The sequence below is a fragment of the Mesorhizobium japonicum MAFF 303099 genome (assembly GCF_000009625.1).
Taxonomy (GTDB): Bacteria; Pseudomonadota; Alphaproteobacteria; order Rhizobiales; family Rhizobiaceae; genus Mesorhizobium; species Mesorhizobium japonicum.
Window position 1 is genome coordinate 3,705,171 of record NC_002678.2, and the last position, 55,450, is coordinate 3,760,620.

At 57.0% G+C, this 55,450-nt stretch carries 59 protein-coding genes and 4 pseudogenes (2 of these 63 only partly in view); 33 read left to right on the forward strand and 30 right to left on the reverse strand.

The window, feature by feature from the left end; genetic code table 11:
• From MAFF_RS36660 to MAFF_RS19230, 5 genes are all read left to right on the forward strand, one after another.
• On the forward strand, positions 1–1,728 hold the 3' portion of the coding sequence (locus MAFF_RS36660; protein WP_280113152.1) for a recombinase family protein. 42 nt of this gene lie to the left of the window's left edge; the window shows 1,728 of its 1,770 coding nt (coding positions 43–1,770); its start codon lies off the left edge, out of view; it ends in the stop codon at positions 1,726–1,728.
• Between the two features lie 190 nt (positions 1,729–1,918).
• Entirely contained in the window at positions 1,919–2,239 is a 321-nt protein-coding gene (locus MAFF_RS19215) for a hypothetical protein (RefSeq protein WP_010912614.1), read from the forward strand.
• Between the two features lie 102 nt (positions 2,240–2,341).
• On the forward strand, positions 2,342–2,794 hold the full coding sequence (locus MAFF_RS36665) for a hypothetical protein (RefSeq protein WP_157866016.1): 453 nt from the start codon (positions 2,342–2,344) through the stop codon (positions 2,792–2,794).
• Positions 2,795–2,832: 38 nt separating this feature from the next.
• Entirely contained in the window at positions 2,833–3,411 is a 579-nt protein-coding gene (locus tag MAFF_RS19225; protein WP_010912616.1) for a hypothetical protein, read from the forward strand.
• A gap of 57 nt (positions 3,412–3,468) precedes the next feature.
• Positions 3,469–4,005 (forward strand): hypothetical protein, encoded by a 537-nt coding sequence (locus tag MAFF_RS19230; RefSeq protein WP_044548578.1) that lies wholly within the window; start codon positions 3,469–3,471, stop codon positions 4,003–4,005.
• Between the two features lie 21 nt (positions 4,006–4,026).
• Here MAFF_RS19230 and MAFF_RS19235 read toward each other — a convergent pair whose 3' ends face one another.
• The 3 genes from MAFF_RS19235 to MAFF_RS19245 are packed head-to-tail and all read right to left on the reverse strand — an operon-like array spanning position 4,027 to position 5,963.
• Entirely contained in the window at positions 4,027–4,626 is a 600-nt protein-coding gene (locus MAFF_RS19235; protein ID WP_010912618.1) for a hypothetical protein, read from the reverse strand.
• Positions 4,626–5,729, reverse strand: coding sequence for a J domain-containing protein (locus MAFF_RS19240; protein WP_044548580.1), 1,104 nt, complete (start codon positions 5,727–5,729; stop codon positions 4,626–4,628). Before MAFF_RS19240 ends, MAFF_RS19235 begins: the two co-directional genes overlap by 1 nt.
• Positions 5,730–5,963 (reverse strand): hypothetical protein, encoded by a 234-nt coding sequence (locus MAFF_RS19245; RefSeq protein ID WP_010912620.1) that lies wholly within the window; start codon positions 5,961–5,963, stop codon positions 5,730–5,732. It abuts the gene before it with no gap.
• Between the two features lie 361 nt (positions 5,964–6,324).
• On the opposite strand from MAFF_RS19245, the gene MAFF_RS19250 reads away from it, so the two are divergent.
• A complete protein-coding gene (locus MAFF_RS19250) occupies positions 6,325–6,984 on the forward strand; it encodes a hypothetical protein (RefSeq protein ID WP_044548582.1) in 660 nt (219 codons plus the stop codon).
• Between the two features lie 104 nt (positions 6,985–7,088).
• On the opposite strand, the gene MAFF_RS19255 is transcribed toward MAFF_RS19250, so the two are convergent.
• Positions 7,089–7,367, reverse strand: a complete 279-nt coding sequence (locus MAFF_RS19255; protein WP_044548584.1) for a hypothetical protein — start codon at positions 7,365–7,367, stop codon at positions 7,089–7,091.
• A gap of 948 nt (positions 7,368–8,315) precedes the next feature.
• Positions 8,316–10,046: an acyltransferase family protein gene (locus tag MAFF_RS19265; RefSeq protein WP_010912621.1), complete on the reverse strand. Its 1,731-nt coding sequence runs from the start codon at positions 10,044–10,046 to the stop codon at positions 8,316–8,318.
• A 204-nt stretch (positions 10,047–10,250) separates the two neighbouring features.
• On the opposite strand from MAFF_RS19265, the gene MAFF_RS19270 reads away from it, so the two are divergent.
• From MAFF_RS19270 to MAFF_RS19280, 3 genes are all read left to right on the forward strand, one after another.
• Positions 10,251–11,393, forward strand: a complete 1,143-nt coding sequence (locus tag MAFF_RS19270; protein ID WP_010912622.1) for an SDH family Clp fold serine proteinase — start codon at positions 10,251–10,253, stop codon at positions 11,391–11,393.
• 84 nt (positions 11,394–11,477) lie between these two features.
• The gene (locus MAFF_RS19275) at positions 11,478–14,270 is read left to right on the forward strand and encodes a DNA polymerase (protein ID WP_010912623.1); all 2,793 of its coding nucleotides are present in this window, start codon (positions 11,478–11,480) and stop codon (positions 14,268–14,270) included.
• Between the two features lie 388 nt (positions 14,271–14,658).
• Positions 14,659–15,030 (forward strand): hypothetical protein, encoded by a 372-nt coding sequence (locus MAFF_RS19280; RefSeq protein ID WP_010912624.1) that lies wholly within the window; start codon positions 14,659–14,661, stop codon positions 15,028–15,030.
• A gap of 54 nt (positions 15,031–15,084) precedes the next feature.
• Here MAFF_RS19280 and MAFF_RS19285 read toward each other — a convergent pair whose 3' ends face one another.
• Entirely contained in the window at positions 15,085–15,348 is a 264-nt protein-coding gene (locus MAFF_RS19285) for a helix-turn-helix domain-containing protein (RefSeq protein ID WP_044548593.1), read from the reverse strand.
• A gap of 114 nt (positions 15,349–15,462) precedes the next feature.
• On the opposite strand from MAFF_RS19285, the gene MAFF_RS19290 reads away from it, so the two are divergent.
• From MAFF_RS19290 to MAFF_RS36870, 4 genes are all read left to right on the forward strand, one after another.
• Positions 15,463–15,789, forward strand: a complete 327-nt coding sequence (locus tag MAFF_RS19290) for a hypothetical protein (protein WP_010912625.1) — start codon at positions 15,463–15,465, stop codon at positions 15,787–15,789.
• Positions 15,790–15,838: 49 nt separating this feature from the next.
• A complete protein-coding gene (locus tag MAFF_RS19295; protein WP_044548595.1) occupies positions 15,839–16,357 on the forward strand; it encodes a hypothetical protein in 519 nt (172 codons plus the stop codon).
• A 124-nt stretch (positions 16,358–16,481) separates the two neighbouring features.
• Positions 16,482–17,018 carry a hypothetical protein gene (locus MAFF_RS36865; protein ID WP_052292089.1) on the forward strand — a complete coding sequence of 179 codons (537 nt, stop codon included), beginning with the start codon at positions 16,482–16,484 and terminating at the stop codon, positions 17,016–17,018.
• 333 nt (positions 17,019–17,351) lie between these two features.
• Complete coding sequence (locus MAFF_RS36870) at positions 17,352–17,648, forward strand: hypothetical protein (RefSeq protein ID WP_052292090.1); 297 nt, start codon at positions 17,352–17,354, stop codon at positions 17,646–17,648.
• 31 nt (positions 17,649–17,679) lie between these two features.
• On the opposite strand, the gene MAFF_RS19305 is transcribed toward MAFF_RS36870, so the two are convergent.
• Positions 17,680–17,985 carry an ArsR/SmtB family transcription factor gene (locus MAFF_RS19305; protein ID WP_010912629.1) on the reverse strand — a complete coding sequence of 102 codons (306 nt, stop codon included), beginning with the start codon at positions 17,983–17,985 and terminating at the stop codon, positions 17,680–17,682.
• 219 nt (positions 17,986–18,204) lie between these two features.
• Between MAFF_RS19305 and MAFF_RS19310 the strand changes: the two genes are divergently transcribed.
• Both MAFF_RS19310 and MAFF_RS19315 read left to right on the forward strand, forming a co-directional pair.
• Positions 18,205–19,263, forward strand: coding sequence for a hypothetical protein (locus tag MAFF_RS19310; protein ID WP_044548597.1), 1,059 nt, complete (start codon positions 18,205–18,207; stop codon positions 19,261–19,263).
• A gap of 55 nt (positions 19,264–19,318) precedes the next feature.
• Positions 19,319–19,774, forward strand: coding sequence for a MucR family transcriptional regulator (locus MAFF_RS19315; protein WP_010912631.1), 456 nt, complete (start codon positions 19,319–19,321; stop codon positions 19,772–19,774).
• Positions 19,775–20,394: 620 nt separating this feature from the next.
• On the opposite strand, the gene MAFF_RS19325 is transcribed toward MAFF_RS19315, so the two are convergent.
• The 8 genes and pseudogenes from MAFF_RS19325 to MAFF_RS39160 all read right to left on the reverse strand — a co-directional run.
• Positions 20,395–20,625, reverse strand: a complete 231-nt coding sequence (locus MAFF_RS19325; protein WP_044548603.1) for a hypothetical protein — start codon at positions 20,623–20,625, stop codon at positions 20,395–20,397.
• Between the two features lie 8 nt (positions 20,626–20,633).
• The gene (locus tag MAFF_RS40065; protein ID WP_167316196.1) at positions 20,634–20,804 is read right to left on the reverse strand and encodes a hypothetical protein; all 171 of its coding nucleotides are present in this window, start codon (positions 20,802–20,804) and stop codon (positions 20,634–20,636) included.
• A 314-nt stretch (positions 20,805–21,118) separates the two neighbouring features.
• A complete protein-coding gene (locus tag MAFF_RS37115) occupies positions 21,119–21,295 on the reverse strand; it encodes a YegP family protein (protein WP_010912633.1) in 177 nt (58 codons plus the stop codon).
• 11 nt (positions 21,296–21,306) lie between these two features.
• Positions 21,307–21,591 (reverse strand): hypothetical protein, encoded by a 285-nt coding sequence (locus MAFF_RS19330; RefSeq protein ID WP_044548604.1) that lies wholly within the window; start codon positions 21,589–21,591, stop codon positions 21,307–21,309.
• A gap of 1,187 nt (positions 21,592–22,778) precedes the next feature.
• Positions 22,779–23,468: a response regulator gene (locus tag MAFF_RS19335; RefSeq protein ID WP_244420580.1), complete on the reverse strand. Its 690-nt coding sequence runs from the start codon at positions 23,466–23,468 to the stop codon at positions 22,779–22,781.
• 37 nt (positions 23,469–23,505) lie between these two features.
• A complete protein-coding gene (locus MAFF_RS19340; protein WP_010912635.1) occupies positions 23,506–25,113 on the reverse strand; it encodes a hybrid sensor histidine kinase/response regulator in 1,608 nt (535 codons plus the stop codon).
• Positions 25,114–25,476: 363 nt separating this feature from the next.
• Positions 25,477–25,896: a large conductance mechanosensitive channel protein MscL gene (mscL, locus tag MAFF_RS19345; protein WP_044551069.1), complete on the reverse strand. Its 420-nt coding sequence runs from the start codon at positions 25,894–25,896 to the stop codon at positions 25,477–25,479.
• Between the two features lie 226 nt (positions 25,897–26,122).
• Positions 26,123–26,306: pseudogene (locus MAFF_RS39160) on the reverse strand (IS3 family transposase); the annotation flags it as partial.
• 389 nt (positions 26,307–26,695) lie between these two features.
• Here MAFF_RS39160 and MAFF_RS19355 point away from each other — a divergent pair.
• Entirely contained in the window at positions 26,696–27,160 is a 465-nt protein-coding gene (locus MAFF_RS19355; RefSeq protein ID WP_044548609.1) for a hypothetical protein, read from the forward strand.
• 318 nt (positions 27,161–27,478) lie between these two features.
• On the opposite strand, the gene MAFF_RS19360 is transcribed toward MAFF_RS19355, so the two are convergent.
• The 4 genes and pseudogenes from MAFF_RS19360 to MAFF_RS19375 all read right to left on the reverse strand — a co-directional run bounded on the left by MAFF_RS19360 (position 27,479) and on the right by MAFF_RS19375 (position 29,702).
• Positions 27,479–27,673 carry a DUF768 domain-containing protein gene (locus tag MAFF_RS19360; RefSeq protein ID WP_044548611.1) on the reverse strand — a complete coding sequence of 65 codons (195 nt, stop codon included), beginning with the start codon at positions 27,671–27,673 and terminating at the stop codon, positions 27,479–27,481.
• Positions 27,674–28,075: 402 nt separating this feature from the next.
• Positions 28,076–28,259, reverse strand: a pseudogene (locus MAFF_RS40655) (CatB-related O-acetyltransferase); the annotation flags it as partial.
• 363 nt (positions 28,260–28,622) lie between these two features.
• A complete protein-coding gene (locus MAFF_RS19370) occupies positions 28,623–28,853 on the reverse strand; it encodes a hypothetical protein (RefSeq protein ID WP_010912639.1) in 231 nt (76 codons plus the stop codon).
• Positions 28,840–29,702, reverse strand: a pseudogene (locus tag MAFF_RS19375) (ATP-dependent DNA ligase). Before MAFF_RS19375 ends, MAFF_RS19370 begins: the two are co-directional and overlap by 14 nt.
• A 216-nt stretch (positions 29,703–29,918) precedes the next feature.
• On the opposite strand from MAFF_RS19375, the gene MAFF_RS19380 reads away from it, so the two are divergent.
• Both MAFF_RS19380 and MAFF_RS19385 read left to right on the forward strand, forming a co-directional pair.
• The gene (locus tag MAFF_RS19380) at positions 29,919–30,392 is read left to right on the forward strand and encodes a hypothetical protein (protein ID WP_044548613.1); all 474 of its coding nucleotides are present in this window, start codon (positions 29,919–29,921) and stop codon (positions 30,390–30,392) included.
• 3 nt (positions 30,393–30,395) lie between these two features.
• Positions 30,396–31,304 carry a three-Cys-motif partner protein TcmP gene (locus tag MAFF_RS19385; RefSeq protein WP_010912641.1) on the forward strand — a complete coding sequence of 303 codons (909 nt, stop codon included), beginning with the start codon at positions 30,396–30,398 and terminating at the stop codon, positions 31,302–31,304.
• On the opposite strand, the gene MAFF_RS19390 is transcribed toward MAFF_RS19385, so the two are convergent.
• From MAFF_RS19390 to MAFF_RS19405, 4 genes are all read right to left on the reverse strand, one after another.
• On the reverse strand, positions 31,258–32,007 hold the full coding sequence (locus tag MAFF_RS19390) for a DUF5131 family protein (protein WP_010912642.1): 750 nt from the start codon (positions 32,005–32,007) through the stop codon (positions 31,258–31,260). The genes MAFF_RS19385 and MAFF_RS19390 overlap by 47 nt on opposite strands.
• Positions 32,008–32,192: 185 nt before the next feature.
• Positions 32,193–32,840, reverse strand: a complete 648-nt coding sequence (locus MAFF_RS19395; protein ID WP_010912643.1) for a recombinase family protein — start codon at positions 32,838–32,840, stop codon at positions 32,193–32,195.
• A 286-nt stretch (positions 32,841–33,126) separates the two neighbouring features.
• Entirely contained in the window at positions 33,127–33,963 is an 837-nt protein-coding gene (locus MAFF_RS19400; protein WP_044548615.1) for a hypothetical protein, read from the reverse strand.
• Positions 33,964–34,197: 234 nt separating this feature from the next.
• The gene (locus MAFF_RS19405; protein ID WP_010912645.1) at positions 34,198–34,767 is read right to left on the reverse strand and encodes an NADPH-dependent FMN reductase; all 570 of its coding nucleotides are present in this window, start codon (positions 34,765–34,767) and stop codon (positions 34,198–34,200) included.
• Between the two features lie 462 nt (positions 34,768–35,229).
• Between MAFF_RS19405 and MAFF_RS19410 the strand changes: the two genes are divergently transcribed.
• A complete protein-coding gene (locus tag MAFF_RS19410; protein WP_010912646.1) occupies positions 35,230–35,727 on the forward strand; it encodes a cupredoxin domain-containing protein in 498 nt (165 codons plus the stop codon).
• A 58-nt stretch (positions 35,728–35,785) separates the two neighbouring features.
• Here the strand turns inward: MAFF_RS19410 and MAFF_RS19415 are convergent, their stop codons facing one another.
• Complete coding sequence (locus tag MAFF_RS19415; RefSeq protein WP_157866018.1) at positions 35,786–37,750, reverse strand: AI-2E family transporter; 1,965 nt, start codon at positions 37,748–37,750, stop codon at positions 35,786–35,788.
• An 869-nt stretch (positions 37,751–38,619) separates the two neighbouring features.
• Between MAFF_RS19415 and mscL (MAFF_RS19420) the strand changes: the two genes are divergently transcribed.
• Positions 38,620–39,042, forward strand: coding sequence for a large conductance mechanosensitive channel protein MscL (gene mscL, locus MAFF_RS19420; protein WP_010912648.1), 423 nt, complete (start codon positions 38,620–38,622; stop codon positions 39,040–39,042).
• A gap of 133 nt (positions 39,043–39,175) precedes the next feature.
• On the opposite strand, the gene MAFF_RS19425 is transcribed toward mscL (MAFF_RS19420), so the two are convergent.
• On the reverse strand, positions 39,176–39,433 hold the full coding sequence (locus MAFF_RS19425; RefSeq protein ID WP_010912649.1) for a GlsB/YeaQ/YmgE family stress response membrane protein: 258 nt from the start codon (positions 39,431–39,433) through the stop codon (positions 39,176–39,178).
• Positions 39,434–39,554: 121 nt separating this feature from the next.
• Between MAFF_RS19425 and MAFF_RS19430 the strand changes: the two genes are divergently transcribed.
• Together MAFF_RS19430 and MAFF_RS19435 are read left to right on the forward strand one after the other, a co-directional pair.
• The gene (locus MAFF_RS19430) at positions 39,555–40,004 is read left to right on the forward strand and encodes a YidB family protein (RefSeq protein WP_044548617.1); all 450 of its coding nucleotides are present in this window, start codon (positions 39,555–39,557) and stop codon (positions 40,002–40,004) included.
• A gap of 521 nt (positions 40,005–40,525) precedes the next feature.
• Complete coding sequence (locus MAFF_RS19435; protein ID WP_044551075.1) at positions 40,526–41,041, forward strand: lipocalin family protein; 516 nt, start codon at positions 40,526–40,528, stop codon at positions 41,039–41,041.
• Positions 41,042–41,457: 416 nt separating this feature from the next.
• On the opposite strand, the gene MAFF_RS19440 is transcribed toward MAFF_RS19435, so the two are convergent.
• Complete coding sequence (locus MAFF_RS19440; protein WP_044548618.1) at positions 41,458–41,646, reverse strand: hypothetical protein; 189 nt, start codon at positions 41,644–41,646, stop codon at positions 41,458–41,460.
• 701 nt (positions 41,647–42,347) lie between these two features.
• Between MAFF_RS19440 and MAFF_RS19445 the strand changes: the two genes are divergently transcribed.
• From MAFF_RS19445 to MAFF_RS19460, 4 genes are all read left to right on the forward strand, one after another.
• Positions 42,348–42,767, forward strand: a complete 420-nt coding sequence (locus MAFF_RS19445) for an Hsp20/alpha crystallin family protein (protein ID WP_244420581.1) — start codon at positions 42,348–42,350, stop codon at positions 42,765–42,767.
• Complete coding sequence (locus MAFF_RS19450) at positions 42,760–43,218, forward strand: Hsp20/alpha crystallin family protein (RefSeq protein ID WP_157866020.1); 459 nt, start codon at positions 42,760–42,762, stop codon at positions 43,216–43,218. The genes MAFF_RS19445 and MAFF_RS19450 overlap by 8 nt, the downstream gene beginning before the upstream one ends.
• Positions 43,219–43,330: 112 nt before the next feature.
• The gene (locus tag MAFF_RS19455; RefSeq protein ID WP_010912654.1) at positions 43,331–43,858 is read left to right on the forward strand and encodes a flavodoxin domain-containing protein; all 528 of its coding nucleotides are present in this window, start codon (positions 43,331–43,333) and stop codon (positions 43,856–43,858) included.
• A gap of 230 nt (positions 43,859–44,088) precedes the next feature.
• Complete coding sequence (locus tag MAFF_RS19460) at positions 44,089–44,526, forward strand: pyridoxamine 5'-phosphate oxidase family protein (protein ID WP_157866179.1); 438 nt, start codon at positions 44,089–44,091, stop codon at positions 44,524–44,526.
• Positions 44,527–45,306: 780 nt separating this feature from the next.
• Here MAFF_RS19460 and MAFF_RS19465 read toward each other — a convergent pair.
• On the reverse strand, positions 45,307–45,498 hold the full coding sequence (locus tag MAFF_RS19465; RefSeq protein ID WP_044548622.1) for a hypothetical protein: 192 nt from the start codon (positions 45,496–45,498) through the stop codon (positions 45,307–45,309).
• Positions 45,499–46,601: 1,103 nt separating this feature from the next.
• On the opposite strand from MAFF_RS19465, the gene MAFF_RS40070 reads away from it, so the two are divergent.
• From MAFF_RS40070 to MAFF_RS40665, 3 genes are all read left to right on the forward strand, one after another.
• Positions 46,602–46,766 carry a hypothetical protein gene (locus MAFF_RS40070; protein WP_010912659.1) on the forward strand — a complete coding sequence of 55 codons (165 nt, stop codon included), beginning with the start codon at positions 46,602–46,604 and terminating at the stop codon, positions 46,764–46,766.
• 927 nt (positions 46,767–47,693) lie between these two features.
• Entirely contained in the window at positions 47,694–48,065 is a 372-nt protein-coding gene (locus MAFF_RS40660) for a D-3-phosphoglycerate dehydrogenase (protein ID WP_010912660.1), read from the forward strand.
• Positions 48,065–48,718, forward strand: a complete 654-nt coding sequence (locus tag MAFF_RS40665; RefSeq protein ID WP_010912661.1) for an NAD(P)-dependent oxidoreductase — start codon at positions 48,065–48,067, stop codon at positions 48,716–48,718. The genes MAFF_RS40660 and MAFF_RS40665 overlap by 1 nt, the downstream gene beginning before the upstream one ends.
• Before the next feature lie 101 nt (positions 48,719–48,819).
• Here the strand turns inward: MAFF_RS40665 and MAFF_RS19480 are convergent, their stop codons facing one another.
• Entirely contained in the window at positions 48,820–49,764 is a 945-nt protein-coding gene (locus MAFF_RS19480; RefSeq protein WP_244420823.1) for an alpha-hydroxy acid oxidase, read from the reverse strand.
• Between MAFF_RS19480 and MAFF_RS40670 the strand changes: the two genes are divergently transcribed.
• Complete coding sequence (locus MAFF_RS40670) at positions 49,648–50,016, forward strand: hypothetical protein (protein WP_244420856.1); 369 nt, start codon at positions 49,648–49,650, stop codon at positions 50,014–50,016. The two genes, MAFF_RS19480 and MAFF_RS40670, sit on opposite strands and share 117 nt — an antisense overlap.
• Positions 50,017–50,365: 349 nt before the next feature.
• On the opposite strand, the pseudogene MAFF_RS19485 reads toward MAFF_RS40670, so the two are convergent.
• Positions 50,366–51,007 (reverse strand): annotated as a pseudogene (locus MAFF_RS19485) (magnesium chelatase domain-containing protein); the annotation flags it as partial.
• 181 nt (positions 51,008–51,188) lie between these two features.
• The gene (gshB, locus tag MAFF_RS19490; RefSeq protein ID WP_010912665.1) at positions 51,189–52,130 is read right to left on the reverse strand and encodes a glutathione synthase; all 942 of its coding nucleotides are present in this window, start codon (positions 52,128–52,130) and stop codon (positions 51,189–51,191) included.
• Between the two features lie 224 nt (positions 52,131–52,354).
• Between gshB and MAFF_RS19495 the strand changes: the two genes are divergently transcribed.
• The 3 genes from MAFF_RS19495 to MAFF_RS19505 all read left to right on the forward strand — a co-directional run.
• Positions 52,355–53,599, forward strand: a complete 1,245-nt coding sequence (locus MAFF_RS19495; RefSeq protein WP_010912666.1) for a glycosyltransferase family 2 protein — start codon at positions 52,355–52,357, stop codon at positions 53,597–53,599.
• Positions 53,596–54,003: a GtrA family protein gene (locus MAFF_RS19500; RefSeq protein ID WP_010912667.1), complete on the forward strand. Its 408-nt coding sequence runs from the start codon at positions 53,596–53,598 to the stop codon at positions 54,001–54,003. The genes MAFF_RS19495 and MAFF_RS19500 overlap by 4 nt, the downstream gene beginning before the upstream one ends.
• Positions 54,004–54,139: 136 nt before the next feature.
• On the forward strand, positions 54,140–55,450 hold the 5' portion of the coding sequence (locus MAFF_RS19505) for a hypothetical protein (protein WP_010912668.1). Its footprint extends 507 nt past the window's final position; the window shows 1,311 of its 1,818 coding nt (coding positions 1–1,311); its start codon is at positions 54,140–54,142; the stop codon falls past the right edge of the window.

A 55,450-nucleotide genomic window follows, 5' to 3' on the forward strand; every position in this document is an offset into this window, starting at 1 on the left:
GATATCCAGCTGAAAGGCGACAGTTTGCGAAGGCAAACGGAGCGGTCAAAGCAGTATGCCGACGATCACGATCTTCAGCTAGTCGAGGACTTCAGGCTCGAGGACATAGGGGTCTCTGCGTTCAAGGGCGACAACCTCTCAACCGGCGAGCTTGGCAAGTTTCTCGAAGCGGTGAAGGCCGGACGAATTCCGAAGGGCTCGTACCTATTGGTTGAGTCGTTCGACCGCCTTTCACGTCAAAAGCTTAGTGCCGCAGTCCCTCTGTTTTTTGACATTACGTCGAACGGGATCAACCTAGTCACGCTATCAGACAATCAGCTCTATAAGGCTGGAGAAGCCGAATTCGCGCAGTTGATCATCTCGATTGCCATGATGGCACGTGCGAACGAAGAGTCAGAAATCAAAAGCCAGCGGTTGTCTGCAGCATGGGACGCTAAGCGAAGGGCTATCGACGACAAAAAACTTACTGGACTGTGCCCAGCTTGGCTGGAGCTATCTGACGACCGGAAAAACTTTGGTGTGTTGGAGGATCGTGCACAGATCGTCAGACGGATATTCGAGGATAGCGCGAGCGGGCAAGGGTCATTCGTCATCACGCGCCGACTGAACGACCTAGGCACACACGCTTTTGGCAGGTCGAACGGTTGGGTGCAGTCCTATGTCACCAAGATTCTTCAGACCCGTGCGGTTCTCGGCGAGTTTCAGCCTCACACCAAACAGAATGGAAAGCGAATTCCATTTGGGGATCCAATTCCCGGCTACTACCCGAAAATCGTCGATGAAGAACTGTTTCTACGAGCGCAATTCGCCAGAGGTAAACGCCGGATAGAGGGCGGAGGGCGTAAGGGGGAAGCGCTGCGCAACCTATTCACCCACCTGGCTAAGTGTGGGTACTGCGGCTCCCCTATGCATTTTCTCAACAAGGGATTTGGGCCGGGCGGCGGAACATATCTGAAGTGCAGTCAGGCACTACGTGGACTGGATTGCGTATCGACCCCATGGCGCTACCAAGATTTTGAAAGATCGTTCTTTCTGTACGTCAAGGAGATCGATCTAGGTGAAATGCTTGCGGCATCGGCCACGAAATCGGATGCGATCGCCTTGGACGATCGACTGACTTCGCTGAAGGAGAAGCGTAATCAGTTAGAGGTTCAACGGGAGCGATCCTACGCTCTTATAAATCAGGCGATTTCAATCGATTTCGTGTCGGCGAAACTGAAGGAATGCGAAAGCGATCTAGCTGGAGTTGACGTGCAGATCTCCGAAGTCGAGCTACAGCTGTCTGCAATCCGCGAACAGCAGTCGATTTCGCCTGACGAACTGCACCGTTTGATTGACCAGCTTCAGGTGACGGAAGGTCCCGACGCGTTCGCGCAAAGGACAATGCTTGCCGGCCGCTTGCGCGAAATCGTCAGCGACCTGCGATTAGATGTTGAAGGCTCCAAACCCCGGTTGAAGAAGGCGGAAGCGCTCTTCGATCAGGCAGGGACCGATCCGACAGAGCGCCAGCGCATTCTCGAAGTGATTGAACGAACCAACCTTGAGGCAAAGCGATATAACCGCAGTTTCTCGGTCGTTCTTGCCGACGGCGTTTCCCGTAGAATCGTGCTGAATAATGAAGACCCAACGGACTTCGTCGCTGAGGTCACCGTGGATGCCGCAGGCAACCCGGCTGTCAGCGAAGGTGGCACTGATCTGCAAACGCTATTCGAGCTGCCATCCGAGTAATAGGCGTCGGACCGCTGCATCGTGGGTGGAAACCTGGCTTAGGCTATGAATGATAAGGAGGTTGGGCGAGGGCCTTTTCGCCGATCTCTGCCAGGATGTTCAGCGGATACCGCGTTGAACGTGCCATTCGGGCCGCGCGGCCGCAACAGAAGCAAGCGAACACCAATTGAAAGTTAGTACACGCTCATGAATGAACATTCGCGCGACGCTGCTACTTTCCGTGCAGCGCGCTCTTCTCGGTGCCGTCCCGCACAACCTTCGGGCCGTTACCTGCGGCTGGGAAGGAACGGAGATCAGGCTTCGCTTTGTGTTTGACGGTGAGATCGCCGACGAGGCCTATGAAGATGCCTGGATTGTTGGAGCCGAAGTGGTTGCCGACTTCCCGGGACCTTGGACCGTCAGCGAGGATATCGTTCGCCGGGACTACCCCGACGACATAGGTCCAGGCGCGCTTGCGCTGTGGGCATACCGCCGCAAGGAGGGCGTTGCCGAGACAGGGAATTCTAACTGACACGGCCGGGTGCTTAATTCGCTTGCATCTGCCTCAGTTTGGTCGTCGTCATCGACAACAAGTCGCTTGGGTAGCATCGATCAAGAATACATGGGGGGAATAGTGAAAACTGGAGTCTGGAGGCCGCTGGCGGCCTTTTTCGTATGCGCGGCATTGTCACAGCCGGCCTACGCGCAATCCGTGGGCGCGGTGAATGCCCACATCGATAGTCTCCTGAAAGTAGACCACGGGGGTTTTCTCACCGCGTTCAAATTCCTGCAGCTCAACATCGCCGATGGGACAAAAATAGGCCAGGAGTTCGACGAATATCCCATCAGCATCACCGTTGACGGCAAGGAACGCATTTTCGCCACGTACGAGGATCTTCTTGCGGTCTACGACCAGATCATCACCCCGGCGGTGATCAAGGTCGTGGAGCAGCAGAAATACAAGGATCTGAAGGTCAGCAGCAAGGGCATCATGTTCGGCAGCGGACAGCTGTGGGTGACCGCGTTCTGCGTGGACGGAGAGAATTGTACGGGGATCTCTTGGGACATCAGCGTCGTCAACCACTGACGCGTTCGGATCGCGCGGTGAGATGTCGATGATGCCAAATGGTTGAAACAAGTGGCCTCTGGGTCATGTCGGCATATCTGGTTGCCGGCTTGCTCGGTGCGTTCGTGCTTTATCTGGCATCGTTGTTCCTTCGCAGAAAGTCTCCATCCACCCCTGTTGTGGGTCAACCGTCTGGTCAAGCAGCCTTTACGGCCGTGTCCCGCGACTCCTCGCGACTGACGAAGGTCAAGCTCGTGCCAAGCTACGGCTACCAACCTCTGGCAACGCTGGATCATGATGTCGTGGAGGGGATTGAGCCGGACAGGCTGGTTTTGACGGCGAGGCTGAACGACGGCCTTGACGCGTGGCGCGACAATTATGGTGAAATCGCACCCGAGGACCTGAACCTGTCGGCGGATCTTTGCCGGGCTCTCAACGACTGGAACTGGGACTATCAAACCTTTTTCAACGAAATCGATCCCACCGACCCCCACTGCACGCCAGAACACGAAGCCGCACATGAGGCCGAGGGCCGCGATCTGGCGCTACGCGTTCAACGTGAACGACCTGACTTGACCGTTTTCGTGGCGGAGCCCGGTGGCGATCTGGTCGAAATACGCGCACTCGGTCGGGGCTAACCGATGCGCGAGAAATCACCGGCTCTTACGTCTCATACCTTCAGGAGGAAATCCTATATGACCAGACCGTTCCACCGTCTCAGAGTCGTTGCGCTGGCCGCCGTTGTCGGCGGAAGCTTGGTGCAACTTGGCCCAGAGTCTGGCAAGGCCACCGCCGCGACACCAGCTGCCACGCCCTACGGCTATGATGTGAAAATCAGTTTCAGCCCGGAGGCCGTCGAGAGAATGAAGAGCCTGCATCGACAGGTCGCCCTTGCCAATACGTTTTACGGCGATGCGAGCCCGGAAGCGATCGCACGCCTCAAACTCAAGCCTTTCGCTCAGTTGGACATAGGTGTGGAAACCATTCCTGTCGGTATCGTCGACCAAACGGTCCATGTAACGGGCGCCCCGGTAACCACGAAGAAGCTGGCAGATACTGTCGACCAGAAACCGAGCGTTCTGGTCCAGATCTTTTCCGGATCAAATACGCCCGGGGCCAACGACAATCAGCTGCATTGCGATCTGTTTCAGGATCAGATCACCCTTGCCCAGAGCCAGGCTGTCGATCTTCATTGTGAAGCTGTACCTGCGGATCTCGTCGGCAAAGAATAGCCGTGAGCGGTGCCCGCGGCGCTACTCCTGTTGAAGGGCTCTGGCCCGCGAGAGCAACTCCAGCAGGGTTGGTCTCCAACGAACCGAGGAGTACGCTGACGAGGGGTGTTTCATTCGTGCAGCGATTGCTGGCCCTATTTTCTGGAATGGCACGCTCGCTGGGTCGCCATTGAAACCACAAGGCATTCCCTTCAAAACCCACCACCAGAGCTCATATCCGCAAACAAGAATGGCGCGAGGGCGCAGCTGTTCAAGCAATATCTCGAACGGCACCCGACCAAGTGCGAATTTGTCTCCCGGGCGAATGCGCGACTGCGTTCCCACATAGAGCGGAACATAGTTGTAGAACGCGATCGAGTGCCAAATCGCGGCGACGTCGTCACGTGACATCTGCCATTTCGGCTTTCCGCTGATGACCTGCGTGATCCCGGTAAAAAACCGATGAGATTCCTCAATCGCGTACCGGCGTACGACGTAGCTTGTCACGTCCGGCTCACAGCGGCCCACCAGCTCCGGCTTTGCAGGATCACAGTAATGAGATTCACCCATCACCAGCAGACGGATTCCTTGAAGAGCGTTGTCTTGGTGACCCCAATCATCTCCAACCCATGGCTTGAACATCAGAAGCCCTTCTGCGTCCGGGCGGCCTGATAAGCAGCGTTGAGACGCTTCGTTTCGTGCTCAGCGAGTTCTTGGAGTTTCGTCCCCAACCCGGAGACTCGGTCGGGGTGGTAGTTTTTCACAGCAGCTCGATACGCGCTCTTGATTTCATCTGGCGAAGCCGTCGGGACGACATTCAACACCACATGCCAGTCGCTGCTCTCATCCGCAGCGCTTCCGTTTTCCTCAGCATGGGCCCCTTCCTCAGCGGCATAGGCCTCGCCGAATCCCTCAACGAACAGATTTTCGAAGTCGGGTTCAATCCATTTGCGGGACAGTTCGGCCCACCGAGCAAGCGCCGCTCCATCAAGCCGCTCAGAGACGGTCTGTCGATGAATCTTGAAGCGCAGGGGAAAGGCAATCGTGGCGAGTAGTATCGAGACCAGGAACGGGCTTACCAGGATACCGGGAAAAGGCTGCCAGGCAATCAGCCCCTGCAACGCCCAGAACTTGTCAGGCCAAACAAGGACTATCACGTAGGAAAGAACAACGGCGATCAGAAAAATATGGACCGTCTCGGCAAACGCGGCCCCCGCATCTTGCCAAGTCTTCCATTCATCAAACGCAACCTGCCAGAGGAAAAATGGGAATTGCTCACTTACCTGGCGCCTTAAGGAGACGATCGAATCAGTCGCTGAAATTACCCGCTCTTCATTCGACTCGATTTTGCCGTTGAGCTCCCGCCCCAGTTTCGACCGTGTGTCAAACCGCTTTTCACCGCTTCCTTTTGTTAGATAGAGGCCGTTCGTCGAGCCAACCGCATAGCTATTTTGGATGTCGTCGATCAGGCGCGACCGTTCAATGATCAGACGTTTGATCTGTTTTGAGCTTTCGACGGAATCGTAATCCGCAGCGTTTGGAATTTCTGGATACGCAACGTTGTGCTTCCGGATGTATAGGTAGATTGCCAATGCAACGAACGGGAATGAATACAATATTACGGTTATCGTTGCGGCTATCATCACGAACAAAGCGTGCATTATGATGCCAAAAGCCGAGAAAATCGCCACTAAAACAAAGGTGACAGCTCCACCTCCGTCGGCCTTCCTTCTTCTCCTAGCCATCTATCGGCCAGCAAGCAGAATAATGATGTAACCAGCGGCGAACAAGTAGAACGCGGCGCTGAATATATAGGTCATCACCGGGCTTCGGGCATGCCGCGTCGCGCGGACTATCGACCCGTGATTGCCGGAAGGGAACATGTAGATGAACCATTGAAAAAAGAGGCCGGGGGCCAGAAGCCATTTCCAACGGCGGTCAAACTTCAGATCGGGAATGTTTTCCCGTTGCCAGCCCATCCAACCCCCCAAAGCACGCCCCGCTCAGCATGATCACTTTTCGATTCCGAGTGTCAACAGAAACAGTCCGTAGCGTGCAGCATCGAGAGAACAATGCTGACAAATATCTAGTGGCCCAGCTGCCGTGAAAAGGCTCATGCGGCACAGCAGAACTTTCCAGCTAACCCGCCTACCTCTCCATAAATAGAACAGTACCTAAGAACCAACATCCCCACAGAACCTGCCTTTCCCCCTTATCTCAGTTCCAAAAATCGGTGTTTGAGCCGTGCCGACGGCTATCCTCGCACGATTTCAAACACCTACGCGCAATCGCCCTATCGGATTCGATGGGTTTATACCCCTATGGAAAAGACCAACTCACATGCTGCAAAGCCACCCACACACCTCTTCACCCTCCATCTCATCTCAATATGCATCCTGGTTCGATGACAGGATCGAGCAGTTCATCGAAGCTCACAAAGGCAGATTCGAACCACCCTCATTTTTCAAACAACGAAACGGGTTTTTCATCACGATCTCATTCAATCACAGCAGTCGCAAACAGCGGCTAGAAAGTTCCGCCCTGATCGACGGCCCAGTTGCAAAAACGGAGATGGATACGTTCACCGACCTGTACAACGTGATCTGCCGTCAACTGATCGGAAGGAACTACCATCGACCTTCATTCCACGACCTAAAACCTCTCGCGATCGGTTGTCTGGACGTGAATGGATCGAGATACTGGAGATCGATGGGAGAGCTGGAGAACGCTCATATCCACTCGATCTGGATTTTCACCGATCAAACTAGAGATGGATTTCAAAAGTCATTAGCCGACGAAACACGACTCTTATCCATCAAGGAACGGTTCTCGATTCGAGAATTAGATATCAAGCAGATCGATCATGACCATCGAAATTCGACGGGTGACAGTCGTGCATCGTCGTACATGGCAAAATTCATGGTGCACAATAATCACGAATTGAAAGTCGCTGACGACTTCAGGGTGCTGCCGATTCAGTACATCGGACCCGGGCATTGAGATCATTCGTTTGGGTACAAGGCAGGGTTATGAAACGCCCTAGGGGTGCCAGATAGGGAAATGGCAGGCGGCAACTCAAACAGTCGCCGCCCGTTGTCAGGTTGTTAGGCCGCAGTCTTCCATGCTGCGATCAGAGATTTTTCATCTACAAGGAGGCTTGTCCATGCCGCGCTCTTGGCTTCTATCACCAATAGAAGGTCCTCTTGACCGAGAATGGTTTTCACCCGATCACGGAGCTGCGCAGCCGTACCCGGATAGTCAACCCACCATGCTGTTTCGAGGATTCGGCCCCGGTTTGCCACCGTCGCCTTCAGGAAGTCGTCCATCTCCTTATGAGACGGGCGAGGTCCATTGAGATCGTAGGTAATAACGAAATTTGCCATTTCAAAAGTTCCTTGTCTGGAACCTTCGACCGGGTTGACAGCGAATCGATGGGGGGGCATTTTGCCCCTGTGTTGCCGATCTGCCGCAACCCGATCAAAGGTCTTGCGGTTTTCGACACGGAGCCGGGGTTGCCGCCCCGGCTTTGTCGTATCGAGAATCAGCAGGTGCTGACCCAACGGAAACTAAAGGCGACTCGTTTTCAGCCGTCAATGGCAAGATGTCAGGAACGGGCAGGATGGAGCCATATCCTCACTCATATCCGTTGATAGCGGGGAAACCGTCCGAAAGAAAACAGCTGTTCGCTATTGGTGCGACGATCCATTTACATGTGGCAAGCAGGTACCTTCATCGTCGTACATGGCGAAAGTCATGGTGCACAATAATCACCAATTGAAAGTCGCTGATGACTTCAGGGTGCTGCCGTTTCAGGTCGAAAAATCGCTGAACTGAGACAGGGTGCAGGCATGGTGCTGAGAGCCTGACGGCAGAATAACTACGGGTTGGATCCGGCGAGACCGCAAAACGCGGAACTTCCAATCATCCTGGTGCCACCCTGCTCGGATTTCTGGCGTCCAAGGAGTTCGCAGTCAACCCGGCGTGTGTGTCCCAGTGTGGTCTATTTCCCGTCTGATCGGCGCAACAGCCTCTGTTTGGGCAGGGCAGGTTCTATCGGTGGTCACCGGCACTGTCTTGAGTCCACACGAGCCGGCTCTCGTCGCCTGTGAGGACGCCTTTGATGTCGATTGCTTCTTGGATCCTTGCAACCATTTCTTCGGCGCTGAAGCGCCTCAGCTGATCTGGCGAAAGTCCTCTGGCGGCAGGGAGGCCATAGTGGCTTGTGACTTTGCCGATCTGTTCGTCGTTCCTACCGGCGCCGACGTTGCTTAAATGCAGTGCAGATGCCTGCGAGCCCCTCCACGGTAGTTCAACCCAGCGGTGTCGTGTTTTTATGTAGGTGCTGCCCACGCGCCGGCCCATCCAGAACAACCAGATATCATCGCCTTGGGGACAGAGGTTGGTGAACTTGTCCTCATCCACTGTTTCTGGCGAGAGCGATTTGGGGCCATAGAGCACTCCACCCACACCGGTGGGAAAAAGCATTCCCACGGTTTCGGTGACATCAAATGACCATTTGCTGTAAGGCTCAATTCGCCCCGCATCATCGAATGCAACCGAGTGGCCTCGATGACAAACGACGGTTTTTTCACCCGCTCGATCGACAAGCTGTTCCAGCCACCGCCGCGAGTAATAGACATCATCGTCTCAGTGACGATGTACGCTGATGGAAAGGCAAGCAGCGTCGGAATGATCTTCTTGTAGGAGCGAATGTCCTTACAAAAACGGATCTCAAGCCCGTGGCATTTAAGGTCCGTGACCGAGGCAGGCAACTGTGCCGCATCCTCTGCAGTGAGCCACAGAATTACTCGGTTCGGGGCAATCGTCTGCGATAGAAGGCAGCGCAACGTCAAATGAAGGGTTGGGAACCGTTTAGGATAAGACGTTAAGGAGACAATCAACTCCCCAGGCAAGCCATGCGGCCGGCCCTTTCCTCTAAGCGGCCACCTCAAGGCAATTAGGACTTGCGCAGCATATGGTTTCGCAAACCCAATGAGCTGGTCTTGATACTTTGCAACCCTCCAACCAACTCCGTTGCGAAACCAAGCAATCGCATGACCTGGCGCACCGGCGCCTGTCCCCAAGAACCACGGCGAGAGCAATGTGGATCTCCTCAACAAAAGGTAGATCGCAAATGGCCCGGAGACTGCGAAAGCCATGATAACAGCTTCATTGGAGACCCCGAAATCACGAAGGGAAAACTGGAAGAATTGATGCAAAAACATGATCACCAACGATGCCTCTCCCAGCTTCGCCACCGGCACGGCCAATTTCTCAACCGCCGCTGCTTTCCGTACCAACATTAGAAGAGCCAGTGACAACGCTAGCGCGATCAGAAGTCCGAGCACGGGCGGACCAAAAATTGAATATTTCATGTTAAACTGGATTTCGGCACCGCTAGCTGCTTCCGCGACCGCGAGGGCGCAAACAGCCGCAACGAAACTCCACAGAGTTCCCGGGCGAAATTGGTACGTCCTAAGCAGGTGTCCAAACCAGTAGCAGCACAACGCGATTGGCACTGCGGCGACCGCCCAAGGTGAACTGTTCATTTGCCACTCGAACTGGATCGCATAGCCTAGAAGCACGAAGAAAGCGACAAACCCTAGCATTCGGGGGCTACCAGGACTTTTCGTCCAATTCGCAATCTCGTTGTAAATGAGCTGGGTGAAGAAGAGGCAGGTCACAAACCAGAACACGCCAAAATCACGCCAAAGGCGCATACCGCCCAAGAGGTCGTTGACAGCCATCTCACCAAGCTCCCAACGAGCTGGGAAATCGCGGAGCAGAGTCCGCCTCGATATAACCGCCAGCGTCAAAACCAACAAAAACGCCACGTATGGCACAGCTAGGCTGGCGACTTTCTTCCAGAACAGCTGGGCACGCTCAGCAGGTTTATAAACGTAGCCGGAGATGACGAAGAACAGCGGCATATGAAAAAGGAAAACCGCGTTTGCGAAAAAAGGATCCCATGGATCAGTACCCGCGCCGGCGATGTGCGCCGCTACCACAAGCAGAATGCCAACGCCTTTGGCAGCATCAAGCCAAGTCTCACGAGTCGCCATCAACCGCTCCAGCACAGTCCAAAAGTAAGGACTAAACAAGCTCAGTCTAAACTAGGTGCTTCGCAGCCGCAACATGCAATTGTGCACTGCAGCATCTATACGATAGAGGCGGCCGTAGGTTTTCAACCGAGCGGATGTGCGGCCGGTTGCTGCATGGGCTGATTCGACTGATCCCAGAAGCCTCGACCGGTCTTCAGCGCAGACATGCAAAACCTGATTTCAATTTTATTTTTCAAGGGTACTTGCGCTGCAATTTTGTCGCACCCATTTAGCCGCAACGCTGACAGGGAAACCTCTGCCGGCGCCCAACGGAGGGTCCATTTGCGCATGACAGGAACGATACCCGCAAAATCACAACTCGGTAAACTTGGCCTTAGGGCCGCAAAGGAACACTCCAGCGACCTATATGTATACGCTGGACGGATCGACGAAAGAGGGTACGAAGCGCTTCGCAACGAAGTGTTATTTGCCCGAAGATCAGAAAAAGCCATTCTAATTCTGATCACTACCGGCGGCTCTGGCTCCGCAGCTTTCAAAATGGCCAGGCTCTTCCAAACGTTCTACGACAGTTTCGATATCTTTGTTCCTGCACACTGCAAAAGTGCTGGGACAATTCTAGCTCTTGGCGCTAACCGGTTATGGATGTCTCCGTTTGCGGAACTTGGACCGATAGACGCTCAGGGCCTACAACGAGATGAACTCGGAGTATTGGATTCGAGCTTGTCCACGCGAACCTCCCTCGAAACCATCATGGAAACTTCGTTCCGCTTCTTCAACGACTCTGTCGTCAGTCTCGCCACGCTTAGTCAGGGCAGTATCAGCTTCAAGCTCGCAGCGGAGATATGCGGAGCAATGGCTACCAACATCATGTCACCGTTGGTTGCCAGAATAGATCCCGCTGTGCTCGGTCGCGAGAAGCGTGACGTGGAACAGGGGATTAAATATGGAAATCAGCTCGCGTCGATATCGGGCAATGCAGACGAAGATACCGTAGTCAGTTTGGCTCAGGACTATCCCTACCATGGTTTTGTGATCGACTTCGCGCACGCCAAAACGCTGTTTCGGCAGGTCCATCGGGCAGAAGGGACGCTACTCGCGTTGGGGAACGAACTCGGCGACGCCATACGCCACGCATCGGAGGGGGACATAGAAATCAAGACCCTCCACAAAACAAAGCTTTCCAACGCTAAAGAAGCGACAAGCCACGGGACACAAGATATTTCCGATGGCTTTCCGGAAATGGCCGACTATTGCGGCCCTCCAGGCGAAACTTACGCTGACTGGTTGGATGAAACCCGCCAAGCAAACGACGACCAGTCGCCGGCCGAGGATCTGAAAGCAGCCTAAACCCCAGATCGAGTGTGACCGAGCCTCGCCCTCCGGGCGAGGCCTTCGGTATGTACTTTTTCGATCAAAATCAGGGGGATCGACATGGAAGTTTACGCTGTAGCTGCTGCCCGTGCAGATGCAAGCGAGCGAGAGGCAACGCTCATACAGCCAGACAAATCTAAGTTGCCGGAAGCCCGCCGCAAGGGATTCGGCACAGCCAACGAGCAAACATATTTTACCACGATCGATCCGAACGATCCGCCCGTTACCGTTTCTATCCGACCTGAAAACATCCTCCCTACACCTAAGCGCAAGGGTGGCCAGAAGAAGCCGCCACCGACATTGCATCTGATCATTGGGTTCGATAGTGAGTATCAGTCGCGCGATCCCATAGGGCCAACCAAGGATGAGGCCCAGGATGCCAAGAACGAGATCCTCTCATATCAGTTCTGCACGAGGTTGGTCTCAAAGGATTCGCCGCAACCGTCACCGCAATGCAGCGGGATCATCATCCCGGCAGGTAACGATCAGCGGTGGACGCTACGCGACTTCGTTGCCGCAGCGATCGGCTCGCTTATAAAGGAATGTCCTGACGTAAAGGTCCCAACTGACATCTATCTGGTCGGGCACTTCACCCGTGCCGACCTGCCAATGTTCCATGAATTCCGCGGTGAGGCCAAACTGTCGTTGAACAACGTACGGAACACGTTCGTGTCGATCGAGAATTTTATCCCGATGACGATCGAGGATCGCGACGGAAACGAGATCGAAAGCTTCCGGATCAGGCTCAGGGATACGATCCTGCTGGCGCCAGCCAATGCAAAAAAACTGGCAGACATCGGCGAGATGCTAGGCATTGAGAAGATCGAACTTCACAAGGATCGAGCGGCAGAGCGCAAAATCAAGGAGGATATGAAGCAGTTTCGCGGAGAAAACTGGCCACTTTTCCGGGATTACGCCATCCGAGACGCTGAAATTTGTACCGAGTACGCAGAACGGGTCATCAGGCAATACGATACGCTTTTCGAGCAATTCAAAATGCCGCTGACCCTCACGTCATTCGGTTCGAAACTGGTAATTTCCGATTGGGAAAACCAGGGTTGGGATCCAAACGAAGTCTTGGGTAAAGAAGAGAGGCTTCAAACTCGGTTCAACAAAAAGAAGGGATTCTCCGTCAAAAAAACGATCACTCCCTATTTCGAGGACGTGCATTTCGAGTTGGACTTTGTCACTGAAACCTATCATGGCGGCCGGAACGAACAGTTCCTTTTCGGAATATGCGACGAGCACATATGGCGGGATCACGACCTGAGCTCGGCCTACACCACAGCAATGTCTCTGATCGGGAAGCCGGTTTGGGAACAGATGCATCGGGTGGAGGGTATTGACGAGATCGACATGCTCGATCTTGCGTTCGTGTCAGTCGATTTCGAATTTCCCGAAACAGTCCGCTTTCCCACCCTTCCCGTCCGTTCGCCTAATGGGATCATTTTCCCTCGAAAAGGGCGGTCCTATTGCGCTGCTCCAGAAGTTGTCCTCGCCAAGCAGCTCGGCGCGCAGTTTGGGGCGATTAAAAGGTCAATTCGGGTACCGGTCGAACGCAATACCGGTATCTTTAGCAAGTTCATCACCGACTGCATTGCCAAGCGGACCGCTTTCAAAAAGGGAACGTTCGAAAACCTTTTCTGGAAGGAAGTCGGTAACAGCACGTATGGCAAGACGGCTCAGGGTCTTCGGAAGAAACGAGTCTACGACCTTCGTGATGACGACATGGTTGAACTTCCAGAAAGTACTCTCACCCAGCCGCTCTTCGCATCGTTTATCACATCATACACACGTGCCGTGCTCGGTGAAATTCTCAATCGGTTCCCCAGCAACGTGCAGGTGTTCAGCGTCACCACCGACGGATTTCTTTCACACGCCAGCGATGCCGAAATTATCGAAGCGACGAGTGGTCCACTGTTCCAGTCATTCCGCACAGCAAGAAGCCGCCTGGTCCAAGATGACCTACCGTTGGAGGTCAAGCACACCATCAGACAACCACTTGGATGGCGCACAAGAGGCTCGGCAACGCTCAAACTTGGCGATGGGGACAAGGCGAACATCGTTATCCAGAAGGGCGGGATCAAATCCCAGTTCGACCTGACGGATCGGGAGGAAAACGCTCGCGTCGTTGAGCTCTTCTTCAACCGAACACCCGGCGAGACCCAGCAATACACGTCGGGCATCGGCCTGAAGGACACCATTCGCTACGGGTCCGACTTCGTCTACCGCTCGATCACCAAACGGCTATCGATGGAATTCGACTGGAAGCGACGTCCGGTCGCCCCTCAGGATCGAACAGTAGACTTCAATGGCAAAACGTACACACATCTGTCATTCCAATCCGAACCGTTGGACAGCCTCGAGGAATTCCTTGGGATAAGGGCGGCCTGGGAGAAATGGGATCGCCAGCCTTTCAGGCTGCTTAAATCCGTGCCGGATTTAAGCAGTTTTCTCAATTATTTGGAGACAAACAAGAAATCGAATCCATCATCACAAACCTATATGCGGAAGTCCGAAAATGCAGACCTTCTACGATTGAGAAGAGACATCACAAGGGCATTCCGTCATCTGCAGGCAGGGTTCGATGCAGTTCAGGCGAGGACAGGAAGGATCAGGCACAAGGCACTGTGTGAAATCCTTATAAGTGCAGGAATTCCCTGCACGGTAACCGACGTTGACAACGCACGGAACGACTTCATTCCCTACAAAACACCGTCGACAGACCGGGTGGTGTCGGCTCTCAACCAACTTCAGCAGGAGCATTTTCCAGAGCTGGACATCGACCTGTTCCTCGATCAGCAAAAGTTGGAAACGAATTACTCCACCATCTCACACCCTGCCAGTCCGTGAGGTGTCGAGTTCCAGGCTACGCAATTCCTTCCCATCTTTCACTGATGTCACCGTCCACCCTGCCAGACGGACCGTCAACGGTATTTTCTCCCGGTATCAAGGTGAATTTCGTGACAGATATAGGAATCTCAATTGAGTTTGAAAATACGTTGAATATTATAATGACATCCCTTCGGGATGAAGTTGGTTTTCCGTAATTGTTCTTCCTCCCACACCCATATGCAACTTTTACGGATTTGTTTATTTTTCATAAATTGAACTTCTGATCTACCTGTCCGGGCGGTTTTTAGCCATTCTTGACGGGCGGTGTCTGAATTCCTTCATCGCCGTTGACCTTCTCAGTCGTTCGACGGGATGCCGTCGTCGATCAACAAGGAAGGAGATTACAATGGCATTCGAAGGACTGAAGCTGGTCGCCACCGCGAAGCAGGACGCATCGGACCCTGCATCCAAGCGTCGGCAAAGGCTGGTCATGCAGATCGACCATCAGCTGTACATGGCCGAACCGGAGAACCTAGCGCGTAAGTTCCGTGGCCGCTGGTGGACGATCGGCATCGACGGCAAACCGACGCTGGCAATCAAGTACGGCAAAATCCCCCTGGAGCTTGCCAAGGGCAAACATGCGATTGCGTGCGCCGATATCGCCGGCGTCACCGATGCCCTTCAAAAGGCCCGAGTGGCAGCTGTCGACGGTACATTCGACAGCCAGTTGGCCAGTGTGTCCGAGCAGGTCAGGGCTCGATTCAAGAAGGGCCGCTGACCCCTGCATAGAAAACGATGCCCTATCCCGCTGGGAACGGCGGGATGGACCCCACTATGACTTCTTCTTTCGGCCCGCCCTCAAAGTCGCGGGCACCTCTTCGCTAGGCCCGGGTTCCCGGAACAGCTGGGCGATGTTGACGTCGAGAGCCTTCGCGACCTTCTCCAACGTTATGATGGTCGGATTGCGCGCCGCCCGCTCCAGATATCCGACGTATGCCCGCTCAACGCCTGCCGCGAGGGCCAAGTCATCCTGTGAGATGCCTCGTTCCACCCTCAACCGCCTCAGGTTCCAAGCTACCAATGACTGGACTTCCATTGTCCGGAAGCAATCATTTGCCCTTGCCCGAAACCACGTAATATAGGACCATGATTCGGACTTGGGCGATGGGTGCTTGTTGCCCCGCTTATTCAGAAGAATTAGGGGGACTATGTGGAAGAAGCAGCAGCGCCAATCAGCACGATCGACTGCCCGTATTGCGCCGAGCCGATCAATGCCAAGTCCAAGAAATGCAAGCACTGCGGTGAAATTCTTGACCCACAAATGCGTGAAATCGAGTTCCTAAAGAGCCAGAAGCATGCTCCTCAGGTGTTCATGAATGCCGGCGGCGGAGCCGCAGCGGCCGCGTCGGGAGCTGGGATGATCCTGAGACGCTTTCCTCACTGGTTCCATATCTTGCTGTCGATCATTACCAGTGGCCTTTGGCTGCCGGGGTACATCCTGATGTACCTGTTCCGGAACAAGCGGTACTACTACTGAGGGCTGGTCGGATGAGCATTTTCTCCACTGCCACTCGCCGCAGTAGGCTTTGTGCAAGCGTTTTGGCGGCGTTCTCGATTGCTGTTGCGATCCCGACCAACTGCTTGCCGATAGCAGCTTCCGTGGGTTCACCGTGTCGGACAGCCCTGATCAGGTTGAGAAGACCGCGAAGGGCCAAGGATTCAAGGTAGAATGGGGTGCACCACTACTAAGCTTCGACAGCGAAGCCAAGGAGGCCACGCTCTTAGACGGGGATAATGCCTGCGGATGGATCAGGTTCAACGGCGATAGAAAGATCAACTCGATGCTGTTTGCCGCGTGCTTTTTCGGAGCGGACGGGCTCGGACTGCGTCAAGTCACTCAGGAGTTCGTCAACAAGTTCGGCGGACAGGCCGAAATGGAAATCATCCCCGCCGGCGATATGTGCAAGGGCGCCCAGCCATTTGCCTTCAAGGGCAGAACCTCAGAAGGTGAACTCTTTCGGTTATGGGAGGATTGCGGCGCCTGGACGCCGCTAGGGGTCAGGGTAGAGATCAAACCAGGATCAGGTAAGGGATTGAAGTTCTAGGTAGCCCCTGTCGTGTGGTCCGACGTCTGAGGGACTTTCCGGACTGAAATTCATCAAGTTCACAACAATGATTCGACAGTCTCACCAGCCTGGCCCTAGACTGTGCTGGGGTTGTTCTTGGGCCATGTTTCGCGTCTTTTCCTACTACGTCCTGCTGTTTGTCGCACTGGCTTTGCTGGATACGCCAGCGGCTCGCGCTGGCTTGCAATTCGAGGCAGGCCTGACCGATGGTGGGCTTCACTACGTAGTTGTCTCAGGCGATTTCGCCTATCAGGACGATCTGTCGGCTTTTGAGAATCTGGTGCGATCCAGCGGCGCGACTGCCATTACATTTAGGTCGCCTGGAGGCAACATCCAGAAGGCGATGGAGTTGGGCCATCTGATCCGCAGATTGGGCATCAACACGGTGCAGTTCAGGGTCGCGGAGTGCGCGTCAGCTTGCTCGCTTGCGTTTCTCGGCGGGGTTGTGCGCTATGCAGAACCAGGTTCCATCGGTGTCCACAAGTCTTCGTTCCAGGGCGACGTTCCGCTGAGCACCGAGGAGGCGGTTTCCGCCGTCCAGCAAATTACCGCCGATATAATCACCTACATGATCGAAATGGGTGCGGACCCTGCCCTACTTCAGCTTTCGCTGCAGTACGACAGCAACGACATTCGCTAGCTGTCGACGAGCGAGATGGCGAAATATAAGGTTGTGACGTTCTCACCTAGTGCTGATCAGCCGGACGTGGCGAGCCAGGTGCCGCCAAATACGCAACCGCCCCCGTCAGCTCCGCCGGTACTTGCCTCCCAACCACCAACAACTGGTCCGTCGCTCTTCATTCCAGATGCCCGTTCAGGGCGGATCGGGCACCCCAGGGGCGCTGCACCCCTCAAGGCACTACCCGAGGCAAAGTCAGAGAATGTTGCCATAATACGGAACGGGGTTGCCGTTGCGATCCTAGGTAATACGGGCCGATGTTATAATGTCCAGGTCGGAAACAAGGTTGGCTATATGCATGACACTTGGATCCACGTCGACCAGTACGACAGTGGCCCCTTCGGTAAGCGCCATATCCAGGTGAAAAGCTTCGGCGACTACGCTGCGGCCGAGGCGTATGTGCGGTCCTCATCCATCCCGCTTTCAGCCTATCTCGCCACCAATGGTTGGTTCGCAATCACCCTCGATAGCACGTTCGACGAGCGTATGGCTAAAAACCTGGCCAATGAGATGAAGGCTAGGGGTGCGATCCCTGCGGATGCATACCCCACTTTCGGCAACAATTACGTCCGCAAAGTGAGCTGCCAATAGTTTCGGTGGAATGCGGGACTGCCCTTCTTTGTCAGCCTTGCCTTTGTAGAAGGCCGCACAGGTTGGTGATTGCTTCGTCAATTCCTTGTTCATCTCGCGTATAGAAAACTCGTGTCCCAACCTTCGTTGCAGTCACCAATCTGGCCTCGGTGAGCCAACGCATGTGCAGGCTGACAGACTCTTGCGTGATACCAAGCCGGCTGCAGATCAACTTGTTCGTCAGCCCGGTCTTTCGTGCGTCGGCAACATCGGGAAAATACAGCTCCGGCCAGTTGAGAAAATCCAGGATCTTGAGCCTGCTTTCGCAAGCCAATGCTTTGATGACGCGAGCATCCATAGCCGTTCTCCATCAGGTCGGTTCGACGGATGGCGCTATCCTCAAGCAATCGTCTATCGACAACGGGATATCTGGCGATGGATTTTCGCGGATTTTCGCGGTTTGAATAGCGATTGTTGGCGGTAGATAGCACCGATTACCCGCATTTCACTCGTTCTGCCCCCGAAAACTCGCTGTCCAAATTGCTGTTTTACTGCGTTTTTTTCACAGCAGGTGGGCATGGAAATTCTGCGGTTGTCGATGGCGATTTTAATGAAGAAGGCGGGCTATCAGGAGATAGCCGCCATGTATCACAATCGAAATAGCCCGCAGCTCGACCGTAATGGGTCTGAGAAATCGATTACTACCCTGCTTGCGCGGCAAGACAGCGCACAAGTTCAGTCAATCTGGCAGAATGATCGCATCTGCGAGTACCTACTCGCATCAGATAGCCGTCGGCACGCTTGGCATTCATGGCTAGCTGTCCATGGCACGGTCATCCGCGACGCTGCTGAGACGTACCGGATTTTGACCTTCGCCAAGTCCCGGCAGATTCTCGCGCATGCATTCGGCTCCTGCCCTGCCGGCATGGTCCCGGCACTCAGCAAATTCGGGCCATATGCAAGGTCGAAGCACGTCTATTTTGCGCTCCACCAGATTCTTTCGGCCGGTGGACCGCTGGCAAACCATGTCCATCAGGCGACGGAATTTCGGGACGACGACATTGACTCACTGGCATCGGCCTCGATGACGCCTGTGTCGAACCGAGTTTTCCGCGCACTGCTGAAGTGCAAGATACCCGCCCCGGCGCTGGTTGAACTGCTGTGGGTGATCGCACGGTTGGCACCCATGCTCGATGATCGACACCTGGTTCGAGCCATTGCTCAGGGTCGCCAACCGGCTGCAATTCTGGCAAACCTATTCAGTCTCATGCCGTTCCCCAACCCGCCGTTTGAGCAGGTTGGTGCTCTCGTTCCGATCACCGCAGCAGAGCAGCTTCGAAAAGCGGGGAACGAATTCGACAACTGCCTGAAGGGCGGCGAGGAACTCGCATACGCTATCGCGTCGGTCCTATCGGGTCAGCGTTACTTCTATGCCTGGAATGGCGATCGCCCTGCGCTTCTAACATTCTGTAGATGCGGCCTAGCAGGGTGGATTTTGGCTGAGCGGTCTGGTCCAGCTAATGCCTCCGTTCCGGAAGCTTCGATGGACAAGATCGGCGAGGAGCTGGCCAGCATCCCCAATGTCTTTGTCGGAAAACGAGGCGCAGGCTTGCTGGAGTGGATCTGTGCAAGATGATCTCGAACGCCGGCCCGCCGTTGATTAGCCTGTCGCCAAAAGCTAGGAAGGCTAAATGCCTTTAAGGAGAAAGCCCTTGACCGACGAGAACATAAACCTGATCGAATTAACCGCAGACATCGTTTCAGCCTACGTCAGCAACAATCCTGTGCCGGTTGCGTCACTGCCGGACCTGATCCACAGCGTGAACCTGTCTTTATCGAAGGTCGGACGACCTGCAGAACCCGAAAACCCGGTTCTCACGCCTGCGGTTAACCCGAAGAAGTCGGTGTTCCCCGACTACATCGTCAGCCTGGAGGATGGTCGCAAATTCAAATCGATGAAGCGTCACCTCGGTTTGCTGGGCATGACGCCCGATGAGTACCGCACCAAATGGGACCTGCCGCGTGATTACCCAATGGTGGCGCCAAACTACGCCGCAACTCGGTCGGCGCTGGCTAAGGCTAGCGGTCTTGGCCGCAAGGCTGCTCCAGTCAAAAAGGCGCCTGCTAAGCGGAAGGCCAAAGCGTAGGGTCCGCGATCGCACCATTGGCTGAGCCTCACCACCTCAGTCCGAGTGAATGGAACCAGTGCCCACCGGCGCGAAGAAGCACATCCACTGGTACCTCTGGTAGGCCTTGAACTTCATATGGGGAATGATCGTTCGATAAAACGTCATTAGACGCTCGCAGATGTGGTATCGATCATCGGGCGAAGGCTGGACACGTTCTCTCGGGATAAACCACTCTGCTTCTGTTGACTCATTCAGAAAAGCAGGGTGCAGCCTGACAAAATAGCCTTCTTTAGCCATCCTGACGTTACTGGAATCGATCGGGTGGCAATCTTTGTTTCCACAGCAATCATAGTGAAGAACGGAATCCGTCGTGCCTGTATACCAATCATGGGCGTCTGCATTGCCGGGCAGCACAATAGACGCCGACGCAATTTGTCGTAGCACCTGCCTCATGGCAAATGGGCCCTAATCACCATGCGTCCATAGCATATTAGTGACCACTAATCATAGCAGCACGCCATTGGATTTGGAAATTATGCAGGCGGTGTCAAAACGGTTATCATTCGTTCGACTGCGCGTAACGCTGAGCACCTAGAGATTCCGATCCGAAGCGCTTTGCTCAATTTAGCTGCCACAGCCTACTGCGACCGCTCCACCGCAAATGTCGGTGCATCATCGCCCTCGCCGGCCTGAAGAAACTCAACGAGAACAGCCATCAAGCGCTCGGCGACAACCCTGTTTATGGCCACCTCTATTGTCCCGCGGTCGGTCTCCAGGTCGAGCAGTCCGATTAGCGGTTCCGCCGATAACTGCGTCGTGTCGGCAGCGAGAAGCTTGGTGAAACCGGTTTTCGAGTATCTGTGTTTCATGACGCAATCTACCGCATTTTTACCTTCGGCGTGAGCTCCTCGATCCGCGCCGTAGCTCCGTCCTGGACCATCGCGTGTGCAAGCGCCTCGGCTTCTCCCTTGTCCGATGACAGGATCGTCCGCCAGTGCGGCTTGACGAAGACGCTGACGATGTAGGTCGTTGCTGGCTTGTCGCTCATCTCGTCCCCATGGGCAATTGAAAGCCCGCGCCTCTGGCGGAGAACGCGGGCCGATCAGCGTTACCCGATCTTCAGCAGGCAATGGGGGCACCGCCCGCTGCCAGGCCCAAACTTTCAGATGCGTCTCATGTTCCATCAAGCCATGGCGCGTTAGTACCCGCCGCCCCATTCACGGCAGCGGCGGGCGTCCCATGGGGTGAGAGGGACTTGCAGGGCGGCGGGCGCCGATGATTCCACGCTTAGACGGCTAAGGCGATTTCAATACGGTCTAGTAGATCAATCCTGAAGGCTAGTTATTGTTAAGCAATCGCACTCTAGCTGTTATCCTCAACGGGCGCGTTCGGGCCGTTTTTCTTGATTGAATCGATGGCGTTTTGGGCGCCGGCCTTGGTTGAATAGCCCTCAGTAGAGAACATCACTTCGCTGTTGTATTTGAAGCGAACGCGATATTCGCCGGCCTTGTCCTTGTATATCTCGAACTTGTGAGCCACGTTTTCTCCTCCTACGCGGAACGGTTTTTAATCGCGGCGATGATCGCGGTCAGAATTGCGCCGCCCGCGCCGCCGGCAACAAGTTGGCTTATGATGCCGCCGACGGACAAATTGCCGGCCTGCGCAGCGGCAGAGATCGCCGGTATCAGGAGCGATACTATCTGTCCTAGCACACCGCCGCCCACAGCCCCGGCAATTGTGTTGCCAATCGTACCGATGTCCAAGCTTGGCGAAGCCTTACCCACCGCGTTGCCGCCGACTGCGCCAGCGACCAGATTAATCAGAATTTGTTCCATAAAAGCCCCCTGACATGACTGCGAATCACCGGCAAAAACAAAGCCCCCTCGGGGGGTCACTGCATTCTATACGCTGTTTTTGACGCTGGATAGACAACGGGCAATCGGCGACACGGCCTGCTTCAAAGTTGCAGGGTTGCATTAGTATTGTCCTCGCCAACGCTACTCGCATGCTCAATCGCCGCGTCGCTTGAGACCTTGCGGCATAGAACGAGGTCGGTTTGGGTCCCAACTAGTTTCCTTCGGTCTGGCCCTTAACTAATAGCTAGTAGCTTGTATGAACCGCTATCAAAATCGCGACGACAGTGAGTAACGAGCACCCAGCACAAAGAAAGAAGCCTAGCCCCGCAATTATTTGGAATTCGGCAGGGAACGATCGAAACGATTGCCATGTGAATTTCTTGTCCTCCCATTGTTGAAATCGGCGGACTTCACTCTCGTTTGTGGCCGGTTTCGATCGTTGATCGACCCCTTCTGTCACGCTGGCCTCCTTCTTTAGGCGAATATCAAAATCTCTCTTTAAAATATCAGCAACGGGGATGACGCCGGGTCATGCTATTGAGCATCTTCGGGCTTCGCAATGTCTCTCGCTCGCGCCGCCGTTTCGCCTTTTAGTTCGATGGTCTCTGACGGATCCGGCAGGTACTTCGTGCCAACGACGCGGATATTTCGACGAGTCGGATGCACCGGTTGAGCCGTACCTTGGGTGGGCTCCTGATAATTCGGCAGGCGGCCCCGATCTTCCAATTCATGAGAGCATAGCTCTGAGCATCCCAGCTGCGGTCGGGCCGTGGGCGCCGGTGCCGAAACAGGAAGCAGCAAAAAATTGCCGGATGCCATGCAGACAGAAGCCATCTGGAAAAACGCAACGACCGCAAGAATAGGCTTTGGTGGCAAACCTCGCGCGGGCGGAACCTCACAAGGCAAAATCGGAGGTTGCTCGTTCATCGCAGCACGCGTTAACCTGACTACCGCACGTTCAAACGCTAATGATGGGCGTTATTGAGCGGCGCGGCTATCAGGCAAACACCTGAGTGGGCGCGGGGAAATTCCCTAGATGTTGATCCCGTGCTTTGATGTTCACCATTGTCGTTCGCATCAGAGGATGCGCTACCGGCAGCTTCTGTTGGGACCGCCGCGACGAGAGAGGCGATCCGTCGAGCGGTTCATCCCGGAAATGTTTCGGATCAAGGCAAAGTAAGTTTGTTGCGGATCGCATAGCGTACGAGATCAACCGCATTGCGAAGACCGAGTTTACGCATCGCGGTGGTCCGATGAGAATCCACTGTCTTAACACTGACTCCTAGTCGGGCTGCGATGCGCTTATTGGACTCGCCTTCCGAGACAAAGCGCACAACCTCCCGCTCTCGGTTGGTCAGATTGCGGGAGGTGACGTCGCTTTGGCCATCCAAGAAATCTTGAAGCACGCATTCGCTGACCCGCGGTGAAAAATATGTTTGGCCCCGAATGAGCGCGGCGACAGCGGCAACAAGTTCGCTGTCGTCTTCAATCTTCAGCAGATAACCACGGGCGCCCGCCCTGAGCGTTTCGCGAATGAGGCTCTCGTCCTCGTGCATTGTGTAGATCAGAACCTCGGTTTCCGGCATTGTCCGCCGGATAATTCGGGTTGCTTCCAGTCCGTTGAGAACTGGCAAGCTATAGTCCAGGATTACGATTTTTGCGGCATGCTCCCGCGCTAGTCTCACCGCTGTCTCGCCATTGTCAGCTTCGCCGCAAACCCACCACTCCGCCCGCTGCTCCAACACCGCCCTTATTCCGCTGCGGACAATTGGATGGTCGTCAGCAATCACTATCTTGATCCTCGGGTCGACCATGACGCGCTCTTCTTGATCGGTTTGGGTTGCGTTGCGTTCCATTCTTGCTGGGCCGGCACATCTTGCCTTAACAATTCTGTCAAGCGGTCGCCTTCGGATGGACCGCTCCGTCAAGCCGTGGAAAATAGAGTTTAACGATTGTTCCTGTGCCTTCCTCGCTGGAAATATTGATACTTCCTCCACTTTGTTTCATAAAGACATACACCTGATTTAAACCAAGCCCATTTCTGCGCCCCAATTCTTTCGTCGTGAAAAACGGGTCCATCGCGTGACGAATTACTGCCGGCGACATTCCGAGACCCTCGTCGCGAACCGAGATTTCAACCCATCCTTCTCTTCCTTTCCCCGGGAGCGCATCGGCCACGCGCATACGAATGGTGACAACCCCACCAGACGGCATCGCATCGCGAGAATTCAAAACGAGGTTCAGGACAGCAGCCTTGAACCGAGGAGCATCGACAAGAGAGGTGAGTTCTGTTTGCGCAGCCCGAAAATCGATCTCGATTCTAGGCCCGGCGGCCTGTTTGAGGATTGGCAACAATGTCAGAATTAAACCATTCAATTCGCACGGAGCGGGCATCAGATTTCGGTTGCGCGAGATCGAAAGCAATTGTTCTATCAGCTCACGTGCGTCGCCAACTGATCGGTCGGCATTGACCAAAAGCGCGGTGGCATCTGGGTTTTTTGCCACCAACGGCCGCAGAAGTGAAAAAGCTGACCGGATGATTCGTAGAGAGTTTCCGAAATCGTGAGCAACGCCACCGGCGAAGCGTCCGATCGATTCCAGCCGCTCCGCTTGCGCCAGAGCCTCTTGGGTCAGTGCTTCGCGGCGTCGGTACCAACGGGCCAGTACCTCCAGAAATGTCAGCATTGCCAGGACGATCGCGCCGCCGATAACAAGTACCGTCACGTGGGCCCGCCATGGCTGCATGACGTCATCTTCGTTCAGCGTGACAATCATGACCACGGGTGTTCCAGCAACCGCTTGAAAGCCAGCGAGCCGGCGCACTGTATCGATTGGGCTCGTCGACCAGAACGTGCCTTCTCGGAATTTTGCAAGCAGGCTACGAAAAGGCTCCGATGAAGCAAAGGACTTGCCGATCGCTTCATCCTGCTGCGGAGAGCGCGCGAGCAGAGTACCATCTTGAAGAAGTAATGCGATGGTGCCGCCGCCAACCCAAAGCTGGCGATAAAATGCCTCGAAGTAAAGGGGCTCGACAGCTGCAACGACGATGCCGCCGAACCCTCCCCCAGCAGCTTTGACGCTTCGGCTGAGACTGATGAACCAGACGCCCACGGATCGGCTCCTCAGGGGCCGACCGAAGTACAAACCTATGGTGGCATCATTTTTTTGTGCGAGGAAATAGGGACGGTCAGCGAGACTGACGCGAGGCGTAGCGGGATAGTCGGTGTCATGAGAGATGAACCCGTCCGCTCCGATCACAAAGAGCGCTCGTACATAAGGCAGCGAATGAAGGCGGTTCCTCAACCTAGAGCGAAAACCGGCATCATTGTCAGCCATTTCGGGATGCTCGGCGAGGTCGTTCGAGATGCTCAAGAGGCTCAGGTCAACCGATTGAAAGGTCCTCGCGGTCTGCTCCGACAGAACACGAACCAGGTTCTGTATTGTGCGTTCGGCATTGTCTCGGGCGTCCCGGTAGCTCCGCCATGCTTCGAGCGCCACCATAGTACAAACCACCGCTGCAAAAATCACAGCCGGGATTGACAGTCCGATACGCCGGCGGCTTGTCGCTCGCGTGGGCATTCTATCCTGACCCGTCTGGGCTTCGATGTGTGGCCGTACTTATGGTGCGCCCCGATCGCCGTGCGAACACTTTTCAGTCGTCCCTCAGTTCCTTCTTCACGAAGTCGGAAATCCTACAGTACGTTTACCTCTACCACGGTTCGGAACCAGGAACTAGTTTGGCTGGGCGGCGGGGCGCGGCTACAATTCGTCGGGTTTCATTGGCCATTGTTCAATTCGCAGGACGCCTGCATTGCAATTTCACGTCATTAGCGGCTCACTAAGCGGCCAAGAACCTATCAGCAGCTATTTTCTGGCGAGGAGATCGCGAATCTGAGTGAGCAAAGCAATATCAGCAGGGGGCGGAGCAGCAGCCGCCGGCTTCTCGCGCTCAAGCCGCTTGCGCAGATTGTTCACCGCTTTGACCATCAGAAAGATGATGAAAGCGAGGATAACGAAGTTGAGCGCCACGGTAATGAAGCTGCCATAGGCTAGGACGGCACCTTGCTTCCTGGCGTCGGCCAGCGAGGTCGCGTTAACAGCTGATGAGAGCCCGACGAAATAGTTGTTGAAGTCCAGCCCGCCGAAAATCGCGCCGATGATCGGCATGATGATGTCATTGACCAGGGAATCGACGATCTTGCCGAAGGCAGCGCCGATGATGACGCCGACGGCCAGGTCCATCACATTGCCCTTGGAAATGAATTCCTGGAATTCTTTCAGCATTCTGGTCTCCTCCATGTTGGCGGGCCTGATCAAGGCAGATCACTGCTCGCTTTAGGAGATTGAACTGAGATTACTCCCACGTCCACGGGATTCGCGACGTCGAAGCCTATGTGATTGGGCCAGCCGAACAGGGTTCGTACTTCGTGGTCGCATCAAGCATTCTGGGGACTACCTGGAAGAGCTGAACCGCCCCGGTTTGATCGGAGGGCGTTTGGTTTGAGTCACGCGCCATGGCTGGGTCTTCGAGCATGGCGTAGTAGCGTTCCTCGGCTTCGGTCGGCGGCATCTTGCCGAGTCATTGTTGAACCAGTCGATCCATTCCAGCGTCTCGAACCGACGGCCTCGAACGAGCGCCATGGTCCGCGTCGATGGATCACTTCGGAGTCGCTGACGCTACCAACCGAGGGCTCGGGGCGCCCTCTACTCGGTATTAGGATGAACGATCCTATCAGCCCAAACTGCCGGAACTGACTTGCGATTGAGGCCGCTCTAAGCGTCGCCCTCAATCTTCCCTGGGACAAAACGCGGATCGGCGTGCCATGTTGCATTCGTATTCCCTCAGATGGCGCACAGTGTGAAATCTGAGAGACCACTTGGTTGTTATATACCGGGCTAACCAGAGTGAGTGTTTGGGCATACAGACGATCGAAAGGATATACTACAACAAAGACCCAACCAGTTTGCGCTCCACTAGATCGTCGACATTCTCCTAAATTCTTTATGATCCTATTTACGATCGAAACATCAGAAAGCGCTAACATATCGCCGCGAGTGCATGACCGGTAGCTGAGTCACGCAAATGCAGAACAATATATCGCAAATTTCCCAGGAAATCGCGAGGAGCACGTCATTCGACGCCTATTCATTTTGGCGAATTCAGAGAGACATCGACGACCAGGTTTTTGCCCTCGCGAGGAACAGAACCCCAATACCGATTGAACTGGCAAGGCTGAAAGACGTCGTCGCTAAGGCGCGCGTTTTGCGGCGAACCAACCTTCGTTCGCGCGACACCGATGCGAGCAGCCTTCTACCGGAAATCACGGTCCAGACGTTCCAAGGCTTCGACCCGTTCGACTTTGTAGCCCGTTACCGAGCGTTGGGGGGCCTGCGGCTAGCTGTTGACGTCGGCTTTGCAATTGAAGTCAGACAATGGGACAAGGACACTCCCGAAGCCGATAGTTTCTGGATACGTGGTTGGACGGCTCTTGATCAAAAACGGCAATCTGCTGTTGCCCGTGCCTTGCTTGTCCGGGGGCGCTTTTGATCTCGACTGGCTCTAGGGTGGCAGCGCGCTTGATGTCTCCGATGTTCTGGTCGCCCCAACGATGCCCAAGTGGCCTGCAAATCGGCGGGTCAATTGCTGCTGCAACGATTTGTGAATAAGCCCCGAAATCGGCCCCCCCACGAAAATGCATCCTGACGTTCCGCATTCATTGGGCGGATTCGGAACATTGCCGGGGTTCCAATCGGCGCTGACCGGGACCCCGGCAATACAGCCAATTCCAATGACAAATCAGCATTTTGCACCAAAATCGAAGCGGTTCCGCGCTCCCTCTTGCCACTACGGGAAGAACCAGTGAACCTATCTACGTGGGACGAACCAGACTCGGCCCTGGCTGCCAAAGCCACTGAAAACCTTAGAGATAATGCCGAGCGCCTTGGCGTCGGCGATCAGCTTGTACGTCAACTCGTCAATGGAGATAACATCCGCCTTCGTCGTCTCGGGGACGTTGTCGGCGATCCATCGGTCGAGGAAATTAATTCCGCGTGTGCTCATCTGGCGACAAGCTCGATAGGGGGTTAGGTTCCGGATAGCGCGGTTCGACACCAGCACACTTCGCCTCCCCTTCCACAGGCCGTCGCTAATTTAGCTGTCTCTTTACGACCAATCCACCCGCTTTAAACAGCGGCGATGATTCCAGACCGAATGAAGACAGCGATCATGTCATGATCATAGCCATCGCCGCCTGTTTCGGAATCTTGGTCTTTATCATCGCCAGGAATGCCGGCACTCCGACCTATGCGATCTAGAAAAGCGCAGCCATAAGGCTCAGTCGTCAGCTGAAGCGGCGAACGAATTCCTCCGCGGGCAACTCGAAGGCTGACTTCTCCTGTTTGATGCGTTCGATGGGCCAGTCCCACCAGCGGATCTCCCGCAGGGCCGCGATAGTGTCGGCGGGAAAGCGGTATCTAATTAGCTTTGCCGGGTTGCCGGCCACTATCGCATAGGGCGGTACGTCCTTGGTAACCACACTGCATGCCGCAACCACGGCGCCATCACCAATAGTGACTCCCGATAGGATGGTCGCCCTTGCTCCCACCCAGACATCGTTTCCCAAGACAATCGGCCCTTTGGTCCGCAGGTATTCAATCGTCTTTTTGGTTTTCAGGATCTGGTCCTGCAATCCAAAGTTCGACGCTGTCTCCGTCGGATGGTCGGCGTGACAAATGAACAGAACTTCCGCCGCGATGGCGCAGAAAGCGCCAATCTTCACAGGGGCTTCCTCAGAGAGGAACAGGAAAGACCCTTTATGAACGCCGTGCGAGTACCGACCCAACGTAACAAATGGAGGCAGCGGGTTTTTCGGCGGGAGGAGCCTGCTAGCCCGCAGCCACAGCGATAATCTTGACATGTGAACGTCCTTAAAGCGCGACCCTTCTGAAACGGGTCAATGCATAGAGCAACTCGAAACCGATCGCCGGGGCGCGGTCCCGTCGACGCTAGGCTACCTCTCCTCCCTGATCACCGCCTCTTCATCGACTTCCGCTTCCATAGTATCGCTGACCGGCTTGTTCTTGCCGCCGGCAAGCAGCTCGCCATCGAAGCCCTTCAGCCACGCTTCTGCGAATTCGTCCCAGACCTGCGGCACAACGCGCTCCTTGCCGTCCTTGCGGGCCTGTGCGCCATACATCCACGCATAGGTGATGCGCTCCTGGTCCTTCTTAGCCACGGACATCGTCTAACTCCCAGAAATCCTGCAGCGAAGCGTGCCGCAAATCTTCCTCGCCCCGCAAGTGTTTCACGCGGCCGATGAGACCCGGCTTGACCCACCGCGTCGCCGGCCGTTTCATCCCCTTCGGCGCCGGCCCCGCAGCTCTTGCACACGCGCCCAGAGGCGCTCACGGATTGCACGCCTGGAATTGATAAAGGCCGAGCCGACATACTTGCCGGTCGCCCGAATCGGCCATGAGAGCGAAGGCCGGCTTGCCTGCCTCGCGCTCGACGCCGAGCAGCTCGTATTCGTCGATCGCATAACATTTGGTCTTCAGCCAGTTCGTCGAGGGGCCGCTGCGGTATTTGCTGTCGCGGCGCTTCGACACCATGCCCTCGAGTCCGGCCTGGTCGAACAGATGGTAAATCGCATTGGCTTCGCCCGGCAGCGGCTCGCTGAACTGGATGCGCCCGCCCGGCTCGATCATGCTGGACAGGATCTCACGCCGCTCTTCAAGTGTCATGTCGCGCAGATCATGGCCATTGAGATGCAGGAGATCAAAAGCGACGAAATAGAGATCATGCTGCCGGCGCGTGATGGCCTGGCGCAGCTCGCCAAAATCCGACAGGCCGGCTTCGTCGAGCACGATGATCTCGCCGTCGACAATGGCGCTTTCCGCGCCGAGGCTGGCGGCTTCCTTTACCAGGTCGCGATACTTCGCCGTCCAGTCGTGGCCATTGCGCGTGTAGATCCTGGTGCCGTCTTCGTCGATGATCAGCTGCGAGCGAACTTGACCTCGTGAATCCAGTCGTCGCCTTCTGGGGGCTGTTCGACGAGCGTAGGCATCAACGGCGGGATGAATTTCAGACGCATGGACTGACTCGCAAAACCGCTATTCAATTAGCATGCACTCAATTAGTTCCGAAAAATGAAAGCGCCCGCTTCAATGGCAGGGGAAGCGGTACGCGCCCAACACCCGAGCGCTGTTTGTTCGCTGGGAGCCTCGCGCAGTTAGAACGACTGTCCCAATAAACAAACCTCTGGACACCTGTGTCGAAATTGCCCCATTATTTGCGTGGGGGAAATCAAATGAAGAAACTGCAAGTTCTCGCGAGCGCGACGCTATGTTTGGCTGGCTGCTCAACGAGTCCTGTCGTATCCGACAGTGATCTCACGGCAATGAACACCGTGGCATTGTGCCATGCTTTGGCCTCCAGCATTGACGAGCAATATCGAAGCAGAGTAGCAGCCCTGCTAGTTCGTCGCGGCGCGACGGCAGACAAGTGCATGCGACTTGTACAAGCCGACAACGCTGTAGCGACAGGAATAGCGGCGGCTGCTGTAGGTGGTGCGGCGGTCGCAGTAGCTGCCAACAATGGCTACGGCGGTGGATATTACCGCCCGCCGCCTACGGTGTACGGCGTGGCCTGGGATCAATTCTACGGACAGAACTACGCCCTGATCTGGCGGTGCCGGGACAAGGCCACCGGGCGTTTCGTCGATGACTTCTACTGCAACGGTGAGCCTATGCTCGACAGCACATGGCCCGGCTGGTCAGCCTAACGAATGTCAACGGATCACGAATTTGGCAGTCTCTCCACCGATCTCAAACTCTCGGTTGTCGAGGAGTACTTGAGAGCTTTCACACTGGCTCTCCATTCAAAATTTCCTGAGCTTTGGTATATCGACGCATTTGCCGGCACCGGAGAACGGACAGTTAGAGTTGCGGGAGCCATCGCTACTGACTTACTGCCGGCACTTGAGAAGCGCATAGAGCGTAGAAGGGGCTCCGCCCGCATCGCATTGGATATCACCCCTCATTTTAGCCGCTATATTTTCATGGACAAAATGAGGCGCCATTGTGCGGCGCTGCGATGCTTGGCCAATGAGTACCCAGATCGTTCTATTGACATCGTGCGGGGTGATGCCAACGAGGCGATCAAGGCCGAACTCGCTTCTCAGCGGTGGGTCGGAAAAAGGGCCGTGATGTTTTTAGATCCTTACGGAATGGATGTCGCTTGGTCGACCCTCGAGGCAATACGAAAAACCGAAGCAATTGACGTCTGGTATCTCGTCTCACTCGCCGGAATGTTTAGGCAGGCTACGCACGATCCGAAAAAGCTGACTGCGGACAAACGAGCCGCGCTTACGCGCATGCTGGGAACCGACGGGTGGGAAGACGCTTGGTATCGGAGGGAGCAAAGCACCGATCTGCTTGGCCAAGTCGACGAAACTCATCAACGAGTCGCTGATGTCGCCGCGATGGAGCAGTTTGTCGGCAAACGACTTGCAAGTCTCTTTCCGAAGGTCTTGCCCCCAAGGCGCCTTCGCAACGACAGGGGCGCGCCAATGTTCTCGCTTTTTCTGGCCATTTCAAACCCGGAACCGAAAGCTATCGGGCTGGCCACAAGAATAGGGAATCACATTCTCAAGGCATCGATGGAGCCGGCATCTCGTCATAAAGGCGGCCATTGAGGGTCCGGCCGGCGGCCTTTTTGTTTTTGCCGCCCCACTGCTTGAAAAAGAACGCTGCCCCCTGGTCCCGACACATACTTTCGATCTCGTCGACCCAGGCCGGATCCATCGAGCGCGCCTTTGGGCCACTCTCGCCGCCCACTATCGCCCAGTGAATGTTTCGCAGTCCGGCACCAGAGACGCTCCCAATCAGCGGCTCGAAAGAAACGAACCGCACTGCGGCCGGAACTTGGCGCAATTTATCGATTCTATAAATTACACGCGCATCCTCAACGCTTGTGCCTAGCCAAACGTTACGTAGCTTCGCTAAGCCAGGAACGATTTCGACCATTCGATCGGGCCGCTTCGTCAGGATTTGGTATGTGTGCCGGGGCGTCTGAGCCATCACTTTCCAGACATCCGAGATGAAGTCGGTTGGCACGTCGGAATGGAAGAGATCAGACATCGAGTTGACAAAGACTCGGCGTGGCTTCGACCACGAGGCAGGGATCGAGAGAGCCTTTCGATCGAGGAAGATCCTCCCGGTCCATTTTGCTCGTCCGCCGGACTTGCGCGTCAAGCCGGCGTACTTCTCGACACCCATTGCCTCAAGTCTGGCGGCCATCCTCATCGCGTAGCAATTCGTGCAGCCAGCGGTCAGCACCGTGCACCCTGCAACGGGGTTCCAGGTCACATCAGTCCATTCGATTGACGTCTCGGCCATGTCTAGGTTCTCCAGCCGGAGAATGGTTAATCAATGGCGATTGACATTCCCTTTATGCCCCTGTGCGGGATTTTAGGGACGAGCGGCAGCACCATCCAATTTCACATCTAACTTGTTGTTTTTGGCGGGTGAACCCGACAGGATTGGAGACCGTGGCGTTGCCGTTGAGGGGCGTTTCCACACGTTCAGCCCGCATTGACACGACCATGAGAGAGCACCGCGACCAAGTTTTTGGCCGTTTGAGGGTAGAAGCGGTTGCCATTGACCGTCACGAGACCCGCCTCATTTAGGTAGCGCGCCAGTTTCGAGTAAGACATCGATTGCCAACACTCGGGCAGGATGTCTCGAATTTGGCTGGCGAACTCAGCGGCCATCGCCCTGTTTGTCTTAGCTAACACGTGCCCGTTCTTTCCAAGGGCGATGCCTCTATGCTTTGCCTGCGCCAATGCAGCCTTGGTGCGCTCGGAAATCAGTCGTCGCTCCTCCTGGGCTAAGGCAGCAAAAATATGAAGCTGGAAGTCGGTCGCATGAGGCATTTCTGCGACGACAAGCTGAACACCTCTCTCCATCATCGTCGCAATGAAGCTGACACGTCGAGAAAACCGGTCCAGGCGGGCGATCAATATCGATGCTCCCGCCTTTTTCGACGCAATCATCGCTTTTGCCAGTTCAGATCTTTGATCGTTCCTGCCCGATTCCACCTCAACAAACTCAGCGACCAGCACCCCATGTGTCGCGGCAAACTGCCGGACCATCTGCTGCTGAGCCTCTAAACCGAGACCAGATCTAGCCTGTTTTTTGGTCGAAACACGGTAATAGCCGACGTAATTCATGGAGCTCCGTCAAACATAAACGCTGGTTTATGTTTGAAGGGCATCCGAAATCCGGCCGCCAAGGACAACGGAAGCTCAACAAATTTGAAACTCGACTCTCAGAATACGGGTCACGGTGCCGCGCAGGTCCTTCAGAGAAATCATCGGTCAGGGAGCGAGGCTCGTCGTCTGAGTTGACGCGCAAACTTCCCCGTAACAGTACTTTCTGCCTGATCATTCGCCTGTTTTCGTGGGGGTCGAGATTTCCTATGATCGCTATGATTTCGGAAATAGAACGCGGGCAGATTCATTGCGAGCCGGAGAACCCGCACTGCTTCTGTTCCATCTCGATCTGCTTGGTGATGCGGATGGCGTTCTGTGCGTAGGCCTCCGTCACGGTACCGCTGTTCACGGTCTTGTCCTTCAGCGGACTGACGGCTGCGCAGAGGTGGAAGACATGCTCTGTCCCGGACTTGGCGGCGCCGTTTTCCGGCGCGATCCAATAGACGATATCCTGGCCATTGGGGTGTGCCGAGTCCTTCGTCGCAGCAGCCACCGTGGTGGAGTCGGTGGCGATCGCCTGCGCCTGGGCGGCGACCTCGGGCGAACAGGCTGTGGTCGGCTGCCCCGACTTGATCTGCGAAGCGCACGCGTTCATGTCCTGCGTGTACTGCTCCACCGACGGGGGTTGGTAGCTGACCCCGATCAGCGTCGCCAGCACGGCGAGCACCGCGCCGACGCCGCCGGCAATTTTCTTGCTCTTCGGGTCCATGTTCTTGTCGTTGAGGATCAGCAGAACCAGCGGCAAGAAGGCAATAAGCGTGATGATCGCGCCGAGCTGGTTCTGGACGAAGAACCTGAATGGCTCGGATTCGCGAGCCGGGTCCTGCCTGTTGGCCGCCTTCCAAAGCAGGCTGCCGGCGATGGCAAAAATCGCGATCCCGATCAGAATGCCGATCAGAAGCGGCAGGTTGCCCTGGTCGAATTTGTGCCGGTAGAGTAGAACAATGCCGGCGATCTCGCCGCCAATGGCAACAACCCACGACAGCACTGCGAAAAGGCGAAGGCGCGTGGCACCGGACTTCTGGCCCTGCGATGCTTGCCAGTCCTTGGTAACGTCTACGGTCGGCTTATTGTCAGTCATGACCAGATCCCCCGGTGTCGACACTTTTGCAGGGCGGCGTCATATCGAAAGGCGCCCGGCGCAGCGAACGTCGCCTGCCTCAGCGCTAAGCGCCACGGCAGACCGTATCCTCATCCTTATTGCGCATGAGTGAGTGCGTCCATACCCAGTGGGCAGAGGCCGATGGCTTGGTTATTCGAAATGACTTACTTCAGGCGAGTGACCTGGCCGCGATTAAGCTACTTCGTGGCGGCATCAGGAATTTTGGTGCACGACCTGAAGGACCGTATCATCCATGTAATTTCGCAAAAACTGCTCGGTGGATTCCACAGTTACTTCGCCCCTATCCGTGATTAGGCCGGGCGTAAATTGAATGTAAGCTTCCGGAGCATTCATCTGCGGCGAGTTGCAGAAGCTGAGCACGCTGCGCAGGCTCTGCTGGGCTACGGCGGTCCCGATGGTTCCAGGGGATGTCCCTATGACGGCCGACGGTTTGCGAGCAAAAGAATTTTTGCCGTAGGGGCGGCTTGCCCAGTCAATTGCGTTCTTCAACCCTCCTGGAATCGAGCGATTGTACTCTGGCGTAACGAATAGAACGGCCTCGACTGACGCGATGGCATCCTTGAAGGCACGTGCGACCGGCGGAAAGTCAACGTCGTAATCATAGCTATAGAGCGGCAAATCCTTGAAGGAAATCTCCGACATTTCAAGCTCTGGAGGTGCCAGTTGCACCAGTGCTTTTGCGAGCTTGCGGTTGATTGAATCTTTCGCGAGGCTGCCGATCAGATAGCCGACTTTGTTCGGGCCATAGGAATACTCCCACATTGCCGCCGACGCCCAAGGGTAGTATCTGCTTATCGAAGGCCGGGCGCCAGCCTCTTTCGGCAAGTCTTGGGCCGGTCGGTATCAGCTGATCAGCACAAACTCTCAGCAGCTGAGCACGCGCCCCCTGGCCAGAACCGAGTCAGCGTCAATATCAAGTGGCGGCGTGCGCGTGCTCTCAAAATATCGGGACCTACGAAATCCTGACAAAGTAGAAACCGTGCAGGAGGGCGGCTGACCTGCCGATGACACTATTCGCTGCTTCGGGGTGTGAGGGACGGTCATATGCCTGCCTCGCCCTTTTTTGCAGTTCGTTGCCGGGCGACGCTAATTTCAGTCTTGCGTCAACAGAGACGGTAGTTGGGCCGGTCAGTTTGATTTGGCGCAAGGACTAGGGGTGACTCCGCAAGCAGGATGCGCCTTGGATGTATAGCGCTTGTGCTGCCGTCCTGAAGGAGCACCGTCATGAAAACCGTATCGATGAGTGCAGCGATCGGGCTTGCTGTCGCAATGCTCATGGCCGGAAGTGCCGGCGTCGTCCAGGCTGCTTCACTTGTCGAAGTTTCGCTGTGGGACAAGGGGGCAAGTACGGAGATGCCTATGGGGCTCGCCTACGCGACGCCAGGGATCGATCTCTCCAAGGTCACCATGGGTATCAAGGCTTCTCCCGGAGCGGTGAAGGCCGGGGAGGTCACATTCAACGTGAAGAATGACTCCAAGGACACTGTTCACGAAATGATCGTGATGTACCTTGCCGATCCCAGCAAGCCGCTTCCTTACGTCGAGGCCGAGAATCGGGTCGACGAAGACAAGGCTGGCGACAAGGGCGAAGTTTCGGAGCTCGATCCTGGAAAATCCGGCACATTGACCGTCGAGCTGCAGGCCGGAAAATACCTGCTTATCTGCAACGTGCCAGGTCATTATGGAGCCGGCATGTGGGTCGAATTTACGGTTGATCCATAGGACACGGCTCATAGTCCGCCGTTTCAAGCTTTGTGCCTGAGCCGCGCGATGAATCGAATTAGCTGGGAATGGCAATCAAGATTTTCTGACGGTCAGACGGCCGGCGGCGCAGGCGACGCTTGGTGGCGAGCTTGAGCACCACCGGCGGGTCGTTGGACAGCGCGCCAAGCGCCGCGTCGGCCATGCCATTGGCGACGAAATCGGCATTGAGGTTGCCGGCCAGTTTGGCGGCAGCCTCCTTGTCGTCGTTGCCGGTTTCCGACCAGAACACGATGCCGACCCTGAGCGCCGGCCGGGCGCGCTTCAGCCGGCGCACCAGAAAGCGGGCGTGATTGACCGAGTCGCGGTTGAGGAAGCCGACCACGACGGTATCGACGGCACCCAGTTCGAGGCCGCGAATGCTCGCCAGCTCCATGTCGGTAAAGCTCGCCTTTGCGGCTGTCGCCCCTTGCACTTCGAGCACTTGCGCCAGCATGGCGGCGGCAGCATCGTCGAGTTCGCCGCGGCCGCCGGCACACAGCACCGACATGCCGGTGCCGTCAGGCAGTTCGGTGTCGTCCTCGCTTTCTTCCGCCGCCTCTTTTGCCACGTCCGCCTTGGCGCCATCGGCCGGATCGTCGTCCTCGTCGGCCTCATTCTGTGCACTGTCGTCGAGGTTGGCCACCAGCGTCAGCGCACTGGCCGCCACCTGTCGCCTTTGCTGGTCGTCCATGACGCCGCGCACGCGATCCTGCTCGCCGAGCAGCAAAGCGGGAATGGCGACCTTGTCGTAGAACTCGACCAGATATTTTTCCTCCAGCATTTCCTCGGCATGGTCAGTGGCTTCGTCGGGATCGCCGGCCAACAGTCGCTGGTAGAGCCGGGCATGCGGTTCGAGCACCGGCTCGTTGCCGAACAACACGTCGAGGAATTCGAACTGCGGCACGTGGCGGCCGAGCACGACGAGACAGACGGTGAGCGGCGTAGACAGGACCAGGCCGAGCGGTCCCCACAGCCATGTCCAGAAGATCGCCGCGACAATGATGGCGAGCGGAGACAGGCCGGTGCGCGAGCCGTAGAGCCAGGGCTCGACGACATTGCCGGTGACCAGTTCCATCACCACGAATAAGCCGGCAGTCCACAGCACCAGCGACCAGCCGGGCGCCACGGCCAGCGCCAAGAACAGCGGCAGCAGCGCGCCGATCACCGGGCCGATATAAGGAACGAAGCGCAGCGCCAGCGCCAGCATTCCCCATAGCAGCGCATTGGGTATGCCGAGGATCCAGAGCCCGATGGCAATCGGGATGGCGTAGACCGTGTTCACCACCAATTGCATAAGTAGATACTGACCGACCCGTTTGCCGGCATCCTGCAGCGCCTGGGTGGTGCGGTGGAGATCGCCGTAGCCTACGAGACGAATGAAACGATCGCGGAGCTCCTCCCGTTCCAGCAGCATAAAGATGACGACGATGATGATCAGTCCTGCAGAGGCCAGCGGGCTGATCAGGGTACCGACCAAACTCTGCAGGACTTCAAGCGGCCGTTCGCGGGCGACGACCTCAACGGGCACAGGCTCGCGCTGCGGTTTGTCGGCGGCAGGCGCCGGCGGCTCCTGCTGGTCGATCTCCTGGCCGACACGCTCAATAACCCGGCTCAGCCTGGCAACGATCCCGCCCTCGCCTCCGGTTTTCTTGAGCGAATGGATCTTGGTCAAGATGTTGGTCTGATAGCCCGGGATATTCTGCGCCAGTACGCTGACCTGTGTCGCGACAATGAAGGAGAACAGTCCGAGCGCCGCAAAGGCGCCAAACACGCTGCCGATGACGGCGATGATGCGAGGAATGCCCACTCGCCTTAGCGTCGAGACAAGGGGGGCAAGCGCGAAGGTCAACAGCAACGCAATGGCGATCGGCAGGAAAACCTCTCGCCCGAAATAAAGCGCTACCACCGCCGTAACGATCGTGCCGACCGTGGGCAGTGCAGTGCGCGGGTGGACGTTAGCAGCCGAAAGTATACCCGCCAGGCCAGCACCCGTTGGTTTCATGCCATTTCGTTGACTGTTTGCCACTCAATGTCCCCCTAGCGGTAGTATCGACGCGAAGCCGATCGTGCCAAAGCCATCGACGTCGCCAGGCTGCTTGCGGTGTCGTTCTCGGGCGGCTTCCCCTGTGGCGTGCGGGTCGGCATGCTCCCCCCCGCCACATCGTTTGCGTTCCGCCAAGCGAATAATTAGCACATCCCTTTGGGGTGAATGGGGGTGTCGCGATAGCCTTCGCCAGCACGGATGTTAATGATGGCCGCACTTGACCAGCACGTAATAGCCGGGTGGACCGGATTGAGAACTCAGCGGTGAGAACCAGAAATCTGTCACGTGAGCAGGAAACCGGCCAAAAGAAGCGTCAATACCAGAGAGGCTGGCACCGCAAGAAGCCACCGTGCCTCCAAAACGCTGTTGTGCCGCTCATCCATCGCTTTTGGTCCCTTTGAATGCAATCGCCATAAGGCACGGACAACAGACGCAGCAACTACGCCGCCGCTGGTGTTCACAAAGCTAAGTCCGACCCCGTCGACATCTCTTTGGCTTTGTAAGTGTTGAACAAATTGGCGTTGCAAGTGTTGACCAAACGGGTGCACGTCGAATTAGTTCCGCCGCAAGACTTCGGTCCTAAGGGCGAGGGACCTAAGTCTGATCGGCCTGCGGGCAATTGGCGAAGCGTGGGCGGCGAGGCGCTAACCCGCGCTTGCGCGAATCTGTCTCCATATGTGTCACACATAAAGTTTTCGAATGATCGAGGTCATGAATGTCTTGGGCTGCCGTCCAGTCACATAGGCTCCGACGTCGCGAAACCCGTAGACGTTGGGGCAATCTCAGTTCAATCTCTCGAACAGGCAGTTAACCCGGAGGATACGAGAATGCTCAAGGAGTTTCAGGAATTCATTTCCAAGGGCAATGTGATGGACTTGGCTGTAGGCGTCATCATCGGCGCAGCTTTCGGTAAGATCGTTGATTCACTGGTCAACGACATCATCATGCCGGTCATAGGTGCAATTTTCGGCGGACTGGATTTCAATAATTATTTCGTCGGGCTTTCTTCAGCGGTCAATGCCACTTCGCTGGCCGACGCCAAAAAGCAAGGCGCCGTCTTTGCCTACGGCAGCTTCATTACCGTGGCGTTGAATTTTGTCATTCTCGCCTTCATCATCTTCCTTATGGTCAAGGCTGTGAACAATCTGCGTAGAAGGCTCGAGCGTGAAAAGCCGGCAACACCAGCGGCTCCACCGCCCGCCGACGTCGCGCTACTCACCGAAATTCGCGACCTCCTCGCAAGGAGATAGCCAAAAGCTGTCGAGGACTCAGGTTATTCGCAGCCGCACAGTTGGAAAGGGATGGCAGCCGCCAACGCCGGTTAGGCGTCGACCGAAGGTATTGCCCGGAAAAACGACATCTCTCTGCCTGATGGATTCTGATCTAGGGTGCTCGGTTGCCAGTGATCTGGTGATAGGCCCAAAGCACAATAACCGCTCCGATTACCGCAACCACCAAGCTGTAGATGTTGAGGCCGGTAACGCCCGAAGCGCCAAACGCGCTGAAAATGAGGCCGCCAACAATGGCGCCGACGATACCGAGCGCGATATCCAGTAGAATACCTTGACCGGTCTTGTTGACTATCTTGCTGCCCAGGAAGCCAGCGATAACCCCAAGGATGATCCAACTGATGATTGACATTCTTCCAGCCTCCGCAGGCTCATCATTTTCATAGGATCGTCAAAAAGCACAAGCAGCTTGAAACCCCGCCGGGATGCGCCATGTTGAAAAGGGGCGGGCTTGGTTAAATGGAGGATTTGATATGGGACTTTTTGACAACGCCGTTCCCGGCGGAAACATCACCAAACCACTGATGGTCGCGCTCGGTGCGCTTTTGGTCGGGAAAATGCTGACCGGCCGAAACGCCGGCCAGCAGGATCAACAGCAAAGTCCCGCTCCGTCCGGTACGACCCATGCCGATGGAGGATTGTTGGGAGGACTCGGAGGCCTTCTCGACAGGCTGAAAGATGCCGGCCATGGCAGTGTTGCCGATTCATGGGTCGGAACCGGGCAGAACCAGCCGATCAACGCCAATGATCTTGGCAGCGCCATAGGCCCCCAAGTTATTCGCGAGATCGCACAAAGAACAGGGATGGACGAGCAGGAGTTGCTCAAGCAGCTGTCCGCCGCCTTGCCCGGCATCGTCGACAAGCTGACGCCTAACGGACAGCTACCGCAGCCACACCAGGTCGAGTCGGCCTTCAACAGCTGATTGAATGTAGCCAAGCTATAATCTTGTGATTGGTTGACGCCGGACGGATTCGGACCAAGCTACGATCAACCGGTTAGGCGGTTCTAACTTCTGTCTTCTGTCCAAACTTGCCCCGTTTGCTTTTAGCTAGCGGGGTTTTTTGTGAAAATTGCATTCACTCGGCTAGTTATCGATTGCCATGGCAATGCAGCGGGTCTCGGCCGCTGTTAACTTCGGTCGGACTCCGATGCCGCCGCCGCTCTCCTCGATAAAGACGGCACCAAGTTGTCAAGGGCAGCCCGTTGTGCCTCGATCGTCGCATCGTCCGGTTTGTCGATCTTGCGCAAAGTCGTGGATCACGGCTCTGCCTTTGGTTTATGCCACAGGGGTTGTCCAAGCCAAAATGCTCTGACGGCAGGGGGACCGGTCGGACGACTTAGGGATCTGGCGACTGAACGAAGAAAGGAGATTGACATCGCAAGATTTGGCCTCTGGGAACCCTAGGCGTGTTCGGGGGTTGGATCGATCGCAAGGAGAACTTCATGACAGACACAGCGGCCGTCACGGCCATTACCTCACTCAACCTCAGCCGATATCTAGGTAAATGGTATGAACTGTGCCGGCTCCCGATTAAATACGAAGACGAAACGGCGACGGACATCACGGCGAACTATTCACTGAACGACAGTGTCACGGTTCGCGTCGACAACCGTTGTTTTGACAAGCACGGCAAACCATTTCGGGCAATCGGCGAGGCCACTCCGGTCGACGACGCCCGGTCCAGGTTGAAAGTAACCTTCTTGCCGAAATACATTCGCTGGATACCGTTCACCAGCGGTGACTACTGGGTCCTGAAGCTCGATCCCGAATACAAGGTGTCTCTCGTTGGTTCGCCCGACAGGCAATATCTCTGGCTCCTCGCACGCAGCCCAGACCTGGCGCAGGATACCCGCGAACGATATCTTGCCGAAGCGAAGCGCCAGGGATTCGATCTCACGAACCTGATCGTCCCTCGCCATACTGGCCGCGAAGTCAGCAATGATATGCTGGCGGGCTAATTCCGGAGATTGTCGTCGCCGGAAAGTTCCGCACATTGGTGTTGCAGCGCTCGCCGACCGGTTGGGCGAGGAACATAGCTGTATGCATTTGGATCTGATCAAGGTGCTATTATGCCGGACATGCGTCACGCCGAACTGGCGGCACCATAGGCCCCGGCGCCAGGGTGAATGCGCCGAGGCCATTGTGGCATGTACGAAGTACCTAGCATGTCCGCTTATTATCATCGGCTAATTTGATCAACAAACTATGAAGGACCAACTCCAATAATCGGCACGAACGTAAATCGTCAGCGTGTTCCAACAGCCGGGTTGGCGAACAGTCCTGAAAATCAGGACAAGCATAGGAAGCGGATAAAAGAGATCGGCAACAAAGATGAGGGTCGAGGAGATCGGCCTAAGCCGGAAGCGTTGAGATTTTAGCTGCCCCCTGCTTTGCTGAATACAACTGTGCCGTCCTCCTTGCGAACTTCCACCGCCACGATACCGTCAACCTCCCTGCGAGCGGGAAAAGTCGCGAGGGCATGATCCCGCGCGGCTTTCTCGGCATCGAAGGGCACCATTTCAACTATGCCCTGTTTGCCGTACCAAATCACCATGTAGGCCAACGCTGCGACCCTCGCTTTGTCATGGAGAGCGATTATGACCCTTACGCGCCCGTAGCGCTACAAATTCGCATTGATATTCGCCCGCTTGGCTCCGAGCTGCGGACTTTTTTGTTTGCGCTAAGAACTTCGCTCGCGAAGGCATGTTGAGCCTGCGGAAGCTGGTCCTTGAAGCCCTCCGGCTGCTGTCGCGCCCGCGCCACAAGAGCTGACTTCGGTGAGGTAGGAAAGCGTTTCCCCTTAACCGCGTTACACGACGCTGTACGGCCCGAAAACCTAAATCGACATGATCCGGATCGGCAATGGTTTGTACAGAGGCGGCGAGTTACCGGGCGTCAATCAGCCTTTGAACCAAAGCTGGATCAGGGCGGAACCATCCAATCAGCTGCTGGAATTGATTCAGGTCAAGGCGACAAAGTGCTACCGGAGCATTCTGTAATCGTCATGCGGACGCAACTTGGCCATACACATGGAGAACCGTTCAAGCGAATGGGAATCCAGGCAGGTAAACCAGATTGCCAGTGAAACATGATGGACGAACCTGCGGCACCACCTGGGCGACTCTGGGGTTGAGAGCTGGAAGGTGGGAGCCGCGGGTTCGGCACTTCGCTCATGGCACACCGCCGATGGGCGATGAAGAGCGGCGATGGCCCTGCTCCAGGAAATCTGAGGGCGTTGCGGGGCGGCTTTCCGAGGATGAGACAATGATTGCACGGATGCTATTCGGAGCAGATCCTTACCGAAACATGCGCCGCCTCCAAGACGAAGTGAGCCGCCTGGAATTCCCGGCGGTGAATGCCTTCGTAAACCAGGACGGCGTCATCATCACCGCCGAACTGCCTGGGGTAAGATCAGAAGACTTGGACATCTTGATTCACCGAGATTCCGTTACTCTCAGCGGAGAGCGGCAAGCCGAAGCTGAGGATGCCCGGCGGGGATACCACCGGCGCGAGCGTCGTCAAGGCCGGTTTGTGCGGACTGTGTCATTGCCGTTTTTGGTCGACCCGAACAATGTTGGGGCGAATCTCATCAATGGCCTACTGACCCTAGGTCTTCCTCGGGCCGAAGAGGACAAGCCAAAGCGCATTCACGTGAATGCGAGCAAGGAGGCGCGTCATGGCTAAGAGAGAGGCCTTGAGAGCGGGAAGCAAGGCGAGCAGGCAGGCCACGCCGAATAGCCAACCGGAATTGGAGGGCAAGCTGTTCGCGGAGCAGGACGCGGGCGAGCGCACCCATGAGAAATTAGTCTTCGTGCCACGAGTTGACATCTACGAAACTGAAACGGGCCTTGTCGTCGTTGCGGATCTGCCCGGCGTTGGCCCCGAGGGTTTGGAGGTCACGTTGGAGAAGCGGGTGCTGTCGATCTATGGCCGCGTCAAAGAGGATACGCCAGAGGGCTACAGCCAGGCCTATCGCGAGTATGAGGTCGGCGATTTCGAGCGGCAGTTCACTCTCTCCGGGGATTTCGAGATCAATGGAATTGAGGCGAACATTAAGGACGGTGTGCTTCACCTCGCCATCCCGAGAGCTCCGGAGGCAGCGGCAAAGCGGATCGAGGTTAGATCGGTTTCCTGACGGTTGAATTGCGCAGACGCTGCGCTCGCCAGCGGTTAGCAAAGCCTATTCCCTGGCTCGCGCCGGATCCTCTCGGTAAACGACACGTTGGCGCTGTTGTCGGAGGAATATCGTGAACATCCTGATTGTCTATGGAACGACCGAAGGCCAGACGGGGAAAATTGCTGCACGGACGGCAACTCATTTACGCGAGCGCGGGCACCAAGTCGAGTTGCGTGACAGCGCAGCGCTCGCGTCCGATTTGAAGCTCGGACACTTCGACGCGTTCGTCATCGCCGCGTCGGTCCACCAGGAGCACCACCAGGAAACCGTCACGAACTTCGTATTTGCGCATCACGAAGCCCTGAGCACCAAGCCTTCGGCCCTCATATCCGTCAGTTTGTCGGCGGCGCTGGGAGACCAAAAGAAGGATGCTCAAAAATACGTGGATCGCTTCGTCTCCGTGACAGATTGGCAACCATCCATGACCCTCCTTCTTGGGGGTGCTTTGCGGTTCAACAAGTACGATTACTTTCAGGAGCAGTTCGTCAAATTCGTCGTCATGAAAAGCGGCGATCCGAGCCCCGAGCGCGATCACGAATTCACTGACTGGAACGCACTCGCTAACTTCGCTGATCGATTTCTTGAGACGGCCGGCTAGGTGATCAGCCCACGATGTGATGGAAATTCTCGCCTATTTCGACTTCGACGAAACTGCGCCTACGGTGGTACGCCCTTCACTGTCTTAGCCGCTGTGGCGCATGAAACATGACGTATCGCAGCCTCGTGGGCGGTCGCGGCTCCAGGGGAAACAAGAAGTCCGCATCAGCGGCATCGAGATGCACAGAGCGAAGCGCTCTTTCACCGGGGAGTCCCGTGACCATCAGTGAGATGACCACCCAAGAATGCAGGATGCACCTGGCTGCGAGCAGGGTCGGGCGCCTCGCTTGCGTAAGAGACGGGATGCCGTACATGGTGCCAATCAGCTTCGTTTATGAGGGCGGCCACATCTACAGCTTCTCCCTGATTGGTCACAAGGTCTGGGCGATGCGGGGACATCCACAGGTTTGCTTCGAAGTCGACGAGATTCGCAGCCCTCGCAGCTGGTGGAGTGTGGTTGTCTTCGGTCGCTTCGAAGAACTCTCCGAAGCTGGTCCCTGGCAGAATGAGCGCGACCACGCATGGTCGCTGTTGCAGAAAGCGCGTCCCAACTGGTGGGAACCTGGCAGCGAGACACCTCACTCCGAGGACAAGGTGGCCAGTCCGCCCCACCTCTTCTTCCGCATCAACATCGAGAAGATCACTGGCCGTCGTCGTGCCCTCGTCTGACCGGGCCAGTCTTTGGAACTATTATCGCGCAGGCCGGCGGTCGTATTACCTCCTGTCCGCCCCGGCTCCCGATGGCGCTCGCCGGGATGACGCGGATCCGGTTCAGTTTCGCGAGCGGAGGAAGGGCAGCCTTGCGCCGCATGCACGAACCCGCTTCGCGGGAGGGTCGCCTCGGCCTGTGATGGCGCGACAGGCATTTGACTTGAGCGGGTAGAGGTGTCGATCTGACCATGGAGTTCCCTTCAACGAGAGGAACTCGCCATGGCTACCCTGTCGACCGATGCACGAATCTCTCCTAATGGACCACGCATTCAAGGTCTCGCATTCGTCAACCATTCCATCATTCAATTAAGCTAAATTGTTCCGGAACCCTCTGCCTTGCATTGAACTTATGACGTCATGAGCACTCGCGGCCAGATTTCTTGCGCAAATGGATTGTGGCCAACGTCCGCGACACAGTCGCGCCGATGTCATCTCGGTTGCCGAATTGACGCACAAGCTCTTCGCCGACGCAATGGCGCTAGGAATTGGAGCGTCGAGATCGAGGAAGATACCGGGAGCGTCTATGAAGCGATCCTTGACGCGACTGTTCATCATAATCATTGTGCCGATGCCGACGAACGGGACGAGGCACGCACCAAACCGTACGATTGCATGGTTAAACGGCTGGCTGCAGCGACAGGCATTACCGAAGCGCAACCCGCGAGCTGATTGCAATCCTTGGTTCATCCAGTTGGTCATCGCTTTTGCGGGAGGCCCAGATTTTGAAGGCCTGGTGACCTAGCGCCGGATGATATGGTTGATCATGGTTTCGTCCGGCTCTCGGCCGGTGAAGTCCTGAAAGAGCGATTTGGCGTGGGCCGCCCAAAGCTCTTCAGCTAGGTCCAGCTCGCGAACCGACTTCCTGAAAGCTTCGCGTATGATATCGAAATCGAAAGCCGAACAGTGTCCGCCTTCATGGTCCTGATCCATGACATTAGCACCCCAACAAAGGGCGGGAGCTTTGCGAACTCTCCAGCGCCAACGCCCACAAATTGCCAGCCAGCGGCATAGCGATTCATATTCGCTTCGCTCAAGGGTAGGCTTCGATTGTACGATTCGTATCATTAACCCTGCGCCGGTGGAGGGATCGCTTTAATGGAATTTGAGCCGACGGCGGGCAGACAAACGGCTGCAATCCCTGAGAGGATGTTGGCCGCCCGCCCACATTACAACTTGCTGATGTATCCGGTTGCTTCATGGGGTGTTCGCGCGGCGTTCGGTCCTGCGCAAGCTCGCCTTGCTCGAAGACAAGCCCGCCCATCTGAGCGCAATCTGTTGGCTCAGGGTTCATGGGATGGCGAGGCAGTATCTTGCTGACGACCCGCAGCTTGGACCTATTCGCGTGTCCTTTGGTCGCAGCTATCATCTTCGTTGTATTTTGGCTGGCATGGTCGCCATCGCCCAGGACGCCGGCCTCCACGTCGGCAGTGGCGATCTCGATTTACCTCGTTAGCGTGATCGCGGATACGCGCCTATCTTCCGGCGTGTGCGGGTGGGAACGGCAGAACATTGGTGTCCTGGCTCCGCCTCGACCGGCTCTCCATCTCCCGGTAGACGAGTAGGAGCAGCAGCATTTCGGCGGTACCGGCAGGCGCTTTGGGCGGCAGGTTTGCGGCGAGAGCCTGAAGCGTCAGGTCGTCCATTCTGCGAATATGTCTCGTCTATGAGGTCGCCCAGCGCTGAGAGCAGTTCGGCTGATTTCTGCATCATTGGCTCTCCGTCAATCAGCCCCCATTCGCAAGAATATGCAGTGACGCTCGCTGCTTTCCAGACGGACCTTGGTGTCGCTTTAGCACGTCATAATTCCTATTGTACGCGCGGATATCTCCGAAGCTTTCAAAGCCCTGATGACTGGATCAGGTCGGCAACTCGCATACCAAGCCTAGCGGTGAACCCGCCATTGTTGGCGGCAAAATCCCAACAGAAGAAGGCCCCAAAGCAAAAAATCAGGATGGAGAATCGCATTAGAATATTCTAATGTAAGACACATTGAATAAGCGTTAAGGCAGAGGCGTTGCCCCCGAGGGGAAGAGATGACCGACGAGCCGGAAACGACCTACCTTGTGAGCGTCTACGAGAATCCGCATTGGCGCACAGTGCTTACCACAAATGATAAGGCCAAAGCACTGGCCTGGGCGAGAGAGATCGGCGACAATGTGCGCATCGAGGAGATCACGCCGAAGCCGAACAAGCGCTAAGAGAGCGGCCAGTTTTTGGTCGCAGACGAGCGCGAACCGATGCTCCAAAACAATCCGAATTTCGCCGATGATTAGCTATCGCTAATATGCTATGTCATTAAGCGAGGGACGAAATCATGGGGCGCTCGCAACGTCATTTTGCGTTGGCATTGCTTCTCCTTGCCGGCGATGCCAACGCCCACAGCTGGTATTCCGGCAAGACTGACCCTGTTCTTCTTCTCAAATGTTGCAGTGATCACGACTGCCATCCTATTGCTTCGAGCGATGTCAGGTCGACTAGGCAGGGCTATTACGTCCAGCAACCTCAGCCCTACTCTCGAAATGACCCGCCTACGGGCGAGTGGTTCATTCCCTGGGACCGCGTCCAGGTATCGCCTGATGACAAGTATCATATCTGCGAAAATCTCTATCCGGCGTTTCGCGTAGGCAGATAACGAATGAAGTGGACCTGCTTCTTCGCACCGCGCGGGACCAGTTACGGGAGGATCGTGGGGAGTTGCCGCAATTCTCGGGGATCTATTCCGGGCCAGGTCGAATGCGCGCTTCCTACAGCAGGCCACAGCGAGGCGCCAGAGCACCAACGCCTAGCGCCCGATGATCCGCTCAAGCATGTGTTGCTCAGGATCGTGGCCGGTTAACTCCTGGAAGGGCAGCTTGGCATGACACCTGCTTCAAGCCCGTGACCGTCGGCATCGTCATCATCCTCCTCAACCCCAACGCTTATAGTGCAATAAGCCTCCGGAAATCACACAGGAACGGGCAGCGAACAAACCGCTACGATTTTTGCAACGCAACGCTACAGGATGAGGCGGGACAACGTCGCAAATGCGTGCACCCAAGTGGTTCAAGCCTTGATGTCGGCGAAGTTTCGGGCCTGAGCTATTCCGTTGGGACAATTCGAAGGTATTTGAGGAGATCGCCACCATCATGAGCGCTCAAGGCTTGCCCAGCGTTCTCGCATTTGAGCGCTACGACCCGACTGACGCCTCGCTTAACTGGCTGCGCGAGCGTGGGGTCAACGTCATTTTCGGCAATGCGCACTGGGAAATGCCGTTCAAGCGCTTCACCGAGGATGAGCTGATTGCCAAGGCACATGGCTGTGTCGCCTTGATGGGGGCAAGCGGCACCCGCATCACCAGGCGCGTGATGCATTCGCTTCCGGATCTGCGCTACATCTCAAAATATGGCATCGGCGTCGACAGCATCGACATAGACGCCGCCACGGAGCACGGCATTCTGGTTTCGAGCACGCCGAACGATTTCAAATCTTCACGGTCAGCGAGCACGCGGTCGCCCTGATGCTGGCGGTTGCCAAACAACTTGGCACGTGGACGCCCGAATTAATGCGGCGTGGCGGGTGGCGCGGCCTGACCCATGGCGCGACGCTGCGCGGCGCCACCGTCGGCATCCTCGGCCTCGGTCGCATCGGCCGTGGCGTGGCGCAACGGCTCTCGGGCTGGGAGACCCGCATCCTTGCCTACGATCCCTTCCTGAAGGAAGCGCCTCCAGGCATCGAACTCGTCGACTTCTTCACCCTGGTGGAGCAATCCGACTTCCTGACGCTGCACGCAACGCCGAGCCCGGAAAACCATCACATCCTGAACGCCGCCGCGTTCGCGAAGATGAAACCGTCAGCCATCGTCGTCAACACCGGGCGCGGATCGCTGATCGACTACACAGCCCTGCGCGCAGCGCTGGTCAATGGCCAAATCGCGGGTGCGGCGCTCGACGTGTTCGACCAGGAGCCGCCGAAGACCGACGATCCGTTGTTTTCGCTACCCAACGTCTTGTGCACGCCGCATGTCGCGGCCTGGACCACAGAAGGAACTCAGGCTATCGGCTGGCATGCGGCCAAGAACCTGTGGGCCATGATGAGCGGCGAAGGACAAGCCGATATCGTCAACCCGCAAGCAAAGCAGCGCAGGAGTGCGGCCTCGGTCAGCGACGTGTGACTTCAGAGGTTGCGTGAATGGCCAACCCCTTCTGCCTCAATTGTTGGACCGCAAGGCCATCATGGTGAATCCTGAACTTTGCCGAGGAATAGGTCCAGGCTTCACCAGATTACCGACCGGTCGATTTCGCCGAGGCGCGCCCGGCCGGTTAGCGCCATTGCCATCTCGAAGTCACGGCGAAGCAGGTTGACGCAGTGGGCTACGCCCTCGGCACCAGCCGTTGCTAGGGCGTAGACATAAGGGCGGCCAATCATGACAGCGCTTGCCCCTAGCGCAATCGCCTTCAAAACGTCGGTGCCACGCCTAACGCCGCCATCGAGGATGATGGGGATCCGGCCGGCCACCCGCTCCGCGATGGCGGGCAGGGCGTCGATGGCTGCCGGCAGTGTGTCGAGGTTACGCGAACCGTGGTTCGAGACGACTATAGCATCTGCACCAGTTCCGATGGCTTGCTCGGCATCGTCAGGATCGAGGATACCCTTCAGGATAAGCGGCAGGGTTGTCAGCGAACGCAGCCAGGCAATATCCGCCCAGGTCGGCATGGCCCGCTTTTGCGCAGTGCCAACTTTGAGCACGCCGGTGTTCCGGTCCTTGAAGTACGGCGTTGCGAGGCTGTCGGGAATTTTGAAGCCTGCCCGGAATTGCCTACGGCGATCGCCTGGCGTTGGCAGGTCGACCGTTACGCTGATCGCCTTTGCGCCCAGTGCCGCCATGCGCGATACGAGTTCGCCATTGAAACCGCGGTCGCTTTGCCAATAAAGCAGGAACCACACAGGAGACTGGCTCTCCGCCACGCAATCCTCGATCGCCGCCGTCGCCGTAGTACCCAGAATGAACACCGCTTCCGCCACTCCGGCGCCGCGCGCCGTGGCCACCTCGCCTTCCGGATGCGCCAGTCGCTGGTATGCTATTGGGGCCAGGATGATCGGATGCGTCAGCCTTTGCCCAAAGAGTGTGATCGCGGTATCAAGTCTTGTGACATCGCGCAGCACACGCTGCCTCAACCTGATGCGGTCGAATGCCGCTTCATTGTCACGCTTGGTGATTTCGTCGCCAGCACCCCCGGCAATGAACTCGTAGACCGCATGCGGCAACACCTCTCGCGCAGCCGGTTCAAAATCCGCCAAGCCGAGAAACCGGGTTTCGATGTCAAGTGGCATGGACCAGTCCGTCCGATCGGTATCTCAAGAAAGTCGGCTATTCCACAGGCAACATTCGTGCAAATCTCCGCTGACCGCAAGGCGGTGGTCCGGCGCGAAGGCCAGCGAGTTCCGGTCAGCGGAGATTCCGGGACATGATGCATATTTATTGGCCCCTGTCTCTCCTCTCCATCAGACATCGGCATCGCCAAAGGTACCCACCAAAGCGACGTAAAGTCCGGACTCTTTGGTAAATCTCGCGGCCAACCAACACTTAGCGGCGCTTCCATCTCATTTCCGCTGGTCGGGTGCTGCTTTAGAGATAGTTCGGCTTACGAAGCAGATATAGCCTCTAGCAGGGGACGCGGGAACGTCTGCTTCGGCCAAATGTTTCCCGAAAGCGGACAGTCCTCTCCCGGCCCGTTGCGGGCGTTCCGGAACGAAGTTAGACCGCTTAATGGGCGGGTTTCGCCGCGATGGCCGACTGTCGTTTAATTAGCCACAATGTTAGCAGATTGTGGCCGCCGGCCTCCGCCACTTCCAGCGCCCGCTTGGCCGTCTCCTGGCCCTTGATGTCGGCAAGGTCGGGCAGGTCGCGCGCCGCGGCATGGATGCCGGCCTCCGGCCGCGACAGCACCTGCGTGCCGCGGAAATGATTGGCAATGGCGATCAGGCTGCGCGGTGCCAAAATGTCGAAGTCCTTACCGGCCCAAGCCGCCTCCGGCCCGCAGGCGAACGGGCAGATCAGGCCCTTGCCCTCGGCATTGGCGCCGATCGCCGCCGGCAGGGCGCCCGCGACGGCGGCGATCGTGCCGTCTAGCGAAAGCTCGCCAAGCACGACATAGCCGGCCAGCATGTCGCCCGGAATGGCGCCAAGCGCTGCCATCAGGCCAAGCGCGATCGGCAGGTCGTAATGGCTGCCTTCCTTGGGCAGGTCGGCCGGCGCCAGATTGACCGTCACCTTCTTCGACGGCATCGACAGGCCCGACGCATGCAGCGCCGCCTGCACCCGCTCGCGGCTTTCGGCCACCGCCTTGTCGGGCAGCCCAACGATCTGCATGCCGACCTTGCCGGGCGCGATCATCACCTGCACGTCGACCGGCACGGCCTCGATGCCCTGGAAAGCGACCGTGCGAACCCGCGCCACCATTGTCCCACCCCGGATATGGGCCGCAACCCATGCGATTGGCCTAGAATGTGGCCCCCGCAGAAGACAATCACAGATTGCTGGTCAAATCAAGAACATTACGAGAACAAGGAAATCGCTCTGGTTGCAGCCGGATTGAGCCCGGTTGAAAAGGCGGAACATGGTTAATACGAACCGAAAAACGCTACTTCCGCTTCCCCTCGACCGCGTCCCAGAACAGGCTGGCGATGTCGGCGCCGCCAAAACGCTGCACCTCGCGCACGCCGGTCGGCGAGGTGACGTTGATCTCGGTCATGTAGTCGCCGATGACGTCGATGCCGACCAGGATGAAGCCGCGTTCCCTGAGGGACGGCCCGATGCGGGCGCAGATCTCGCGCTCGCGCTCCGTCAGCTCGGTCTTCTCGGCGCGGCCGCCGACATGCATGTTGGAGCGGGAATCGTGCTCGGCCGGCACGCGGTTGATGGCGCCGACCGGCTCGCCGTCGATTAGGATGATGCGCTTGTCGCCCTTGCGCACGTCCTTGAGGTAGCGCTGCACGATATAGGGCTCGCGGAACAGCTGGCCGAACATTTCGAGCAGCGAGGCGAGGTTGCGGTCGGCCTCGTGCAGATGGAAGATGCCGGCGCCGCCATTGCCGTAGAGCGGCTTGACGATGATGTCGCCGAACTCCTTGCGGAAGGCGGCGACTTCCAGCGGATCCTTGGTGATCAGCGTGTCCGGCATCAAATCGGCAAACTCGGTGACGAAGATCTTTTCCGGGCTGTTGCGCACCCAGGCCGGGTCGTTGACCACCAGGGTCTTCGGGTGGATGCGCTCGAGGATATGCGTGGTGGTGATGTAGTTCATGTCGAAGGGCGGATCCTGGCGCAGCAGGACCACGTCCATCTCCGACAGGTCGGTGCGCACTTTCTCGCCCAGCGAATAGTGGCTGCCCTTCTCGTCGCGCACCTGCATTTCCTCGATGCGCGCAAACACCTTGCCGTCGCGCAGCGACAGCCGGTCGGGCGTGTAGTGGAACAATTGATGGCCGCGCCGCTGCGCTTCCAGCGACAGCGCGAACGAAGTGTCCCCGGCGATCGACACGGTGGAGATGTGGTCCATCTGGACGGCGATTTTCAGTTTCATGGCGGGTCCCCAGCGCAGTCGACGAGAGCGATATAAGGGTCGCCGCGCCTTCTGCCAATCGCGACGTCTGAAGATCGGCAACAGCAGGACACAACCCCCACCAGCCCGATCGCGACAAGGCAAGCGGCCGTGTCATCGTTTTCTTAAGCCTTGCCGTACAAGAATAGGCCTCGAATACCCCAACGGCAGGCGCCGGATTGGGGGTCCTCGATGGAACAACGACCATGAACGCGCTCACCGCCATCCGCGCCGCCGCGACCAAACAGCTTGAACTCACCATCCTGATGCCGTGCCTCAACGAGGTCGAGACGCTGGCCGTTTGCATCGGCAAGGCCAGGGCCTTCCTCGACAAGGCCGGAATCCTGGGTGAGGTGCTGATCGCGGACAATGGCAGCACCGATGGTTCGCAGGAGATAGCGGTCCAGGGTGGCGCCCGTGTCGTACCGGTGGCGCAGAAGGGCTATGGCGCGGCACTTCTGGGCGGCATCGCCGCCGCCAGGGGGCGCTACATCATCATGGGCGATGCCGACGACAGCTACGATTTCGGCGCGCTGGATGCCTTCATGACGCGCCTGCGCGGCGGCGCCGACCTGGTCATGGGCAATCGCTTCCAGGGCGGCATCGAAACCGGCGCCATGCCGCCGCTGCATCGCTATCTCGGCAATCCGGTGCTGAGCTTCGTCGGCCGCCTGTTTTTCCGCATCAAGACCGGTGACTTCCACTGCGGCTTGCGCGGCTTCAACGCCGAGAGCATCCGCAAGCTCGACCTGCAGACGACCGGCATGGAATTCGCCAGCGAAATGGTGGTGCGCAGCGCGCTTGCCGGCCTGCGCATCGAGGAAGTGCCGACCACGCTCAAGCCCGACGGCCGCAGCCGGCCGCCGCATCTCAGGACCTGGCGTGACGGCTGGCGGCATCTCAAATTCCTGCTCGTCTACAATCCGCGCTGGATGTTCTTCATCCCGGGCGCGGTGCTGTGTGGCCTAGGCACTCTGTTCGCGGCCCTGCTGGTGTTTGGGCCGCTGCGGGTGATCGACAATCTTTCGCTCGACCTCAACACTTTCGTCGCCGCCTGCTTCATGATCATCACCGGCATCCAGCTCATCACCTTCGGCGCCATATCGCGATACTATGCCGAGATCACCGGCATCCTGCCGCGCAGCCGCGGGTCCGACTGGCTGAGAAGGACCATCAGCACCGACCGTCTTGCCGCCAATGCCGGCATCTGCTTTGCCGGCGGCGTCCTGTTCTTCGGCTATGCGGTGCTGCGCTGGGCGCATCTTGGCTTCGGCCCGCTGAACGATTCCGAAATCCCGCGCATCGTCGTGCTGGGCCTGAGCCTGATCGTCATTTCGTTCCAGGCCTTCTTTTCGGCATTCCTGCTCGGTGTCCTCGAGATCCCGGTCAAGCGGCTGAAGGCCGGCCAGCCCGGCGGATCAGGCGAATTCGACGCGACTGCTGAAAAATGAGCCGGCTTCTGCGAAAATTCGCCGCCATACGGCTTGTCCGGTTTGTCGTCGTCGGCATTGGCGCGGCGCTGCTGCTTTTCGTACTGTCATGGGCCTTGGTGTCGGCCGGCTTGCCGCCGTTTGTCGGCAGCGCCATCGCCTATATGCTGGCCTTCGTCGTGGCCTATTCGGCACAGCGCGGCTGGACGTTCGAGGGACGACACGACCACGCCCATGCGTTGCCACGGTATCTCGTCACCCAGCTGGTCTGCGCAGCGTTTGCAGGCCTGTCGGCCCATGTCGCGGTGTCGATATTTTCCGCCTCGCCGCTGATCATGTCAGCCATCATCACCGTCGCCGCAAGCGCCGCGAGCTATGTGCTCTCATCGGTCTGGGTGTTTCGCGACGATCAAAGAGCCGCGTGAAGCCAAGGTCCCAGATCGAGCTGCCTGTTCAGGGCGTTTTCGCAACATGGAATTGCTTTGTGCAGGGCCGATTTAAGGTTTGCGCAGTGAGTTCGCGATAGCTTCTCTCACCAAGAGAACGCCCAGAGGCCGTCCCGTGACTCCTGCCGATACCATGATCTCCGCCGAGGCCACGCCACGTCCGTCACGGCACAACGACCTTGCGCTCGTGCTCGTCGCCACGCTGGTGATGGTTGCCGTCAGCGCTCTCAGCGGATTCCGCGACTTGACCGACGCCGGCGGCGACAATGACAATCTGCTGCGTCTGGTCGAGGTTCGCGACATGCTGGCCGGCCAGGGCTGGTTCGACCTGCATCAGTACCGGATGGGTCTTGAAGGCGGCTTCGTCATGCACTGGTCGCGGCTGGTCGACGCGCCGCTCGCCGCCATCATTCTGGCGGCCTCGGCTCTGACCGGCAGCGTGGCCAGGGCTGAGACCATCGCGGAGGTGCTCTGGCCGGCGCTGCTCTTCTTCCTCGCCTTGCTCTTCACCACCCGCGCGGCGCGCAGTTTCGCCGGCGCCGCAGCCGTGCTGCCGGCCGTCGTCATCGGCGCCGCGGCGCTGCACTTCATCGGCATCTTTTCGCCCGGCTCGCTCGATCATCACAATGTCCAGCTGACGCTGACCATGGCCTGCCTCAGCCTGCTGCTCGATGCGCCCGTGCAGCGCTGGGCGGCGCTGTTCGCTGGCCTGTGCGCGGCGCTGATGCTGGCCGTCGGCATGGAAACAGCGCCCTATGTCGCCACCATCGGCGCGTGCATCGCCCTGCTGTTTGTCGCCAACCCCGGCGGTGAGGGGCGGATCGCCAGGGATTTCGGCCTTGGCTTTGCCGGCGTTTCGGGGCTGGTCTTCGTCACCACCATCGCCCCATCGGCGTGGGGCCAGCCGCAGTGCGATGCCTTCTCGACAGTGCAGTTCGTGGTGGCCGCGCTCGCCGGATGCGGCCTTGCCGCCATGGCTTCGCTCGACATGGCCAAGGCCACGGTCGGCCGGCGCCTCGTGGCGCTCGGCCTGCTTGGCGTGGTGCTTGCCGCTGTCGTGGTGTCGCTGTTCCCGCAATGCCTGGCGGCCCCCTATGCGAACCTCGATCCGCGCCTCAAGGAATTATGGCTCGATAACATCGAAGAGGCGCAGTCGCTGTACAAGCTTGTCATCTACAACCAGGTCGCGGTGGTGGAGCGTTTTGCCACGCCACTGCTGGCGATCATGCTGATGGCGCTTCACCTCGGTCGTGGCGGCTCGCGGCGGCAGGACAGCCTCGTTGGCGCGCTGCTGGTGGTGGCGTTCCTGGTCAGTGCCTGGCAAGTGCGCGGCTCGACCTTCTCCATTGCCTTGGCGGTGATCCCGCTTTGCGCCTGGATCGCCAAATGGCGGCAGCGGGCCGAAGCCAGCCCGTCGCGCGGCTCC

Bases quoted from the DNA above. Each gene is read 5' to 3' on its own strand.
- MAFF_RS19450 (WP_157866020.1), top strand. From the start codon at position 42,760: ATGGCTAAGAGAGAGGCCTTGAGAGCGGGAAGCAAGGCGAGCAGGCAG.
- MAFF_RS19245 (WP_010912620.1), bottom strand. From the start codon at position 5,963: ATGGGCTGGCAACGGGAAAACATTCCCGATCTGAAGTTTGACCGCCGT.
- MAFF_RS19235 (WP_010912618.1), bottom strand. From the start codon at position 4,626: ATGTTCAAGCCATGGGTTGGAGATGATTGGGGTCACCAAGACAACGCT.
- MAFF_RS19415 (WP_157866018.1), bottom strand. From the start codon at position 37,750: ATGAAACCAACGGGTGCTGGCCTGGCGGGTATACTTTCGGCTGCTAAC.
- MAFF_RS19370 (WP_010912639.1), bottom strand. From the start codon at position 28,853: ATGTCCGTGGCTAAGAAGGACCAGGAGCGCATCACCTATGCGTGGATG.
- MAFF_RS19395 (WP_010912643.1), bottom strand. From the start codon at position 32,840: ATGAATTACGTCGGCTATTACCGTGTTTCGACCAAAAAACAGGCTAGA.
- MAFF_RS19445 (WP_244420581.1), top strand. From the start codon at position 42,348: ATGATTGCACGGATGCTATTCGGAGCAGATCCTTACCGAAACATGCGC.
- MAFF_RS19465 (WP_044548622.1), bottom strand. From the start codon at position 45,498: ATGGATCAGGACCATGAAGGCGGACACTGTTCGGCTTTCGATTTCGAT.
- MAFF_RS40070 (WP_010912659.1), top strand. From the start codon at position 46,602: ATGACCGACGAGCCGGAAACGACCTACCTTGTGAGCGTCTACGAGAAT.
- MAFF_RS19225 (WP_010912616.1), top strand. From the start codon at position 2,833: ATGGTTGAAACAAGTGGCCTCTGGGTCATGTCGGCATATCTGGTTGCC.
- MAFF_RS19255 (WP_044548584.1), bottom strand. From the start codon at position 7,367: ATGGCAAATTTCGTTATTACCTACGATCTCAATGGACCTCGCCCGTCT.
- MAFF_RS40660 (WP_010912660.1), top strand. From the start codon at position 47,694: ATGAGCGCTCAAGGCTTGCCCAGCGTTCTCGCATTTGAGCGCTACGAC.
- MAFF_RS19400 (WP_044548615.1), bottom strand. From the start codon at position 33,963: ATGACTGACAATAAGCCGACCGTAGACGTTACCAAGGACTGGCAAGCA.
- MAFF_RS36865 (WP_052292089.1), top strand. From the start codon at position 16,482: ATGTTTCGCGTCTTTTCCTACTACGTCCTGCTGTTTGTCGCACTGGCT.
- MAFF_RS19405 (WP_010912645.1), bottom strand. From the start codon at position 34,767: ATGTGGGAGTATTCCTATGGCCCGAACAAAGTCGGCTATCTGATCGGC.
- MAFF_RS19430 (WP_044548617.1), top strand. From the start codon at position 39,555: ATGGGACTTTTTGACAACGCCGTTCCCGGCGGAAACATCACCAAACCA.
- MAFF_RS19360 (WP_044548611.1), bottom strand. From the start codon at position 27,673: ATGAGCACACGCGGAATTAATTTCCTCGACCGATGGATCGCCGACAAC.
- MAFF_RS19460 (WP_157866179.1), top strand. From the start codon at position 44,089: ATGACCACCCAAGAATGCAGGATGCACCTGGCTGCGAGCAGGGTCGGG.
- MAFF_RS19265 (WP_010912621.1), bottom strand. From the start codon at position 10,046: ATGGCGACTCGTGAGACTTGGCTTGATGCTGCCAAAGGCGTTGGCATT.
- MAFF_RS19335 (WP_244420580.1), bottom strand. From the start codon at position 23,468: ATGGAACGCAACGCAACCCAAACCGATCAAGAAGAGCGCGTCATGGTC.
- gshB (WP_010912665.1), bottom strand. From the start codon at position 52,130: ATGAAACTGAAAATCGCCGTCCAGATGGACCACATCTCCACCGTGTCG.
- MAFF_RS36870 (WP_052292090.1), top strand. From the start codon at position 17,352: ATGCATGACACTTGGATCCACGTCGACCAGTACGACAGTGGCCCCTTC.
- MAFF_RS19280 (WP_010912624.1), top strand. From the start codon at position 14,659: ATGGCATTCGAAGGACTGAAGCTGGTCGCCACCGCGAAGCAGGACGCA.
- MAFF_RS19425 (WP_010912649.1), bottom strand. From the start codon at position 39,433: ATGTCAATCATCAGTTGGATCATCCTTGGGGTTATCGCTGGCTTCCTG.
- MAFF_RS19250 (WP_044548582.1), top strand. From the start codon at position 6,325: ATGCTGCAAAGCCACCCACACACCTCTTCACCCTCCATCTCATCTCAA.
- MAFF_RS40665 (WP_010912661.1), top strand. From the start codon at position 48,065: ATGCTGGCGGTTGCCAAACAACTTGGCACGTGGACGCCCGAATTAATG.
- MAFF_RS19495 (WP_010912666.1), top strand. From the start codon at position 52,355: ATGAACGCGCTCACCGCCATCCGCGCCGCCGCGACCAAACAGCTTGAA.
- MAFF_RS19355 (WP_044548609.1), top strand. From the start codon at position 26,696: ATGCAGAACAATATATCGCAAATTTCCCAGGAAATCGCGAGGAGCACG.
- MAFF_RS19310 (WP_044548597.1), top strand. From the start codon at position 18,205: ATGGAAATTCTGCGGTTGTCGATGGCGATTTTAATGAAGAAGGCGGGC.
- MAFF_RS40670 (WP_244420856.1), top strand. From the start codon at position 49,648: ATGCGTCAGCCTTTGCCCAAAGAGTGTGATCGCGGTATCAAGTCTTGT.
- MAFF_RS19340 (WP_010912635.1), bottom strand. From the start codon at position 25,113: ATGGTGGCGCTCGAAGCATGGCGGAGCTACCGGGACGCCCGAGACAAT.
- MAFF_RS19270 (WP_010912622.1), top strand. From the start codon at position 10,251: ATGCAAAACCTGATTTCAATTTTATTTTTCAAGGGTACTTGCGCTGCA.
- MAFF_RS19500 (WP_010912667.1), top strand. From the start codon at position 53,596: ATGAGCCGGCTTCTGCGAAAATTCGCCGCCATACGGCTTGTCCGGTTT.
- MAFF_RS19315 (WP_010912631.1), top strand. From the start codon at position 19,319: ATGCCTTTAAGGAGAAAGCCCTTGACCGACGAGAACATAAACCTGATC.
- MAFF_RS19435 (WP_044551075.1), top strand. From the start codon at position 40,526: ATGACAGACACAGCGGCCGTCACGGCCATTACCTCACTCAACCTCAGC.
- MAFF_RS19330 (WP_044548604.1), bottom strand. From the start codon at position 21,591: ATGGAACAAATTCTGATTAATCTGGTCGCTGGCGCAGTCGGCGGCAAC.
- MAFF_RS19325 (WP_044548603.1), bottom strand. From the start codon at position 20,625: ATGAAACACAGATACTCGAAAACCGGTTTCACCAAGCTTCTCGCTGCC.
- MAFF_RS19240 (WP_044548580.1), bottom strand. From the start codon at position 5,729: ATGGCTAGGAGAAGAAGGAAGGCCGACGGAGGTGGAGCTGTCACCTTT.
- MAFF_RS19230 (WP_044548578.1), top strand. From the start codon at position 3,469: ATGACCAGACCGTTCCACCGTCTCAGAGTCGTTGCGCTGGCCGCCGTT.
- MAFF_RS19390 (WP_010912642.1), bottom strand. From the start codon at position 32,007: ATGGCCGAGACGTCAATCGAATGGACTGATGTGACCTGGAACCCCGTT.
- MAFF_RS40065 (WP_167316196.1), bottom strand. From the start codon at position 20,804: ATGAGCGACAAGCCAGCAACGACCTACATCGTCAGCGTCTTCGTCAAG.
- MAFF_RS19275 (WP_010912623.1), top strand. From the start codon at position 11,478: ATGGAAGTTTACGCTGTAGCTGCTGCCCGTGCAGATGCAAGCGAGCGA.
- mscL (WP_044551069.1), bottom strand. From the start codon at position 25,896: ATGCTGAAAGAATTCCAGGAATTCATTTCCAAGGGCAATGTGATGGAC.
- MAFF_RS19285 (WP_044548593.1), bottom strand. From the start codon at position 15,348: ATGGAAGTCCAGTCATTGGTAGCTTGGAACCTGAGGCGGTTGAGGGTG.
- MAFF_RS19215 (WP_010912614.1), top strand. From the start codon at position 1,919: ATGAACATTCGCGCGACGCTGCTACTTTCCGTGCAGCGCGCTCTTCTC.
- MAFF_RS19410 (WP_010912646.1), top strand. From the start codon at position 35,230: ATGAAAACCGTATCGATGAGTGCAGCGATCGGGCTTGCTGTCGCAATG.
- mscL (WP_010912648.1), top strand. From the start codon at position 38,620: ATGCTCAAGGAGTTTCAGGAATTCATTTCCAAGGGCAATGTGATGGAC.
- MAFF_RS19380 (WP_044548613.1), top strand. From the start codon at position 29,919: ATGAAGAAACTGCAAGTTCTCGCGAGCGCGACGCTATGTTTGGCTGGC.
- MAFF_RS19305 (WP_010912629.1), bottom strand. From the start codon at position 17,985: ATGGATGCTCGCGTCATCAAAGCATTGGCTTGCGAAAGCAGGCTCAAG.
- MAFF_RS19385 (WP_010912641.1), top strand. From the start codon at position 30,396: ATGTCAACGGATCACGAATTTGGCAGTCTCTCCACCGATCTCAAACTC.